Here is a 57,671-nt window from a genome sequence, read left to right on the forward strand (position 1 = left end):
GGGTGATCTGCAAAAATGCGTTCGGTCATCGAACGGATCAGTTTCGGCAGAACGCCGTAAGAATAGGGCTTGTATAAACGTTCCATCCAAGTATGCGCCTTTTTTCCATAGACACCCATATCCAGAACAGGAATCGCCAACTTACGGATCTGATCCAGCGGCACGCTGTAAGTTTTGCCCCAGCCGGGAAAATTGTTAACAATTGCTGCCGTTTCTTCGCTCGTCTCGCTCATTGAAAGATAGCTGCTGTCGGCAAGGTACGGAAAAAAACGTTTCTTAGCAAAACGTTCACCGGTTGCTTGCTGCACTTGACGAAGTACCTCATCAAGGATTTGATCGCAGCGTTTCTCTTCAGGTACGTTATCGCGCAGGTAATTATGCGGACAATAAGGCGGTGCAAAGAAAACAATCACTTTCGGACGCTTATCGCCGGCGCTTGCCTCAAGGGCTTCAATGACCTTGCAGCTGACTTGACGAAAGTCTTCATTAGGGTTGCCCTGAATGACCTGATCCATGATTTTCTCAACAGGAACGCCTTTCTGATTCAGTTCTTCGACGAATTCCTCATAGCTGAGCACATCAACGTCCCAATGCGGTGCTTGCCCTTGAAGTCCGCAGTTGGCTGAGAATACGCTATACTGCTGCTTAAGAAACGCGGCTAAATCAGCGCAGGCATCGGCAGCAACATGCTTTAACTGTTCCATCACTGCATTCGGTGTACGCTCATAGAGAAAATAGTTGAAGTACATAAAGGTCGTACCTGCGGTTTGCACATTATAAAATGCCTTTTTGTCGCGCTGAAAGAGACACGATGGCGGCAGAATCACTTCATTTGCAATTTGTTCCGCACCATCCATGTTGTTATTGAGCGCTTCATTAATTTTACTGGCAATCAGCGTCGGATCGATGCCGGAAAGTGTTTCGCCGACATGCGTTTCTCTGCCGCGAATATAAAAACATCCGAGCAGTTTTCCCGCTGACCCTGTATAAATGTATCGCTGCGTATCGCCTTTATAGAGCGGACTGACGAAGTCCCCATTAATTGCTAATTTATAGTGAAGATTCTTTTCATCCCGTAAGCGGATCAATTCAGATACAGCTTCCATGACCCCTTGATGATCATTCTCTTCAACCGGATTAAACATCACAAGCAAGTTTCCCTTAAGCTGCTCACGATGCTGCGCATAGTAGAGCAGATTGCCGAGATGGACGGCATCGCCGCTCTTCATATCCAGCATGCCGCGCCCAAACAGCCAGTCTCCTGATGCCGCATCCTTTTGCACATCGGGATCTTTCGTGTATTCCGAGAAATAGTGTTGAAGATAATCAGGATCCAGCGCGTGCGCTTCGATCGAATTAAAGTCGTCGATACCTACCGTATCCATATGACCATGATATATGATGGTCTGCTTATTTTCAAACATACTTTTGAGAAGAGCAAAAACATTTTTTCTGCCATGCGCATCGCCTTCCAGTTTCTGAGTCCAAACCTGATCCGGATGTTCTTTGAAATAAGGAAACGAACGGAGAATCGCCTCTAGCTTATCGGCCATCGTTACTTCGCCATCGGTGCCGTTTACGCTCCTGATACCGACCAAATCTCTTGCGAATTGCTCGATTTGCTGCTCGATTGGCAAATCTTTGACTTTTTCATACATAATTCTTTTCTCCCCTCCGATGCATAGTTAGTCAACGGGATCGCGCTGCAGGACGAGCGAGGAACAATGGATGCCGCCGCCCATTTTATTCAACTCATCGACCGGGATTGCAATGACCGCAACCCCCGCTTTCTCAAGCGCTTCAATTGTCCGTACGCCAAGTGACGTGAACAAGACTTTCCCCGGTTCTAAGCAGAGCAAGTTCGTGGTCATCGGCGGATCAAGCGGGTCCGTATAGATGAGCGTAACGCCGCGTCGCTGCAATTCCTGAAGGAACCAGTGCGGCAAGTTGGTTGGGTCAACCAGCGCTTTGTCCTTGTCAACCATATTGAACACTTCATCAAGATGGATCATACTTGACGGCAGATCAACAACGATCAGTTCCATTCCCTGCCAAGACAGAATTGCGCGTAATTGCTCGATGCCGGCCTGATTCACACGGATCGATCGCCCGACAATTGCCGTTTTGCGATCAAATACCATAAAGCTTCCGCCCTCAACAAATCCTTGCCCTTGGATCGATGCCAATACCGGCATGCCGATCTGAGCCGCTGTTTTGAGGGTGCGCCGCGTTTCGCCATACCTGAATTTCAAAGCGAAGCGAGCCAAAATCAAACCGCCCGGAATGACCATCCCCACATCACGGGCAAACAAATTATTGGTCAGCAATTCATCGTCTTCGATAAGCGGAATCACGTCCACGCCTTCACTTCTTAATACCTCAGTCATCCGGTCGTGCTGCTCCTGCATTTTCACCAAATCAAGCGGCTCCTTGCCTAAACAATAGCTAAGAATGTTCCCTTCTTCATCGCGAAGAATCCGCGCACCTATCTCCGGCTCGAACACCGCTTTATTCAATTCATGAATTTCCTTGCCCGGACGGTGGACAAAAACCTTGCGCACCTTTCCGTATGCATTGGGATTGCCCCAAGCGCAGTCCCAGTATTTTTTAAGCAAAGGCGTTTCTTCAAAGGAACGCTTCACCATATTTTCATCAAGAAACTTATGCAAGGTGGTCACATCAAGTCCTCCTATCCAATTTAAAATCATACATCCCATGGTATAAAAGCTAACACAAATCAGGTTCTGCATTGATTATAGTATAAAATTCAGAATAATGTTATTTGTAAATATCTATGTCATGTATTTGATAAACCTATTGTTTCGAAAAAACGCGACAAATCCGTGTTTCATGTGTAAGTCGCCAATGGGCTGCAAGAGTCATTGTATCTGCACATTAGCCCTTACTCTTGTTATCTTAATTGTCAGATTCCCCATTCGAAAGATATTGTTTGTCAGATATTATGACATAACATTTGACGATCTTTCCCCATTCAATTATGATTAAGTACGTAAACTTCATCCTTTCTGTTTTCGTATATCCTTAATAATACGGTTTAGGGGTCTCTACCTGGGAACCGTAAATTCCCGGCTACGAAAAATATGCGTGCATATTTTTCGTAGCCTTTTTTTTATTCATTCTTTTCGATTGGGAGATGATTAAGCTGAACCGGACGATTATTAAAAATGCTCAGCTCATAACCATGAATCAAGAGGAAGCAATCCTTCACGGGGACATCGTCATTGAAGGAAGCCGTATCCAATCGGTCGGTGCTGCGGTTGCACCCACAGCCGATGATTACGTCATTGATGGAACAGGGCGTACGGTAATTCCCGGATTTATTCAAACGCACATTCATCTCTGCCAAACGCTGTTTCGCGGTAAAGCGGATGACTTAGAGCTCATGGATTGGCTCAAGGAACGCATCTGGCCGCTTGAAGCGGCACACGACAAAGAGTCGATTTATCTGTCGGCTATGCTTGGAATTGGTGAATTGATCGCCGGTGGATCAACCACTATTGTGGATATGGAAACCGTTCACTACACCAATGAAGCCTTTCAAGCGATTGCAAAAAGCGGCATACGCGCTTTGTCGGGAAAAGTGATGATGGATAAAGGAGCCGATGTGCCCAGCGGTCTTCAAGAAAAGACCGAGGATTCGATCCGTGAAAGTGTCGATCTTCTAGAAAAATGGAACGGGCATGATCACGGACGAATCCGTTACGCGTTTGCGCCGCGCTTTGTCATTTCCTGCAGCGAATCCTTGCTCACTCAAGTCCGTGATCTCGCTGAACACTATAAAGTATTCGTTCACACCCACGCTTCCGAAAACCGCGGCGAGATCGCCATCGTCGAAAAAGATACAGGCATGCGCAATATTGTGTATCTCGACCATATCGGGCTTGCCGGTAAAAGGCTGATTCTCGCACACTGCATTTGGCTGAGCGCCGAAGAAAAAGAAATCATTCGCCAACGCGGCATCCATGTCAGTCACTGCCCCGGATCCAACCTGAAACTTGCTTCCGGAATCGCCCATGTACCGCAAATGGCTGGGATGGGCATTAATCTTGGGCTTGGTGCCGATGGCGCGCCATGCAACAACAATTTGGATATGTTTCAAGAAATGCGGCTGGCTGCCTTAATCCATAAACCGGCAAATGGTCCGACTTCGATGAACGCCCATCATATTTTCCGAATGGCAACTATTGATGGAGCGAAGGCAGTTGGCATGGACCAGGAAATCGGCAGCCTTGAGACAGGCAAGAAAGCCGATCTTGCCATCCTAAATCTAAATACCTTTCACAGTAGACCGATGTTTGGCACCGATCCAATCTCCCGTATCGTCTACTCAGCAAAAAGCTCCGATGTAGAAACAACACTTATTGACGGACGGATCGTGATGGAGAATCGGCAGATGAAGACGATCGATCAAGCATTCGTGTTAAAAGAAGCCGAGACAGCAATCGAACGGCTCGTAAAACGAGCCGGCATCCGGATCTGAACGAAACACCGTTCCTATTACGCCTACCGGCAGTGTATAAAAGTGCAGCCCTCAAGCCAAACTAGTTGCTTAGAATGCCAATAACTGATTTACTTAAATTGGGGTTGGCAAACGATTTGGTAACTAAGGAGGATCTCAATGAGTCAATTTGAACTGCCCGCACTCGAATTTGCTCCTGATGCCCTTGAGCCTTACATTGACAAAGAAACGATGCGCATCCATCACGATAAACACCATCAAACCTACGTGTCGAATTTGAACGCAGCGCTTGAGAAGCATCCGGAATTCAAGGATCACTCACTGACGGATCTCATTGCCCACTTGGAGAAAGTACCGGAAGACATTCGAACCGCCGTCCGCAATAACGGCGGCGGTCACTACAACCATTGTTTTTTTTGGAAAGTGCTGATTCCAGGCGGATCCAAACAGCCGACTGGAGCGCTGGCTGAAGCGATTGAACAGCAACTCGGCGGTTATGAGGCGTTCAAAGAAGCTTTTACCGCAGCAGCAACCGGTCAATTCGGCTCCGGCTGGGCCTGGCTGACCGTCACAAAACAAAACGTTTTGAAAGTAACCAACACCCCCAATCAGGACAGTCCGTTTATGGATGGTCATACCCCGCTTGTTGGCCTTGACGTTTGGGAACATGCCTATTACCTGAAGTATCAGAACAGGCGTCCGGAATACGTGAAAAACTTTTTTAATGTGATCAATTGGGACTTTGCAGCTGATGTCTATGAAAAAACATTGCATACAAAATAACATGGCATTTAAAATCCCGAAGCAGCCGCTTCGGGATTTTAAATGCTGCGCTTGTCTTGATTTTTACCGTCCTTCATTATTACACTATAAAAGGGCTGTTCCAAAACGGCGCCGCGAACATGTCCCAATGTCCAGTAGGAGGTTCACCCATGAATGAAGGTCTTGGTCTGGTTACCATTGAAGTATGCGATTACGGTTCACTGACCGTCCAGCATTTAGAAAAAATAGCCCGTCACCCGGAAGTCGCAGTGATGAACTATGATTGTCTGAATGTGTGTGGCATGTGCAGTCTGAAGCCGTTCGCAATTGTGAACGGACGCCGCGTCTTCGCCAATACGATTGACGCCTGTCTTGAAAAAATCGAACACCGTGTTAATGAGGAACTTAAGGCCTTGCAATGAGCCGTCCGCATTATCTGCCGTTAAAGAATTTGATACAGACCGCATCGGCTGCAGACAGTTTTGCACCCAGATCGGTCAATGTTCCGTTCAGCGGATCACGTTCAAATAAAACGACATCTCCCGAATTTTGATTGGCAGCAATCAGAAAACAACCGCTTGGATCAATCTCAATGTCCCGTGGCCAATCCCCTAAGGTGTCGGTATGGTCGATCAACGCGAGCCTACCGTTTCCTTCATCCACTTGAAAAATGGCAATACTGTTGTGCCCGCGGTTCGAAACATAGACAAAGCGTCCATCGGCACTGATTTTGATTGCTGCGCCCTGACTGTGTCCGTTAAAATCGGCAGGAAGTGCGTTCACCGTTTGAATGGGGGTGAACGTACCGCTCTGCAAATCAAAATGAAGCACAATCACTTCATTGCTTAATTCAGTCATCACATAGGCGTAAGGTGCTTTAGGATGAAAAGTCAAGTGGCGTGGACCCGTTCCTGGTTTGAACACGAAGGTGCTGTTTTCTTGCCATTCACGCTCCATCACACGGTATGTGGTCAGGGTATCTGTCCCTAAATCAACGGTAACCGCGAAACGTCCGTCCGGCGTAAAGTCGGCAAAATGGACATGCGGACCCTCCTGCCGCTCACGATTCACGCCTGAACCCTCATGCTGCACAGTTGCTTGAGGGCGGATACCAAGCGCCAAATCCGGCACATAGCTGCTCGCCGTCCCCTCATGATAGTTCCCATCCAAGATGCGCCTGCCTTCTTGGTTAACGCTGACATAGCATGGCGAAGCGCCTTCGCGCACACTCTTTCCCAGCAGCTGCAGCGCGCCGGTCTCGTCAATGGCATAGGCTGCGACACCGCCCTTCGTCCCATCTTTTACAACCGAGTACAGTTTTGCGTTCTCCTTATCGATTGCAACATAGGTGGGATTGCCAAGCTTAGCTGCACAGCGCAGACCGGTCAGCACTTTCCGTTCTGTGTCCAGAGTAAAAGAATAAATCCCTTCACTTTTTCCTTTGGTATACGTGCCAATATAGCCTCGTTCGTTCACAGTCATCCTCCTTGTCTCAATAAATCATTCGCCATCTATTACAAAAAGCCCTGCTTAATGCCCCAGATACCGCTTCACTTGAAAAAGCAAGCAACTAATCAGCAGCACAAGCAACGAGAAAAAGATCGACAGACTTAACATCACCATGAGCAAAAAATTAAACCGGCCGATCCAGTACATGATTTGGGTATGCAATGCCGGATCAAGTAGCACGCTCAATCCATTGGCGACTACCAGCAAGCAAAACAAAGCGCCGGCCCCGCTGCCCGCACCGCGGATATCTTCCGTACTGAGCGACATGCGCGAAGCGATGCAAAGCGCTGCGTACAGAAACAGCCAATAGCTCGGTCGACTGAAATTTGCAGCTGAAAAAAGATTACGGAAGTTTTCGGCAACCGCTTGCCCAAGGCCCACCCATGTCGGCAAATCAAAAAAAGAAAACAGACGAAGCATGTGCGAACGTTCAAGGTGAAGAACAGAACCAGTAGGCACCAGCCACGCTGCAATGCAGGCAATCAGCAAACTGCCACCGATCAGAGGCGCAACACCGATAAAAAAATTACCAATGCGCTGATAGAGACTCGACGGTTGATAAGCATGACGTACATAACCCATTGTTCCATCCGCATCAACAGCCTGCAACAGTTTGACCTCAGTCACCCGGTGATGGAACATCAGACCTATTAACACATGACTGAGCTCATGAACCGGCGTTCCCAGCCAGGCTGTCCAATAAATACTTTTCAAACCAAATGCATGGATCATCCGACGGTTTGCCTGTCGCTCCAAGTAACCAAGAAGAAGTCCGCCAATCACCAACCCGCCGATTAAAGAAATAAACTGAATGAATGAAAAAGCAACAATTTTAAACGCCGCACGCAGCCATTCAGGATCATTCATTCCTTAGCGCCTGCCAAGATGCTGCTTTTCCAGAAAAGGCTTCAATGCGAGACGCGGCGGCGTGCTCAGGCCGTTTGCAATCTGCTCGGTCCACGTTTCCTCCCGACGTCCGCCGGTGCGTGAATGATAATAGTCTGCAACCTGCTGATCATAACGTTCAAGCGCTGCATCGTCCAATTGAGCAGCATAAGTGTTGCGATGATAAATGTTTTTCAGGGGAAGGCGCGGTTTCTTTTCCGGCTCTTGATCCGGGTAGCCCACAGCAAGGCCGAACAGCGGAAACGTATAGTCCGGAAGCTTGAGCAATGCCGCTGTGCGCTCAATGTCACGTTGAATACTGCCGATATAGCAGATTCCAAGTCCCATTGATTCAGCAGCAACCGCCATGTTCTGGGCTGCAAAAGCTGCGTCGCCAAGCGCAACAGTAAGCCGTTGTGTTGTATCCAATACTCGGGTATCGATGCCGCTGCGCTCACCGATTTTTTTGTTGCGGTACTGATCAGCGACAAAGACAAAGAAGCCGCCGTTCGCTTCAACATAAGGCTGATCGCCGCTAATGATGCGCAGCTCCTTTTTTAGTGCCGGATCATCAATTCCGATAATCGAAAAAGATTGCGTATAACTTGACGTTGATGCCGCTTGTGCACATTTCACCAGCAATTCAATCTGGTCCTCAGACAACTTCTGATCGGTAAACTTGCGAATCGAGCGATGATTCAATAATGTTCTGATGACTGGATTATCCATGAAAATAAATTCTCCTTTGCATGAAAATCTTCTTAACCAATTATACGTGATTCGTCATCCACTCGCACGATCGCGGCTCAACAAGCACCTGTGGGGTTTCGCTGGCAGGCTGATCCCGCAGGCGTCTCGCATCTTAATGAAGGGTTCTTGGACATTCTTGAGCGAATAAAAATGATCTCGATCCACCTCACTTCTGTTTCATTATGAATTCTGGTCCTTAATGAAGCAACGAGTGAAATAAGGGGAAATTTTCCGACTATACAAAGCAAAATCCTTCATTTTCACGTTTTTCAAGTTGATAAGCGGAATCTCTCCATTTATTTAAGCTGTCTTTTATCTTATTTTCGAATTAAGAGGAATTCCCCCCCTATTTACTTCTGCAGGATGCGGTGTCCCACGTCTCTCAAGCGGGTCATGGATGTTTCTTTTCTTGCAAAAAAAACAGAGGGATCGCTCCCCCTGTTTTTAGGCATTTATGCATCTTAATCTGCTAATGATTCGGTCAATACTGGAACAATTTGTTTCTTACGCGAAACTACACCTTTTAGGGTTGCAACATGGTTGTCCAGTGTAACTTTGAATGCTGATTCAGCTGCTGCCGCTGCTTTTCCAAGAATCAGCGCTTCAGAATCGCTGGTCAAAATGTTTGTTACGGCCAGAACGAACAGATCCAGATTCTTCGTTTCGATTTCTTTACGGATTGCAGCTTCAAGTTCCGCCTGACGGGACAGCGCATCGTTGGTATCCACAACATTCACTTGAGCAATTTCTACAGTATACTTACCCATTTCGAATGGTTTCATATCAAGCGTAATCAATTCTTCTGCTGACTTATCGGCAATGTTTGTCCCCGCTTTAAGCATGTCCAAACCGTACGTTTGCACATCGACTCCGGAAATGGCTTCCAGTTCTTTCGCTGCTTTCACATCTTCATCGGTGCAGGTTGGCGACTTGAACAGCAGCGTATCGGAAATAATCGAGGACAGCATCAGCCCGGCAATCGTTTTCGAAAGCGTGGCGCCTGCTTCCTTGTACAGTTTATTAATGATCGTTGCAGTGCATCCAACCGGTTCCGCGCGATAGAACAGCGGCGCTTTCGTTTCGAAATTAGCAATTCTGTGATGATCGACAACGGAGAGTACCTCGACATCTTCAATATCGTCTGCACTTTGGGCACGTTCGTTATGATCGACCAGATAAACAGCAGGCACTTCATTCGCCACTGTCTTTACAAGGCGCGGAACCGCAACCCCAAAATGATTTAAAACGTATTCTGTCTCACCGTTCAAATCGCCAAGGCGAACGGCTTCGACATCTTCGCCCAGCTGCTTTTTCAAATCAGCAAACGCGATTGCTGAGCAAATCGCATCGGTATCCGGACTCTTATGACCGAAAACAAGCACTTTTCCCATTTTTTCTACCCCTTAGTTACGTGTATTGGCTACTCACAGATCGTCCGTGCATAGTCTCTCAACAAAACCATACATGAACGACTTAAGAATTTCAATACTGAAAAATGCATACGTCCTCAATCAAGATCATCTCTTTCATTTCTGTCAATAGACAATTTACTAAAATACTAACTTTTTCCTCAGGAAATGCATAAAAGTTCACATTTTATTCATAAATATAAGCGTTTTCACTAGCTATTTCAGTCTAAAGTTTTATAATTATTTTTGTAATTCAAATAAGGAGTGATTGATTATGGTAGATACCCCACTACTGAGTAAGGGCAAAAAACTCGCTAGGTCTGTGACTTCTCCTAAAAAGTTTATCGTTGGGAAAGGCATTCTTTCGGATATTAGCAGCTATATCCGCCCTTTCGGCGACAATGCGTACTTCATTTGCGATGAATTCATCGTTGATCGTGCGGCCAATGTCGGTGGCGCATCATTTCGTTCATCCGGATTAACCGCATCTTTTGAGAAATTCAATTACGAATGTACGCAAACTGAGATTGACCGCAATCGAAAATTGGCTCGCTCAGCAGGGGCGAATGTTATTGTCGGTATTGGCGGTGGAAAAACGTTGGATACCGCAAAGGCAGCTGCCTATTATGAAAAGCTTCCCGTTGTGCTCTATCCGACGATTGCATCGACGGACGCACCATGTACTTCAATCGCTGTTATTTATAATGATCAAGGTGCCTTTGATCACTATTTGTTCCTGCCCGGCAATCCGGACATGGTCATTGCCGATACGGAAATTCTGGCTGCGGCACCAAAGCGTTTCTTTGCTGCCGGAATCGGTGATGGATTAACCACCTATTTTGAAGCACGTGCCTGCTACCGCGGCTACGGCTTGAACTTAGTTAACCTCCGTCCCTCGCTTATTGGTGTCGGGCTTGCCAAACAATGCTACGAAACCATCCAGCAAAACGCAGTTGCCGCTGTTCATGCTGTTGAAAACAAACTGTCAACACAAGCCGTCGAAGCAGTGATTGAGGCAACCATTTACCTGAGCGGTGTCGGTGCTGAATCCGGTGGCCTAGCCGCAGCACACGCCATTCATAACGGGATGACCGCCGTACCGTCACTTCATCGCGTTCAACATGGTGAGAAAGTCGCGTTCGGTTTGCTTGCACAGCTTGTGCTCGAAAACGCAGCACATGATGAATTAGTCGACGTGATTCGACTTATGAAAGCCGTGGGGCTTCCGCTCACACTTGAAGATCTGGGTGTTAAGGCGTTTAAGCAAGAAGAATGGCGAAACGTTGCCGAACGTTCATGCGCTGAAAACGACACAATGGTCAATATGCCCTTCCATGTCACTCCTGATGATGTATTCAATGCCATCGTCACCGCAGACGCGATTGCAAAAGTTTATAAGTAATATTGTAAGCGTTTGCTATAAATTGTTAAAAAACCGTCTCCCCAGCAAAGTTAGTGCTGATGAGATGGTTTTTTCATTCGCGTTTCAACATCTTGGTATTTGCAATGTACAGTGCTGCAACGAGGACGAGAATAGCGATTGAATAGAGCAATACCGAATGCGGGTCATCATGGCTAACGATAATCAGCCGTACAATCGCAGTCACACCGATGTAGACAAAGTAGCGGAGCGGAAAATGATAATGCGCTTGAAAATATTTGATAATCAGCGCAATAAATTCGAAGTAAAGAAAGAAGACAAGAATGCCTTCAAGCAAATGGTAATAGGAAGCATTTTCGTTCAAGAAAAGATAGGTGAAAAACGAATACGTCTCTTTGACCAGTGCAACACTGAGCACAACCGCCAAAGCAATCAAGACCGTATTCAAAATCCATTGAAGTCCCGTAGTAATCAACCAATCCAGCTTATGTCGCGTCATCGCTTTGCCCCCATTCCCATAGCTCACAGATAGATCTTCCGGATTTTTAAATAGTACACAATGACTTGAACCAAAGGAATCAGCAAAGCAATAAGAATAGGATAGACCGGAAGCACATGAATAAATAGCGGATAGAAGCATAACAAGCCTGCACAAATCGGCGCGCCCACCCATAGCGCGATAAAGGCAGCATGCGCTGCAGAAGCGGTAATCGAGCGCTCCCTTTCATCCTTGGCCGGCGTGATCAGCGGATAGATCCAGTATGCCAAATGCTTTTTCCTCCGATTCCATAAATGATCAATCGCTTCAACGATTCCTAAGAAGAGTATGGGGACAAACCAAGCAAAGTGCAGGGTAACGCTGTAGGCACTCCTGTTTTCATTGATCAGTAAGGCTAGCCCGCGCGTCAGTTCGACCAGCGGAATCATAGCCATGCCAAAAGCGCAAATTGTACTTAAAGACATTGCAAACGAAAACCAAAGCCGCTTCATTGTTCAGCCACTCCTTTTTCTAATTGAAAAACCTTCTCCGCCGGCAACTGAAACACCTCGCAAATTTGCAGGCCGAGTAAGAGAGAAGGAACATAGTTGCCTTTCTCTATCGAAGCAATCGTCTGCCGCGTGACACCGACCCGCGCGCCCAATTGTTCTTGCGTCAAACCATAACGTGCACGGAGTGCTTTAACCTGATTTTGAAGTTGAACAGCCAAATTCACCGCTCCAATAGATCGTTTATGAACCACAATGTTAAATACACTTAACATTTTAAACAAAGAAAAAAGCAGCGTCAAGCCTCGTGTTTTTACGAGAGCCTGCACTGCTTGTCTTTCATTCGTTGTTAATTTTTCTTCAATCGACGGGCAATCAGGTTGCCGATCGATTGAACGATCTGGACAATAATGATCAAAATAATAATGACTGCGTACATAACATCCGGTTGGAACCGCACATAACCAAATTGATAAGCCAAGTCGCCTAGTCCTCCGGCACCGACAAATCCGGCCATAGCGGTTTCACCAATCAAACCAATAATTGCAATCGTCAGGCCGAGAATAATCGACGAACGTGCTTCGCGAATGATGACGTGCCAAATAATTTTCGGTGTTGAAATCCCCATCGATTGATACGCTTCGATGACGCCTTTGCTGACTTCGAGCATTGCCGTTTCCAGCAAACGGGCAATATAAGGTGCACAGGCAACGACCAGTGGAACAATGACCCCTTTCACACCAATCGTTGTTCCGACTACCGACTTTGTGAACGGAAGCAGGAAGAACAGCAAGATAATAAATGGGACCGAACGAATCACGTTGATCAAGGAATTCACAATCGTAAAGGCTATAGGATTGTCCCACTGCCCATTTTTACGTGTTAAGACCAGCAGAACCCCTAACGGAAGACCAATAAGGATGGAAAACGCAAGCGAAATTAAAGTCATTTGCGTTGTCTGAATAAAGGCTTCCCAAATGGAGCCGCCCCATTCATTTAAAAAGTTAGCCATCACTCATTCACCTCTTCCACAAGAACATCCTGTTCATGCAAAAATTTTACGGCAGTCTCAACCTTGCTTTGATCTCCTTTGATATGGACAAGCAGATTACCAACCGATTGATCTTTCAGCTGATCAATCCCTCCGGCAATGATGCTTGGCAGCACGTCAAATTGCTTGGCCAGTGTGGCAAGCACCGGATCCTTGGAGGACTCGCCAAGAAAGGTTAATTTGACTAACTTTCCGGTCTTTAGCAGTTCGCCTTTAAGCTGCACAGGAATCGCAAACTTGGCTTCATTACTGATAAACTGCTTCGTCATTGCCTGCTGCGGGCGTGTGAACACATCAACCACCGAACCTTGTTCAACGACCTTGCCGTTTTCCATGACGGCGACACGGTCACAAATGCGCTGAATAACATTCAATTCATGTGTGATCAAAAAAATTGTTATCCCCAACTCTTTATTGACCCGAAGCAGCAGTTCCAAAATGGCATCCGTTGTGTTCGGATCGAGCGCACTGGTCGCTTCATCACTCAGCAAAATTTCAGGTTCATGAGCGAGCGCCCGTGCGATTGCCACGCGCTGTTTCTGCCCACCGGACAATTGACTTGGAAAGGCATTGCGGCGATCCGTCAACCCGACAATATCCAGGTACTTCTCTGCGCGCTGCTTAATTTCATCTTTTGACACGCCTTCTAGCCGCAACGGTGTCGCGATATTTTCATAAACCGTTGCCGTCTCCAGCAAATTATAGCCTTGAAAAATCATTCCGATTTTCCGTCTCAGCTTCCGCAAGTCTTTTTTATTCAAAGTCAGTACATCACGGTCTTCAACGAACACCTTGCCGTTGGTCGGGCGTTCAAGCAGATTAATGCATCGAATCAGTGTACTTTTTCCTGCACCACTGAAACCAATGACTCCGAAAATTTCACCTTTATTCACCTCAAGGGATACATCCTTCAAGGCTTCTATTTTATTTTTACCGACACGAAAAGTCTTCGAAATATGCTCTAGCCTAATCAAAAATGCTTCCTCCTTACCAAGCAGGAACTACAGAGCCTCCAAATTTCTTCTCAATGAAGTCCTTAACTTCTTTTGATTGGTAATATTTTTTCAGTTGTTTGACAACTTTATCATTCTTATTATCGGTACGAACAACGAAATAGTTAGGGTATGGATTGTTTTTGAGCGGTTCATGGAAAATTGAATCGTTCAGAACGGTTAAACCGGCACCCATGGCAAAGTTTGTATTAATCGCTGATGCAGCGACTTCGTTTAGCTGCGCCGGAAGCTGTGCTGCGTCCATTTCGATGATCTGTAGTTTTTTCGGGTTGCTAATCACATCGCGTTTTGTCGATGTCACATTGGAACCTTTTTTCAGCTTGATCACACCGGCTTTTTCAAACAGCTGCAGTCCGCGCAGTTCATTTGCCGGGTCGTTTGGAACGGCAATCTTGTCGCCTTTTTTCAGTTCATCAAGGTTTTTGATTTTCTTGGAATAGATCCCCATCGGGAAGGCAACCGTTTTGAAAACATCGGTGATTTTGTAGCCTTTATTTTCGATCTGATTCTTCAAGAATGGCATGGTTTGATAGCTGTTTGCATCCAAATTTTTATCATTCAGTGCGATATTAGGTTGGTTGTAGTCATTGAATACTTTTAAATGAATCGTCAATCCGTCTTTCTTAGCAAGTTTAACCACTTGTTCCATCACTTCCTGATGGGGGCCGCCGGTCACACCAACCGTTATTTCCTTTTCACTTAACCCATTTGAGGAGCTGCTGCCGCAAGCGGCGAGTACAAAAATTAAAGAAAGAGCCAATAGTGCTGAAATTGCTGACGTGATTCGTTTCAAGATGTCTTCCTCCCGTTTATATATAAGAATAGTATGAATTCTAACCGCAACATTCCTTCCCAGCTTCCTATTCTATGAGATCTTGGAAAAAATAAAGGCTTCTCCCGATAAGAGAGAAGCCTGTGTCATCCGTATCTTCTCTTATCTCTCAAAATCCACTTGGATTCTGCAGGAATTGGCACTTAAATGTCTCCATTTGGTTGCCGGGTTTCATCGGGCCAGTCCCTCCGCCGCTCTGGATAAGAAGTATTTAATTGGTTAGTGGTTTGATTGTACCGCGAAATGCATTGCCTGTCAAAGTATTCTTGGCCTTTTCGCCACAAATCATGGAACCCTTATTTTTCCAGAGACACGTTGCTTGCATAGCCTTGCGGATGGCTGCTGTGCCAAGCCCATGCATCGGTCAGAATTTCCGGTATATTAGTGTGCTGCGGATCCCAGCCCAGCACGCTTTTTGCCTTTTTCGGTGAAGCAATCAAAGTACTTGGATCACCGGCACGACGCGGTGCCAGTTCAGCCGGAATTGCTTTGCCTGTCACTTTTCGTGCTGCTTCAATAATCTCTTTGACGGAAAATCCTTCGCTGGATCCAAGATTGAATACATCGCTCTGACCGCCGTCAAACAGATAACGCAGTGCAAGACGGTGAGCCGCAATCAAGTCTTCAATATGCACATAATCGCGGACACATGTACCGTCTTTGGTTGCGTAGTCATCACCGAAGATGGCTATATGATCCCGTTCACCGGCTGCAACTTGCAGCACAATTGGAATCAGGTGCGTTTCCGGATGGTGGTCCTCGCCAATTTTGCCCGATTTGCTTGCGCCGGCGACGTTAAAATAACGCAGTGCAACAAAGCGCATGCCATAAGCACGGTCGCACCATTTCATCATTTTTTCCATCGTCAGTTTCGATTCACCGTATGGATTTGTCGGTTTCGTCGGCATTTCTTCTGTGATCGGCACAACTTCCGGTTCTCCGTAAGTAGCGGCGGTCGATGAGAAAACAATATGCTTCACATTGTTTTCGTGCATCGTTTCAAGCAGCACCTGCATTCCGTAGACATTATTGTTGAAGTATTTCAACGGCTTTTCTACGGATTCACCAACAAGTGAATTTGCGGCGAAATGAATGACGCCTTTAATGGTTTCCTTTTTAAAAACAGAATCTAAAAATGCTTTATCGCGAATATCGCCTTGATAAAATTTTGCTTTCGGATGTACGGCTTCTTTGTGACCGGTTTGCAAATTGTCGACAACGACAACCTGTTCACCAGCATCGATCAGTTGATAAACGGCGTGCGAACCGATGTAACCGGCTCCACCTAATACTAAAATAGACATAAGTAACCCCTTTCCGTACTTTTTCATAGCTACCGCTTCTATTTTCTACCTAATCATTACGGTTGACAAGACTTATTCTGCGCCATCCACGAAATTAATCGCAAGCGATGCTTTGAGTGCACGTTCCAAATGCTTTTTGTGCCGCTGAGCCGCTTGCGCTTCAAAATAAGCGTCGCCATGGTAGTAGGCAATAATGCGCAGCTTCTTCTTTGTCATCTTTACCGAAAGCCGATCAACCACATGCAGTTTCGTGCGATCAAAATCGTGGGCCAGACGCAGCACAGCGCCAAGTACTTCATACAGCTTCAGCTCATCTTTTGTGACCAGCTTCTGAAAGGGTTTGGCATAATCGGTGAGGCGGGATCGATTTTTAAATGAGGCGACTAGAGCGACCGCCAAACGGTCGTGATGACTGATCCCGTTAATGTTCATGTTTGTGAGTAAATAAAACGTTTGTGCACTGCTGGATTCATTATTAATAAATTCGCCTAAATAAGCTAAATCCGCGCTATGAGAGAGGACCCAGGCGATGCGTTTCTCTGAAGCCGTTCCCTTCATAAAATCCATGATGCCCATTAAAATCTGGAAGGCTAATTTCTTTACATAGGCCGTATGATCGCTGTCTAAATTAAAGTCGCGCCGAAGCTGTCGCAGGCTTTCGTTGAGGACATACGGAATGCGCGCCTGCCTGCGCTGTTTAAGCACCCATTCGTAAAAAACACCTTCACGCAGTCCCTCACTGCTGAGCATGAATGATTCGCCCTCATTCATTTTCACCAGCGTATTAATAACGGCTGCAGCAGGCAGGATAATATCAGAGCGGTCTTTTGACAGCCCGTCCATCGTTTCTCGCTCTTCAATACTCATCTCCGCCAACAAGTTTGTCAATCGATTAAGCCGTTCTCGAGGCATCGTATACTGATGCAAACCGACCATCGGATAATGCTCTCGAATCTGATCGATACGTGCCAGATTTCTTGCCGTCCCGCCAATACCGATAATCGGAAGTCGGTTGCCGCTCAGCCAGTCCACTTCGGAAAATTTATTTTTGATGTAAGTCTCCAAACGATCACCCGCATCAGCACCTCCGTTTTTATAGAAGCTCTGATACAAGGTTACCGCCCCGAATGCAAACGAATGCGAATGAATCAAATGACGGTTCCGAAACATCGTCACTTCAGTACTTCCTCCACCGATATCAATGGTGATCCCATCCTCAACATACGTTGAGTTAATCACTGCAAGATACCCATAGAACGCTTCCTGCAGACCGGGCAAAAGTCGTATCGAAAGTCCGGTTTCCTCCCGTACTTGTTGAAATACAGTTTCCCGGTTCTTGGCCTTGCGCATCGCTGCTGTAGCAAACGCATCGACAAGCTGCACGTCGCTTTCTCGTTCAATAATAAACTGAAACCGCCTCAGAACGGAAAGAAGGACAGAGATGCCTTGTTCACTTAATCGCTCTTGCTCATCTATGTAGTTGCTCAATCGTGCGACTGCTTTAAAATTCATCATTTCTTTGGAAAAAAAATCCCGATCAATACCGACAATCACAAGCCTTATTGAATTCGATCCAATGTCGATCATTGCATGTTTTTGTGAGATATCCAAGTCATTCCCTCCTGCCCGCTATCCTAGGGAAACGCGCGATTCACCGAAACATCCTTCATGAAAAAATTGCTTTCATGTAAAAGTATAGCGTAAAGAAGATGAACTCGGTATCAAAAGGGCATATTCTCAAAAAAATCGTCATCTAAATCTTTCGCTTACTTTTTTAAAGGAACGGGAATCTCATCTTGGTTCACACCGTTTGCTTTTAAATGCTCCTTAATGGATTTCGTCATCTCTTTCAAGATCGTAATGCGTGCAAACCATTTATTGTTTGCCGGCACAATGGTCCACGGAGCTTCAACCGTATCGGTCTTTGCAAACATTTCTTCTGCCGCAGCAGCATACGCATCCCACTTCGCACGATTCCGCCAGTCTTCATCAGTTATTTTCCATTTTTTCAGCGGATCGGAGGCGCGTTTTTTGAATCGTTTATACTGCTCATCTTTTGTGCAGTGCAGCCAGAATTTATGAATCCTATAGCGATCCGCAGTCAGCATGCGTTCAAATTCATTAATCTCTTCATAGGCACGACTCCATTCGTCCGGTTTCGCCAGTTGTTCCACGCGTTCCACAAGCACGCGCCCGTACCACGAACGATCAAAAATGGCAATTTGTCCATATTGAGGAATCTTGCGCCAAAAGCGCTGCATGTAGTGATAGCGTTTTTCATGTGGAGCCGGAGCGGAAATCGGCCAGACGCGCACGCCCCTCGGATCAAGATTGGCAACTGCCCGCTTAATTGCCCCGCCTTTTCCGCTTGCATCCCATCCTTCAAAGACAAACAGAACACCCAGGTTTCGCTCGAGCAGCAAGTGTTGCATCGACAGCAGCTTCAACTGATACTTTTTTAATTTTTTTTCGTAGTCGTCTTTATCTGTAATGGATTGGCTTAAATCAACTTCAGATAACCGTCCAGGCATCGAGATCCTCCCCTTTGTGCTAACTAGGTCTTTAGGATATGATCTTCGCTTAATGGTTATCCAAATCCTCTTTTTTGCCATGGAACGACCGGAAGCAGCAGGCATATTTTTTTCGAAACTGCTCACACTATTTCTTGGCGGTAACCGGAACACCATCCGTCAAAAAAACAAAGAAAGCTGTGACGATCGTGGTACAGAAAAAAGACGAGAAAAAGAATCAATCTGCATTCGAACAAGAATTTGCTGAACCGCTTGATGAGCATTCGGTAGAAGAACGCGAACGCGCGCAACGCACTGGAGACAGCGAAAAACAAACGAATGGCTTGAACAAACAAGACCATCAAAATCACTAATCCACTAAGAAAAAAGCGGAAACCAACTGTTGGTTTCCGCTTTTTTCGTTAATTTTTAAATGAATGAATCGGTGCAGGAATTCGTCCGCCGCGATTAATAAAATCGGCCGATTTATGGCGATTAACCGCCATCACCGGTGCGTGTCCGAGCAGTCCGCCAAATTCGACCGTCTCACCAACAGCTTTGCCAGGTGCTGGAATCACGCGTACCGCTGTCGTTTTGTTGTTAATGACGCCGATCGCCGCTTCATCGGCAATCATTGCGGCAATCGTCTCTGCCGGCGTATCACCCGGTACTGCAATCATATCCAGACCTACGGAACAAACTGCAGTCATGGCTTCCAGTTTCTCCAGGTTCAACGCTCCGCGATTGACCGCATCAATCATCCCTGCATCTTCAGAAACAGGAATAAATGCACCACTTAACCCGCCGACATGGCTGCATGCCATAACCCCGCCTTTTTTCACAGCATCATTTAATAGGGCAAGTGCTGCGGTTGTTCCGTGGGTCCCCACAGACTCAAGCCCCATTTCTTCAAGAATATGTGCCACAGAATCACCAACTGCAGGTGTTGGTGCCAGCGACAAATCAACAATCCCGAACGGAACGCCGAGTCGCTCTGAGGCTTCACGGCCGACCAGTTGTCCCATTCGCGTAATCTTAAATGCAATTTTTTTAACCGTCTCGGACACCACGTCAAACGGCTGGCCTTTTACTTTCTCCAACGCGCGCTTCACAACGCCCGGACCGCTGACTCCAACGTTCAGAATACAGTCTTCCTCGCCGACACCGTGAAAAGCACCGGCCATGAATGGGTTGTCCTCAACAGCATTAGCAAAAATGACCAGTTTTGCACAACCGAGGCCTTGCTGATCTGCCGTGCGCGCTGCTGTTTCCTTGACGATACCGCCCATTTGCTTAATCGCATCCATATTGATTCCGGAACGCGTCGAGCCCACATTGACAGAGGAACAGACAAATTCAGTCGTTGCTAATGCTTCCGGTATGGATTGGATCAATTTTCGGTCACCCGTGGTGTACCCTTTTTGCACAAGCGCGCTGAACCCACCGACAAAATTCACACCAGTTGACTTCGCAACGTCATCCAAAGTTTGAGCAAAAGCCGTGTAATTCTCATCCTGAGATGCACCGGCAATGAGTGAAATCGGAGTCACGGAAATGCGTTTATGAATAATCGGAATACCGAATTCCTCTTCAATCGCTGCACCGGTTTTAACAAGATTTTCGGCACGGCGTGTCATTTTGTCATAAATCTTGGTTCTCGCTTTCGCTCCGTCACTGTCAATGCAGTCAAGCAGTGAAATTCCCATTGTAATTGTTCGAATATCCAGCTTTTCTTCTTCGATCATTCGAATCGTTTCAAGTATTTGTTTGGTTTCCATGATTTTCCGAATTCCTCCACCTTATAAGCTGTGCATCGATGTGAAAATTTCTTCACGCTGAATCTTGATCTGAACACCTAATACGGTTCCTTTTTCCGATAAAGACGCTTTGATTTCAGCAAAACTAGTCGAAGCTTTTTCGAGATCAAGCACCATCATCATCGTGAAATAGCCATCCATGATCGTTTGCGAAACGTCCAAAATGTTTACATTCAATTCTGCCAGCTTGCTGCTGACACCGGCGATAATGCCGACATTATCCTTACCGATTACGGTTAAAATTGCCTTCATCCTGATTGACACTCCCTGCTCGCCATGAGACTGTTATTTTCTGCGACTTTTTATAATTCTCACTATTAAGCGCTACTGCCATTATCTCAAGAAAAAATTGTGATGCAAGCAAATCCTTAATATTGACAAAAATTGTCCGTTCTTATAAGATTAAAGATGGCTTTTTTAGTTATGCGGGTGTAGTTTAATGGTAAAATTAGAGCTTCCCAAGCTCTCGTCGTGGGTTCGATTCCCATCACCCGCTTTATTCAATAGAGCAACGAAGCGCGGACTTTGATCCGCTTTTTTTATTGTTTTTTTGATGTTCAAAAACCACCATTCAGATACTGGTCACTTTACCGAACCGACTTAAATGATCAATGCAGTTATAATCGATGATTTGCCACGAGTCGTCTTTGGTCGCGATATGGCTAATGCATGTATTAAACAGCTTTGTCTTCCCGGTTCCAATTTTTCCATTGGAAAGAAGTGCGAGAATCACATTGATCAAACCGCCATGTGCAACAAGCAAAACGTTTTGATTAGGGTGGCTCGTTTTCACCTGATCTAATCCGCGGATTACCCGTTCCTTGATGTGATCAAACGGCTCCAGTCCCGGTATATTGCCTTCCGGAAATTTCTGATCTCGCTCCGAAATCGTCAATCCAGATGCTTCGCCGTAAGATTTCTCAATGAAATCACGGTCCACCGCGAGAGGTAGATCGCCAATATAAGCGTTGACGATCTCGGCCGTCTGTTTTGCACGCAGCAGCGGGCTGGTGACGACCGCAGAAAATTGCTCCGACTTCAGATATTCCCCTACCATTGCTGCTTGCTTTCTTCCCCGTTCATTAAGCGGAATGTCTTCGCGCCCCTGCAGTTTTCCCATCGCGTTCCAATCGGTTTCTCCATGCCTAACCAGGCAGATTGTCGTCATTTTTCATCCTCCAAACGTCATCTTCTCCACATCGGTCATGCGACCAAATGGATCTTAATACCCCCTATTATATCGGAAAATTTTTTCTCATGCAGTGGCAACTTTTAGTGGTAGTCAAAACCGCTGCCGGAAATAATCCGGCAGCGGTTGATTCATATCTTCTGAAGCGTTAACGCTGTCCTTTAATATACGGCACACCATCGGCCTTTGGTGCTTCAGCACGGCCAACGAATCCAGTAAGAACAATCAGCGTTAGGACATAAGGCGCAATCAGCATAAATACTGATGGCAGTCGATCCAAGTATGGAATCTGCTGGCTGGTAATACTGAGTGCTTGCGCGAAGCCGAAAAACAGCGACGCCCCCATTGCTCCTATTGGATGCCATTTACCAAAGACAAGTGCGGCTAACGCGAGGAACCCTTGCCCGGCGATCGTCGTAACGTTATAGTTGGACGTTATCGTCACAAGGTAAACCGCACCGCCGATGCCGCCAAGCACGCCGCTCAGCAAAACGCCGATGTAGCGCATCTTAATGACGCTGATCCCAAGCGTATCTGCTGCAGCCGGATGTTCACCAACCGACCGGAGCCGTAAGCCAAACGGTGTCTTGTAAACGATAAACCAGCACAGAATGGCAATGAAAATCGCGATATAAGAGGTATAAGCGACCTGCTGGAAAAAGATCGGCCCGAGAAATGGAAGCTTTGCCAAACCGGGAATATCCACCTTATCAATATTGTGGGTAATATAAGGGGTCTGGCCCTTGCCGTCGAAAATCAATTTCACAAGAAAGATGGTCAGGCCGGCCGCAAGAAAGTTTAACGCCACCCCACTGACGGTTTGATCCGCACGAAATGAAATGGATACAACTGCGTGAATCAACGAGAACAACCCGCCGATCGCTCCGGCAATCAGAATGGCAATCCAAGGAGAGGCATTGCCAAGGCCGGCATGCTCAAGCCCTAAGGTCGAAACAGCTGCAGTGAATGCACCAACCGCCATCAACCCTTCCAAACCAATATTGACAACCCCGGATCGTTCCGAGAACATGCCGCCCAGTGACGTGAAAATCAGCGGAGCAGCAGTCAGTAGCGTTGACGGGATAATGATTGTCAAAATTTCAAAAAAGCTCATTATTTCTGCCCCTTTCTCGAAAAGCGGCTCAGGATCCATTTAATCGCATAGCTCGAGCCGACAAAGAAAATGATCAGAGCAATGATGATGTTGACCAATTCAACCGGAACACCGGCATTGGCCTGCATGGTCAGCCCACCGTTTTGCAAACCGGCAAATAACGCTCCGGCCAACAAGACGCCAATCGGTGTATTAAGGCCGAGCAGTGCAACCGCAATACCATTGAAGCCGATGCCGGTAAAGGCAGAGTTGATCGTCATGTATTGATAGGTGCCTAGTCCTTCCATCGCTCCGGCAAGTCCGGCGAAAATGCCGGAAATGGTCAGCGACAGCATGACATTGCGCGCAACATTCATCCCGGCGTAATTGGATGCATCCGGGCTGAAGCCGACCGAGCGCAATTCATATCCTTTTGTTGTTTTCCATAATAGAAACCACATCGCAAACACAGCAATAATCGCGACAATAATGCCCCAGTGCAAGCGTGATCCTTGTGTGAGATTCGCAAGAAACGGTGAAGCAAGCGATGCCGCGGAAGGAATCGTCGGCGTACGCTCACCTTCCGTATAGAGAAAATTTTTAATGATATAGGCGGTCGTATAAAGCGCAACGTAGTTCATCATAATTGTTGAAATGACTTCATGAACCTTAAACCGCGCCTTCAGAAATCCAGGAACAAATCCCCAAAGTGCACCGGCAGCTCCGCCCGCAATAATGGACAGCGGAAGCAAAATGATTTTCGGGAGATGCCCGAGGCAGATCGCACAGGCCACGGATGCAAGCCAGCCAACCATCAACTGTCCCTCAACACCAATATTAAAAAGGCCTGTCCGAAAAGAGAACGCGACGGCAAGGCCTGCCAAGACGAGCGGAATCATCGCCCGAATCGTCTCGCCGCCATAATAAGGCTGAAGAAAGATCGATTCGACAATCGATTGATAAGCCAATACCGGATTATAACCGATCGCAAGCATGATTACAGCCCCGCATAAAAGACCGAGAATGACGGAAATGACCGGGATGAGCAAGGTCATCCAATTTACCTTTTTCAATAAATTGCTCACGCCTCATTTCCCCCTTTCTTTCTGCCGGCCATAAGCAGGCCGAGTTCATTTTCATTGGTTTCCTTCGGGCTGACAATGTCAATGATATGCCCTTCGTAAATGACCGCGATACGGTCGCTTAAATGCAGAATCTCATCCAATTCAAAAGAAACAAGCAGTACCGCTTTGCCTTTTTTCTTTTCTTCAATCAGCTTTCCATGGATAAATTCAATCGCCCCAACGTCCAGACCGCGTGTCGGTTGCGCTGCGATCAGAAGCTGCGGGCTGCGATCCACTTCACGAGCAACGATCACTTTTTGTTGATTGCCGCCCGAAAGCGCCCGGGCATGCGTCTTTTCACTCGGAGTCCGAACATCGAATTCCTGAATCAGTTTTTTGGCTTTCTTTGCGATCACTTTATTCTGCAAAATCCCCATCTGCGCGTACGGCTTCTGATAATACGTCTGCAACACCATATTTTCAGCAATCGAGAAATCCAAAACAAGTCCATGCTTTTGCCGGTCTTCCGGAATATAACCTAAGCCGGCTTCTATCATTTTGCGTGTCCTTTGATTGGTCACATCTTGATTGTTCAGCTTTATCGTACCGCTTTTCGTCTTGCGCAGTCCGGCAATCGCCTCAATGAGTTCTGTCTGTCCGTTGCCGTCTACACCGGCAATACCGAGGATCTCGCCGCCATGAACAGTTAGATTCAAATCCTTGATGACCTCTACCTTACGCGTGTCGGCAACGTTTAGGTGCTCAATTTCCAGCACTTTTCCTTGAGGATTGTATGGCGCGTCATTAACCTGAACATGTACTTTGCGTCCAACCATCATGCTGGCAAGCTCGGTTGGATTGGTATCGGAAATCTTCACCGTGTCGATATTTTTTCCGCGCCGAATAACCGTAGCACGATCGCAGCATTCAAAGATCTCTTTCAGTTTGTGCGTGATGAGAATAATCGACTTTCCCTCATGGACGAGACGCTTCATAATCTCAATCAATTCTTGAATTTCGATTGGCGTCAGGACCGCAGTCGGTTCATCAAAGATCAGAATATCGGAGCCGCGATAGAGTGTCTTTAAAATTTCCACACGCTGCTGCATGCCAACGGTTATTTCTTCAACTTTTTTCTCCGGATCAACATCCAATCCATATTTTTCGGATAGCTCTCTGACAACTTTCACTGCCTTTTTCATATCGAGAACACCGTTTTTTTTCGGCTCTCTGCCAAGAACGATGTTTTCAGCGACAGTAAATTTATCAATCAGCATAAAGTGTTGATGAACCATGCCTATGCCGAGCCGAGTCGCGTCGTTGGGGTCATGAATAACCGCCTTTTCCCCATGAACATAAATTTCTCCTCTATCGGGCTGATACAGACCGAAAAGAACATTCATCAGCGTCGATTTTCCAGCACCATTTTCACCGAACAGCGCATGAATTTCGCCTTCTTCGACCTGAAGGGTGATGTTGTCATTGGCAACAATACCGGGAAATTCTTTCCTGATCTGTCTCATTTCAATTGCATAGGACATGCCTTCAGTCTCCCATCTCTGACTATGTAGAAAAAAATGATCGAAACACAGCCTAATTATAAGTGAAGGATGAGGCAGAATAAATGCCTCATCCAACATGAATTAAACAATCGATTACTTTAAGGTAGCAGCATATTCTTTGAATTCTTTATCGGTTGTCGGAACCTTAATGGAACCGTCAATGATCTTGCTCTTATATTGATTTACTTCGTCGAGTGCCTTCTTTGATACGTTTTCAGTTGTCGGTGCAATTCCTACACCATTTTCTTTCAGACCGAATGAAAGAACTTGTCCGCCTGGGAAATCACCGGCTTTTGTTTGTTTCGTTACGTCATAAATCGCTTTATCGACCCGTTTAACCATCGACGTCAACGTTACGTTTTCCGGCATACCTTGATCATGCTGATCTTTATCAACACCGATTACCCAAACCTTTTTACCGTTTTTCGCACGGTTTTTCGCTTCGGTGAACACACCATTTCCTGTGTTGCCGGCAGATGCATAGATAATGTCCGCGCCTTTCGTATAAAGCGTTTGAGCAATTGCGCGTCCCTTGTCAGGTGCGTCAAATGCACCGGCATATTGTGCGTACACTTCTGCATCAGGATTTACGGCTTTCACACCGGCTTTAAATCCGTTTTCGAATTTTTTGATCAGTGCTGAGTTAATCCCGCCGATAAAACCGACTTTATTGGTTTTCGTGGTTAACCCTGCAACAACACCAACAAGGAATGAGCCTTGTTCTTCTTTAAACGTGATGCTTGCAACGTTTTTCAACGGTTTATTGTTCTTATCAACAGCGACAGCGTCAATAATACCTAATTGTGCTTTCGGATTTTGTTCCGCAACTTTCTGAATGTCGCTTTGCATCAGAAAACCGATACCGTATACGATATTAAAGTTCTGATGAACCATTGTGTTCAAGTTTGGTGAGTAATCCGATGGTTGGGTTGATTGCAGATACTTAACATCAGTGCCCTTCTTCAGGTCATTGTCTTTAGCGTACGTTGTCAGGCCTTCCCAAGCAGACTGGTTAAAGGATTTGTCATCAACACCGCCAGTGTCCGTAACCATCCCCGCTTTGAATGCACTTTTCTTCGTTGAAGTGCCGCTTGATTTGCTGTTGCCGCAGCCGGCAAGAATGGAACCTAAAACAACAACAAAGGCTACAAGCACCGCTATTCTCTTTTTAAACACGTAAAAACCCCCCGTTAAAACTTTTGAAATTTAAAACTCACAAAATTTACTATAGCTTAAATTCTTTAAAAAGGAAACAGAAAAGCGGGGAAAAAACGAAAATTTTGCAGAACATAATTTTTATTGTTCGGCTTTTGCATCCTTTAGCGCGTTAAAACTCTATAAAACGTCTGCTTCTACAAGTATCCGACATTTTATGCTTCTAATTCTTTTCTAACTTTCCCCATTAATTTTAGTTCTTTCAAGGGAATAATTGGTTGTTTTCGTCAGATTATCTTACATGTCAAAAGATTATTGAGCACAATCTTATCCATTAACCCTCCCATTTGCTATAATCAAATAAACTTCGCATAAAGGAGCCTTTCTCATGGAGCATCTCTTATTTATTGAAACAGGTTTTGGCATTGATGTCCACGGTCAGGATGTCACCTGCGCAGCGGTTCGCGCGGTTCGTGATGCGATTCATCGAAATTCAATGCCGGGCATTACCCGCTTTCTGCCCAATCATGACTTGAACAAGATGAACGTAACGATTCGTCTCGCTGTGCCAAAGGATAAAGAACGTGTTGATATTGAAAAAGTTAAGGCTGAGATTCCCTACGGTACGGTTCACGTGGAGCTAATGGATGGCGGCATGGCAACGCCAAGCGGCATTGTCCTGAAAGATAAGAATGATAAGAATGACTTAATGTACATCGTTAACGCATCCGTTGAAGTAGGGTACTAACGGAATCAGCCATAAGCAAGGCAAAACCTTATACTTTTTTTCCTGTTAAAAATGAGGATCTCCTTCTATGGATGCATAAAAAGGAGACCTCTTTGACTATTCGTACCGTTCGTTTTCCTTATATCTCTTCATTAGCTTTTTTCGATGGGCTTGAACAACGTCTTCCAAAGTCATGCCGTACAAATCGGCAAGAATTGCGACATTTGACAAGACGTCACCCAACTCTTCTGCAAGATTTTCTCTTACTTCTTTCTTTGTCATCTTTTCCTCATCAGGGTGATCACGACCGATTTCAGAAGCGCGCACCGCGCGTGACACTTCACCAATTTCTTCCATTAAAAAGCCAACGCGAATATAAGGAGGAAGGTCTTTCCATCCTCGTTTTTCATAGAATCTTTTTTCCCAATCTTGAACATCCTGTAAATACACGTTCTTCCCTCCGGCAACGCTATTTCTTTATAGTGTAACATGATCCGTTTGATTAACGGTCGACTTCGGCAAATCGCTTAATGAATCGATCGGCAACTTTTTTCCACAAGTGTCTTTACACTTGTAAACTCAATCACTATAATCAATTTTGATAACTTGTACAAATGCTTCGCATGGCGAGGCTGCACTTATCTATGATCTATAGGAGGATCTTATGTCATCTGTAAAACAAATTTCAGAACGGAAATTGCTTGGCGTCGCCGGGCTTGCTTGGTTGTTTGATGCAATGGATGTCGGCATGTTATCCTTTATCATCGCCGCACTGGGTGCCGATTGGAAATTAGACGCTGCTCAGATGGGCTGGATTGGCAGTGTCAGCTCGATCGGTATGGCCGTCGGCGCTTTCGTCTTCGGATTAACTGCCGACCGAATTGGGAGAAAGAATGTCCTTATTTTAACCTTGCTCGTATTTTCGATCGGAGCCGGTCTCTCCGCACTGGCAACCGGTTTGACGATTTTCCTCATTCTGCGCTTCATCATTGGAATGGGGCTTGGTGGTGAGCTCCCGGTTGCTTCAACGCTTGTTTCAGAAAGTGTTGCGACGGAAAAGCGCGGACGTACCGTTGTCCTACTCGAAAGTTTCTGGGCGGGCGGCTGGATCATCGCCGCACTGATTTCATATTTTATTATTCCATCTTTCGGCTGGCGGATCGCACTGCTGGTCGGTGCGCTTCCTGCGTTCTATGCCATTTACCTCAGATGGAACATTCATGACTCAGCTAATTATGTTGCCAAAGCTGAAAAAGAAAAACCAACCGTGTTGCAAAATATCAGCACGGTTTGGTCAAAAAACTATGTGCGGCAAACCGTGATGCTCTGGATCCTTTGGTTCTGCGTTGTCTTCTCCTATTACGGCATGTTTCTCTGGCTCCCTAACGTTGTCTCTTTAAAAGGGTTCAGCATGGTCAAAAGCTTTGGCTACGTACTGATCATGACGATCGCGCAGCTGCCCGGTTATTTCACGGCAGCGTGGCTGATCGAAAAATGGGGCCGCAAATGGGTACTGATTGTCTATCTGTTCGGAACCGCCGTCTTTGCTTATTTCTTCGGCTATGCCTCGACGCTTCCAATGGTTCTCACGTCCGGCATTCTGCTTTCGTTCTTTAATCTGGGAGCTTGGGGCGCGCTCTATGCCTATTCGCCGGAACAATATCCCGCTGTTGTCCGCGGAACCGGTACCGGCATGGCGGCAGCATTCGGCCGGATTGGCGGTATTTTCGGACCGCTGCTCGTCGGCTATCTGCTCGTACAAAAAGTATCGATCGGCGGAATCTTTACCATCTTCTGCCTATCAATCATTGTCGGCATCCTCGCCGTTCTGTTCCTCGGTCACGAGACGAAGAACAAAGAATTGGTTTAACAGTTACTGAACAAAACAAAAAACAGGCCCTCAAACTGAGCGGTCTGTTTTTTTGTATATTGAAGTGCCTCAATCCCTATTTAACCACTACCGAACGATGCAAAAAATCTGTCGGCCTTTTTTACCGACAGATCCGCAATCATCGATGCAAAATGTTAATCAATAATTCATTTATCCCATAAAAGCCGCGCCGATCAGCAATGCTCCGGCAATAACAAAAGCTGGATGAACACGAAAGCGCTCCATCAGTACAAAACTGACCGCTGCAATCAGAATCATCGGCAACCATCCTGAAGCCTGTGCAGATGCTGCAAAAAAGTTGTAGGCCATCATACCGAGCATGACAACAATAATCGGTCGAATAAGTAAAGTCAGCCAATTCACCTTAGGAGAATCTTTAAACCGGGCAAGTATCCGCAACAGAGCAATCAAAAGAATCAGTGACGGCGCAACTGTGGCAAATTCCGCCACTAATGAACCGAAAACGCCCGCAATCTCATATCCAATGTAACCGGCCATTTTTGTCGCAATCGGTCCAGGCAGTGTATTGCCGAAAGCTAGTACATTACTAAACTCGGTCACCGTCATCCAATGGTAATGACCGACCACTTCATTTTCAATCAGAGGTATCGATGCCGGACCGCCGCCGTATCCAAGAATGCCGGGAATGAAAAAAGCGAGAAACAACTGCCAAAAAATCATTTGCTGTCACCCGCCTTTTTTGAAGGCTTGATCAGCACGATCAGCAAGGTGAGCGCAATCAGAATCGCCGGATGGACATGCAGAACTTCCATCAATACAAAGCTTATACCAACCAGAATCAAGCTAATCGTCCAGCCTAGCCCTTTTTTGGCATTTTTCATAAACTTCCAGGTCAATTGTGCCATTAACACGCCGACGACCGGAAGTACGGCTTGCGTCATACCGCGCACCCAGCGCTGATCGTTGAAACGTACAAGCACGCCAAGCAGCGCAATCATAAGAACAACCGTTGGCAGGATCACTGCGCTTAATGCTGCGAACAGTCCGGTGAACCCTTTTACTTTCCAGCCGACATAGCCGGCCAGCTTTGTGTTAATCGGTCCGGGCAATGCGTTGGCCAAGGCAACCAAATCACCGAATTCTTCAAGCGTCATCCATTGATACCGTTTTACAACCTCTGCTTCAATAAGCGGAATGCCCGACGGACCGCCACCAAAGCTGACAATACCGGAGCGAAAAAAGGCAACGAACAAATCCCGGTGAACGGCAAATGCCGATTTTTGTGCCGTTCTTTTTTTTGATCCTTGAGTCATTTAACCAAACTCCTAACTGCTTTCTCTGCTGTCTTAAGATAGAAATTACCAAGCTGCAACGACTCCATCCGCACGCGATTCCGTGCCGCCCGCTAAAACACCCGTTTTTGGATCATGCCAGATGATTTGCCCGCGCCCGAATGAACCGGTATCAAGTGCAACGCGAATGTCATGTCCGCGCCGAGCCAATGCTTGAGCAGCTGCATTGGGAAAACTCGGTTCAACCATAACGGTCTTGTTTTCCATCCACTGCCATCTTGGTGCATCAAGTGCCGCCTGTGGATGCAGGCGCTCGTCAATAAGCCGGCTGATCACTTGTAGATGTCCTTGCGGCTGCATGTATCCACCCATCACGCCAAATGGACCGACCGGCTGACCATTGCGCGACAGAAATCCCGGGATAATTGTATGATAGGTTTTCTTGCCTGGTTTCAATGCGTTCGCATCCTGAGGATTCAACGAAAAGGTATAGCCGCGGTTTTGCATTGCAATGCCGGTACCCGGGATCACAATTCCCGATCCGAAGCCCATAAAATTGCTCTGGATAAACGACACCATGTTTCCATCCTCATCCGCGGTGGCTAGATATACGGTCCCGCCTTTTGGCAATCTGCCCGGTTCCGGTGTAATCGCCAATTGACCAATTAGACCTGCGCGTTCTTTTGCATAGGCTTCGCTGAGCAGCTGTTGCGTCTCGTTCGTCATCTCGCTCGGGTCGGTAATGTAGGCCTTGCCATCCGAAAATGCGAGCTTTAGTGCTTCAATTTGTTTGTGATATGTATCGATACCCGCTTCGCTCTCAAGCTCGAATTGTTTTAAAATATTTAGACCGAGCAACGCAACGAGCCCTTGACCGTTCGGTGGTAACTCCCAGACTTCATAACCGCGATACGTGGTTGAAATTGGCTCGATCCACTGTACCTGATAGTTTTCCAAATCACTTTTACGAATAAATCCATCATGTTTCCTCGAAAAGGCATCAATACGATCGGCCAGTTCCCCTTTATAAAAGGCATCGCTAGCTGACTCGGCAATAGCACGCAAGCTGCGGGCGTGATCCGGGGCTTTCCAAAGTGTACCCGGTTCAGGAGGACGCCCATTCGGTGCAAAGGTTCGAAACCATGGATCAAACATGGCGTCATGAAATTTCTCTTTATATGCATTAAACGCACGCTTCCAGTTTAGGGCAACCACCGGTGAAACGGGGAACCCCTGCTCTGCATAATCGATGGCCGGCTGAAGGACCGCCGTCAGCGGGAGCTTGCCGAACTTTCTTGAACACGCTGCCCATGCAGCAGGCGCACCGGGAACCATCACCGGGATGAGTCCATGCGCTGGCATTTTCTGGTAGCCACGTGCCTGAACAGCGTCAATCGACATCGCCTGCGGCGCCGTTCCGCTCGCATTCAATCCGTGCAGCTTCCCTTTTGTCCAGATTAAAGCAAAGGCATCGCTGCCCAGTCCGTTAGATGTCGGTTCCACGACCGTGAGACATGCCGCTGTTGCGATGGCTGCATCGATCGCATTGCCGCCTTGTTTCAAGATGTCCAGCCCTGCCTGTGCAGCAAGCGGTTGCGCCGTCGCCACCATGCCGTGCTTGGCAAAGACTGAGTTTCTCGGCAGTGCGTTTGGAGAAAAATGATAATCGACCACTGAAGCCGCCCCTTCCCTAGAGTCTGTGCTTTTATTTTACTCCAGCGAGGCGAACCATGTATATGAAGAAAAGGTTAATTTTCAACTTTCATGCATCCATTCATCTGCTTCTGTATACTTTGACCAATGCTCAATTTTGCAACCCATGATTTCACATGATCTTACTCCGTCTGCAGCTGCAGCACAAAAAACAGACGATTTTGTTCCAAGTTTTCAGCATCTTCTCGACAAGGCTCGGCTCATAGAGCGTTGCCGCCCTCCCTTGATTCAGCGCCGCGACTTCCTTCGTATCCCCATCGATGCCCATAACGGTGTCCCCAATTTCAGGTTTCTTATAGTATTAGAAAAACTAGGCAAAAAGCGCCCGGTCCTTACTTCCGCAGGATGCGGTGGCTTTCGCGTTGCATACAGGACGTATGCGCACTTAGCGAAAGTTCCTTCGTGCATGTGTGATGGGCTCGTGTCTTTTCGGTGCTGAATCGTCGCTTCGGTTACTCGCTTGCCGCGGGCGCATCGCGAGCCTCCTCAGAGGGGTCTCGCTGGCATGCATCAACTAAACGCGATCCCGCTGACGCAGAGTACCTCCGCTTTGATTCTTAGCCAAGACACGGGTCTATTTGCTTGAAGACGGGGCAAATCATAGCTTTTCTTTATCTGCAAAAAAGGCGGCTCCCCTTAGGAGCCGCCTTAATTTCATTATTTTGTTAATTTTCCGAGTCAAGAGAGCTGTTATCGATTGATGAGCCTTCTTTTGGATTGCTCTTCGTATTTGATTTAGACTTGCCTTGATCACTTTCCTGCTTTGGTGCTTCGCTGCTGCCTTCATCCTTCACTTCTGAAGCCGGATTGCTCTCATTTGCTGCTTTCGCACCGACTGTGACCGCTTTTACATCAGAAGCACTCTTATCCATGAAGTGCTCCGGATTTACCGGCACGTCATTTTTACGGATTTCGAAATGCAGATGCACACCCATCGCTTTATTCAGTGCTTCGTTGCCCGCTGTACCAATTTTTTCACCTTGGGCGACTTCCTGTCCTTTGGCCACATCAATTGATCCAAGACTTTGATACATCGTTTCTACACCGTTCTTGTGCTTCAAGGTCACTTTGTAGCCGAGCGTACTGTCCTTCGTTGCTTCCGTAACCGTTCCGGTCATTGCTGCTGTTACCGTAAACGCCTTTTCATCATCCGCGCCAATGTTGATGCCTGTATTTTGGACGTATGAATTGTTATAGTTTACGAGAGCGGCTTGCTGATCGGCTTCAGTTGCTTTTGGGTCATAGAATGGTTGAATCACTTCAGTAACGCCTTTCTTTGCCGGCCATTCAAAGACCTCATCACCAGCATTTTGCACATGCGGGGTCGCTTTGTCCTGATTAAATACTGTCTGATCCTGATCTTGATTTGCCTTATCAGCACCATGCATTTGAAAGAGCAGTACGCCGGTCAGTACGAGCGATGCAGCGCATAAATATAAAGCGGGATAGAACCAGCGCCGTTTTGCTAGTTTTCGCAGACCGGACAGTTCTTTTTCTTGTGTTTTCTTTTGATCCTTATTACCTGTCATCTTGTATCACCTCAGCAACATTCTGATCAGAATGCCGCTGATCTATACATGTGAATGCTAAAAAACTCACTTTTTTCAAGCATACTCTATGAGTTTAGCAGATACTCATTGAAAAACTGCGCTTGTGCACCTCGCGTTTCGACTTAAAATGACTATGGAAAACCAAGCGGTGTTTTGCTCAGCATATAAATTAGACCTGTTCCGCCCGGTCCTTAATTTCCAACCTTGTATGATGGACTCGTGTCTTTTCGGTGCTGAATCGTCGTTTCGGTTGCTCGCTTGCCGCGGGCGCACCGCGAGCCTCCTCGGACACCCAATTTATCTGCGGGGTCTCCTTTGGCCTGTACTCCCGCAGGCGCCAGAGCATCTGCGCGTTTGATGCACAGCGTGACCAAAAATCATATACTTTCTCAGAAAAACCGGGCAAAAAGCGTCCGGTCCTTAATCTCCAACCTTGTGTGATGGACTCGTGTCTTTTCGGTGCTGAATCGTCGCTTCGGTTGCTCGCTTGCCGCGGGCGCACCGCGAGCCTCCTCAGACAGGGCAAGAATCTGCGGGGTCTCGCTGGCACGCATCAACAACGCGCGATCCCGCAGGCGCCAGAGCCCCTCCGCTTTGATTTTAGCCAAGACACTGGGCTATTGGTTTGAAGACGGGGCAAAATCATAAACTTTCTTTTCCTGTAAAAAAGCGTCTCGACACTGACTTTCGAGACGCCCTACGCTACGGCTATGCTACGACTTCTTAGCTGTAGCCTTTTGCGGCTTTACTGTCATTTTACTGATTTGTGTTCCTTGGTAATAATAGGTGATGATTTGTTTTGCTGTTTTTCCCTCGCGTGCCATTCCTTCGGCACCATATTGGCTCATCCCAACATCATGGCCGCTGCCAACGGTCACCGCTTGAAGCGTGTTGCCATTTTTTGTTAGTTGAAAGTCGGTAGACGACAGCTTTAATTTTTCGCGCACTTCGCGGCCGGTAAATTGCTTTCCGTCAATCTCAATTTCTGCGATATGTCCGGTATCTGTCTTTTTTATAACCTTACCAATTGCTCCTTGAACACCGTTTAAATCAATGCCCAACGCTTGCTCTACAGATTGAATCGACAGCGTTTGTTTATTTTTATACCTAGGCGACAGTTTGTCCCAAGGACTTGGCACCGAGCGAAGATAGGGAATATCATTGGACCAATAATCTTTAGCATTTTCCGTCCGACCGTTACTGGTTGAAAAAAACACCGGTGAAATAAGCTTACCATCATAGGTAACGACCTGATTTTTGGTCTCCGTCACCGCTTGCATAATTTTTTTTATTTTTTTTTCATAATCTTTACCCCAAAGCGTTTTTAATTCATCTGGACTATGGTACACCTGATTTTGAACCGTATCATTAACGCGCACTTCGGGATTGTTGATCATCCGCGACATAATGTACGTCCGTGCCGCAATTGCCTGCGCTTTTAGTGCTTCCAAACGAAATTTAGCCGGCATTTCTGATGCGACAACGCCAACCAAATAATCGTCTAAGGCAACTTGATCGGTTACTTTCTGATTAGACCGGTATACAGAAACGGTGATCGAATTGTTTTGGGCCGCGTGTGCAGCTGATTTGGTTGTGTTTTGCTGTTTGGTCATTTCTCCCGATGCCTTCTGAGTGAACGGGATAACGATGGCGGCGGGGATTATCACGATAACGAATCCAAAGAGGAGAAGCAGTACAGCGGCTTTATTCATGAACATTGCCTCCACGCGTATGAGTTATTGAGTTATTAATTACTATGCATGTGCTTGCGCAAATAGAACAAGCTCCTGTGCATCATTATTCGTGTGGAAGCATATCATCCATTTTGAGAGGCTTGCAAGAGCAACTGTCGGAATATTAAAAAACATCAAAAGCACTCGAATCGATCGAGTGCCTGCCTGTGTCATCAAATTTAATTAAGCAAATTTCGGGTTAATGCTTAGCGTGCCCTGTAATGCTTCCTCGGTGGATACAACCGGTTGTTCCGCATCATTCATGCTGACACGCTCAATATCCGCACCTAAAGCACGGAGTTTTCCGGTAAGATCTACATAACCGCGATCAATATGGTGCAAACGGCTGACTTTGGTATAGCCCTTTGCAACCAGGCCGGCGATCACCAGGGCAGCTCCTGCACGAAGATCCGTTGCGGCAACTTCAGCGCCCTGGAGGTCACAAGGTCCGCTAATTACAGCCGACCGACCATCAATTTTGATTGCCGCATTCATTCTGCGGAATTCTTCAACGTGCATAAAGCGATTTTCAAAGACTGTTTCTGTAATCACTGAAGTCCCATTCGCTTTTAGCAAAAGAGCCATCATTTGTGCTTGCAGATCCGTTGGAAACCCAGGATGCGGCATCGTCTTGGCATCAACCGCCTGCAAGTGATCATTGCCAATCACACGAACACCCTTCGCTTCTTCTTTGATAACAACACCCATATCACGCATTTTGGCGATCAGCGGTCGAAGATCTTTGATGTCGGTATCTTCCACCAGTACATTGCCGCCGGTTATCGCCGCAGCAATCATATATGTGCCTGCTTCAATCCGGTCAGGAAGAATCCGGTGCTCTGCTCCACAGAGTTCATGAACACCTTTAATCGTCACTCTTCCCGTACCTGCACCACTGACTTTTGCACCCATTGCATTGAGGTATTGCGCCAGGTTGACAATCTCAGGCTCGCACGCTGCATTTTCGAGAACCGTTTCTCCTTCGGCAAGCGTTGCAGCCATCATGATGTTTTCCGTTGCGCCAACACTTGGGAAATCTAAATAAATCACCGATCCTTTTAATTTCCCATCCACACGTGCTTCAATGGAGCCGTTTCCGATCGTAACCTTGGCACCCATCGCTTCAAAGCCTTTCAGATGCTGATCAATAGGTCTGGAGCCAATCGCACATCCACCTGGAAGAGCGATTTTGGCGTGACCAACGCGTGCAAGCAGTGGACCCATGACTAAGAAGGAGGCACGCATTTTTCGAACATATTCAAAAGGCGCTTCTGTAAATAGATCAGCCATTGCGTTTACCATGATCGTTTTCTTTTCGTAATTCACCGACGTATTCAAGTACCGTAATACTTCATTAATCGTGTATACATCAGCCAGTTCCGGCACATTATATATTTTGCTAGTGCCCTTCGTAGCAAGCATTGATGCGGCTATGACAGGAAGAACAGCGTTCTTTGCACCTTCAATCTTCACAGAGCCCGAAAGCCGTTTCCCTCCATGAACGATAATCTTTTCCAAACTTTTCCCCTCCGCGTCCAATTATCTCTTCGCTCGATCCGGAACATTCTTCCGTGCCGCGTCTATTGTTGAATTGAATCATTACGATCACTGGAAATCTTTCCTGATTAGTATTCCACCGTAATGATCGGTGAGCCAAGGACAATAATGGTCCGGTCTCCATCATTTCTCAAGGCTGCCTGAATGTTCATCTTTTTTTTCGAAGTGTCAATGGCATTGTTCCATGCCCCATTATATGCTGATATCGATACAAAGGTTTTTTCTTGCAGTTGCTCAACAGGAACAGCTGAAAAAAGCTTAAGATACCGTTTTCCTTCTTCAAGCAAGGTACGTTTCATTTTATCATTGCGAGATGCGCTTACACAAGAGTATAAGTGCTCTTGACCATTAAAAACACGCGCCATTTCCGCACTCATTTCGTCTCTTATGGCTCCCCATTGCGCCGGTATAAATGATTTTCCATTTCCTTGGTAAAGAATGACGGTCTGGTAACTGTTCCCATTTGGATAAGCGATGTAGCGAATACGCCACTGCGCGTGCCCGAGTTTCGCTTTCTTTATCCCAACCCAGCCAAACGCGCCGTCCCGAGCAGGCATCACCTGCCACTTGTAATCATCCAATTTCGCTTGAATGGTCGCTGCATCCTTCTGCACTTGCAGCTTTGATGCATGAGCATTCTGAGTCTCACGCGCGTAAACGTTCCAGCCCGTAATCTGTGCATGCTGCGCTTTCAACGTACGTGCAAATAACGACACCCGATTCAACGCTTCAAAGCGCGATTGATTCGCTTCTGCAGCTACTCGGTCTTGGCGAAATTGCATGATCCATAAAACCAGTAATAAGAAAATAATGCCAAACAAAATGTTCCGTTTCATAAAATCCGCCCCTCTCCCTTGTCTTCAGTATTACCTGAAGCCGAAGAGCAGCATACGTGGAACTTTTCGTCATATTCAGACTGAATTTGCACCATCAACCAATGAAAATTCAATCGTAAATTTGCGGTAAAATTAAGGACCAGTTCACATAATCAAGAAAAAATTTCGTTACCGGGTAGCTAATGGCAATTGCCAAAAGCACATATAAAATTCTCGCTTGTAAGCTCTTTGCATGACGAAAAACCGCCTCAAATTTTACAGATTGAAGTGCCCACCATGTCAGTGCAAAAAAAAGCAATTGAGCAACAATACTGATCAAAGCCAAAAGGCCGGAATTCTCAATCAATCGAAGCCACCGCCTGTAGTCTTATATGTAACACCGGTTCTCTTATCCCTACGCAATTTATAATTTTCGTTTAGGAATAACAGATTGTGCATCCATCCCCTTATTTGTAATGATTTTGTAACATGTTTTTAATATAACAATAATCTGTTCTGTCAAAGTTTATTTTACCGCCGTTTTTTATAATTGACTACTTTTTTTTCATTAAAAGTTTTTTCAGTATTTTCCGATCAATGACAGCGCCATTTAAGTCAAAATAAATTTCAGAAAGTTATAGGACGCGGTGGCTTTCATTGATTGATCTTGGGCTTGAATGACACTTCAGTTACTCGCTTGCCGCAGGCGCACCACGAGCCTCCTCAGGCAGGTAGGAATCTGCAGGGCCTTGCTGGCACGCATCAACAAAGCGTGATCCCGCTGGCGCCAGAGCACCTCCGCTTCGTTTCATAGCCAAGATACGGGTCTATTGGCTTGAAAGACGGGGTAAAATCACATATTTATTGACTTGCAAAAAAGACTCTCCCAGTCAATTGGGAAAGTCTTTTTCATAAGCACTGTTTGATTGCTTGATTTATGCTTCTGGAATTGAATCATCGATGGCTGCGGTGGACAGGCGAAGTTCAGAACGTTTCAGCTTCAAGCGCGCTTCTTCATAACCCTGTGACGTTTCATGAAGCGTACTCAGCTGTTCTTCCGCTTCAGCTTTTGCCTTTTTTGCACGTGCCACATCAATGTCGGCTTTTAATTCGGCAGCTTCCGACAAAATGGTAATGCTTTTTCGGCTCACTTGAATGAATCCGCCATGAACGGCCACATAGTCGACGATTTTTTCGTCTTCATGTTTCAAACGAACAAGCGCAATTTCGAGTGGAGCAACGATTGGCAAATGATTTGGCAATATGCCAAGTTCACCATCCTTGGAACGCACACATACCATATGTACGTCGCCCTCATAAACCTTGCCCGCAGGTGTGACGATATCCGTATGCACCGTACTCATCAGCCAGCCCCCTTCATAAGGTTCGAGCGATTCAAACGCTCATTAAACCAGTTGCTTCGCTCTTTCCAATACATCCTCGATCGTTCCTGTGTTTCGGAATGCTTCTTCTGGAACGTCGTCGTATTTTCCATCGAGAATACCCTTAAATCCGTTGATGGTCTCTTCAACCGTCACGTAAGATCCAGGCACACCGGTGAACTGTTCGGCAACGTGGAAGTTCTGACCTAAGAAGAATTGGATACGGCGCGCACGACTTACCGTCAATTTATCCTCATCTGAAAGTTCATCCATACCGAGAATTGCGATAATATCTTGCAGTTCACGATATTTCTGAAGCGTCATCTGGACGCGCTCGGCAACTTCGTAATGTTCCTCTCCAACAACATCCGGGCTTAACGCACGCGATGTCGAGGCAAGTGGATCAACGGCCGGATAAATACCAATCTGAGTCAATGAACGTTCAAGGTTTGTCGTTGCATCAAGGTGCGAGAACGTTGTTGCCGGCGCTGGGTCGGTGTAGTCATCGGCAGGCACATAAACGGCCTGAATCGATGTAACGGAACCTTTTTTCGTTGAGGTAATGCGTTCCTGCAGACGGCCCATTTCCGTCGCCAGCGTTGGCTGATAACCAACGGCAGACGGCAGACGGCCAAGCAGTGCAGATACTTCGGAACCTGCTTGAGTGAAACGGAAGATGTTGTCAATGAAGAGCAGTACGTCTTGCCCTTCAACATCACGGAAGTACTCCGCCATGGTCAGTCCGGACAACGCAACACGCATACGCGCACCCGGCGGCTCGTTCATCTGACCGAACACCATCGCCGTTTTCTTGATAACTCCTGATTCGGTCATTTCAAAGTATAGGTCGTTCCCTTCACGCGTTCGTTCACCGACACCTGCAAATACAGACACACCGCCGTGTTCTTCGGCAATGTTGTGAATCAGTTCCTGAATTAGGACGGTTTTACCGACTCCGGCACCGCCGAACAAACCGATCTTTCCACCTTTAATATAAGGGGTCAGCAAGTCGATAACTTTAATTCCTGTTTCCAGCACTTCTGTTTTCGTTGAAAGTTCAGAGAACTTCGGCGGATCTCTGTGAATGGCATGCTTTTCAACTTCCGGTGCAACCGGTTTTCCATCTATTGCATCACCAAGTACATTAAAGACGCGGCCAAGTGTTGCGTCCCCGACCGGAACTGAAATTGGTGCACCGGTATCGTTGGCTTCCATACCGCGTACAAGACCATCGGTAGAGTCCATGGCAATGGTACGGACCGAGTCATCACCGAGATGTAACGCAACCTCCAGAGTCAGATGAATATCTGCTTCGTTGGAGGATTGAGCTTTATAATTTACGGTCAGAGCATTATATATTTCAGGAAGGTGATCGCGTTCAAATTTAACATCGACAACGGCACCCATGACCTGAGTGATATACCCTTTGTTCATTAAACTACCTCCCATCAGCTAGTCGTGCAAAGAATTATTCAAGTGCGGCAGCGCCGCCAACAATCTCTGTGATTTCCTGAGTAATGGCAGCCTGACGTGCACGGTTATAAGACAGAGACAAGCGATCAATGATATCACTTGCATTATCCGATGCGCTTCGCATCGCAGTCATTCGCGCTGCTTGCTCGGCAGCTTTTGCGTCAAGCAGTGCGCCGTAGATCTGCCCTTGAGCGTAAAGCGGCAGGAGGTCTGTCAGCACTTCATCTTCATCAGGCTCGTAGACATACGACACTTTTTGTGCCGGCGCATGCTCAAGATTTGTCAATGGAAGCAGCTGTTTATCTACCAGTGTTTGAGAAATGGCATTGACAAAATGGTTGTAGACCAAGTGGAGCTCGTCAATTTCCTTCTTATTGAACAAGGAAACCGCTTGTTTGGCAAATGCCAGTATATTATCAAAAGTAAGATCATCCGGAACATCGGCTTTGCTGAATGCCACGGGATATCCGCGCTTCGTAAAGAAGTTCAGACCGACTTTTCCTGTAACGATGATTGTGTACTCATCTTTTGATTGATGCTTTTCGCGAATCAAGTTCTGTACGTATTTCAATACAGTACTGTCATAAGCGCCGGCAAGACCGCGACTCTCAGTAATGACCAGATAAGCCGTCTTTTTTACCGGCCGGGCAGCAAGCATAGGATGTTTGCTGCTTGCTCCTTTTGACATGGTGCTCGCGATACTTGCCACAACTTCGTGCAGTTTATCAGCGTAAGCGGCATAATCCTCAGCGGCCGATTGGGCACGATTCAATTTTGCCGCCGCAACCATCTGCATTGCTTTGGTAATTTTACGCATCTGTTTTGTCGATGCGATTTTTTCCTTTATGTCACGCATTGAAGGCATGTTCGTTCACCACCCTTGAAAGCCCGCCCGATGGGATGCAGCACATTTTCCATCAGGACAGACCGATCTTCAGAAGAATGTGCGTTCTTTCGACCTATCCTTATTCCTCGGCTTATTCAGCTTTTGAAGGAACAAATGTCTTTTTGAATGCGGTAATGGCCGCTGCAAATTTTTGATCATCCGGCAGCTGTTTTGTTTTACGGATTGTTTCAAGAATTCCCTTATCGGATTGTTCCAAATAAGCAAGTAATTCTTTTTCGAAACGTTTCACATCCGAAATCGCGACATCGTCGATAAAGCCCTTGGTTAGCGCATAAAGAACAGCAACTTGCTTTTCAACCGGATACGGGTTGTGCAAATCTTGCTTCAAAATTTCAACCGTGCGCGCGCCTCGATCAAGCTTTGCTTTCGTTGCCTTGTCAAGATCAGACCCAAACTGAGCAAATGCTTCCAGTTCTCGGTAAGAAGCAAGGTCAAGCTTCAAGGTTCCGGCAACTTTCTTCATCGCTTTGATCTGAGCAGCTCCACCGACACGGGATACTGACGTACCCGCATCAACCGCCGGACGAATACCGGAATAGAACAAGTTCGATTCCAAGAAGATCTGTCCATCGGTAATAGAAATAACGTTGGTCGGAATGTAGGCTGAAATATCCCCGGCCTGCGTTTCAATAATCGGCAAAGCAGTAATTGAACCGCCGCCTAACTTGTCACTCAGTTTCGCTGCACGTTCCAGCAGTCTTGAGTGTAGATAGAAAACGTCGCCCGGGAATGCTTCACGGCCCGGCGGACGACGAAGCAGCAAGGAAAGTTCACGATATGCCGCCGCTTGTTTGGACAGATCGTCATAGATAATCAATACATGTTTGCCGTTGTACATAAACTCTTCACCCATTGTAACGCCGGCATAAGGTGCAAGGTACAGCAATGGAGCCGGTTCAGAAGCACCAGCAGACACAACAATTGTGTTTTCCATGCAGCCGTATGCTTTCAGTGTATTTACCACACCGGCAACCGTTGACTCCTTTTGACCAATCGCAACGTAGATACTGATAACGTCTTGGTCCTTCTGGTTAATGATCGTATCGATCGCAATCGCCGTTTTACCAGTTTGACGGTCACCGATAATTAACTCACGCTGACCGCGTCCGATTGGAATCATCGAATCAATCGCTTTGATACCGGTTTGCATCGGTTCAAATACGGATTTACGATCCATGACACCCGGAGCTTTGCGCTCAACCGGACGGGATTTGTCTGTGACAATAGGTCCCTTTCCGTCGATTGGCTGACCAAGTGGGTTGACTACCCGGCCCAGCAATGCTTCACCAACGGGCACTTGCATAATTCGACCCGTACGTTTTACCGGATCGCCTTCATGAATATCTGTAAAAGGGCCGAGAATGACGATTCCGACATTGTCCTCTTCAAGGTTTTGAGCCATACCAAGGACGCCGTTAGAAAATTCGACAAGCTCGCCCGACATAACACTGTCAAGGCCGTGGACGCGGGCGATTCCGTCGCCGACAGTGATGACGGTGCCGACTTCGCTCACTTCAACGGTGGATTGATAATTTTCAATCTGCTGTTTAATCAATGAGCTGATTTCTTCCGCTTTAATGCTCACGATATTTTCACCCCTGTCTCCCTACTTTAATCTCCTGTTTGAAGCCTGCCAGCTTGCCGGCAATTGATCCGTCGTAGAGACGGTCGCCGATGCGCAACTGAATGCCTCCGATGATTGACTTGTCAACCTTCGCATGGATACTCAACTTTTTACCGAGCGAATCACCAAGCCGTTTCGCTAAATCCTGTTGTTCCTGGTTACTTAATGAAGCGGCTGTAGTGATTGTGACGTCGAGTATGCCTCGCTTTTCATTCGCCTTGTGCGTATAGGCTTCAAGCACTTCATCAATGATGGCTTCACGCTTGCGATCGATAAGCAGCCTCAGAAGATTAAGGACTTCAACACCTGCCTGATTCTCAAATAACTTCTGCACAAGTTCCTTTTTATTATTGCTGCTTACTTGAGGATGCATTAATACACGTCTCAAATCTTCATGCTCATAGAGACTTTCTGCAACGAATTGCAACTGAGATTCGATCGTATCAATGAGATCACGTTCTTCAGCAACTTCAAAGAGGGCTTGTGCATAACGGTTCGCTACGATTTCGCTCATCGCTGATTCCCCACTTGCTTTATTAACTGGTCAATCTCTTTTGAATAATTATTCGGATTGATTTCCTTCTCAAGTACTTTCGATGCAAGCAGAACCGAAAGGTCGGCGACTTCGTCACGAATGGCGGAAATTGCCTTTTCTCTCTCAAGGCTGATTTCTTCTTGAGCATCTTTAACCATTAGATCGGCACGCTTTTTCGCTGATTCTAGAACAGCCTTGGCTTCGGCATTGGCCTGAGTTTTCGCCTGTTCAAGAATACCATGCGCTTCGTTACGGATACGCTCTACTTCCGACTTCTGTTCTGTTAAGTAAGCTTCAGCATCTTGACGGTTTTTTTCTGCTCCGTCAATCTGACTGTTAATGTATTTTTTTCGCTTTTCCATGATTGCAACGACCGGTCGTACACCGACATACGCTACAAAAATCATCAACAGAATGAAAACGATCAGCTGGAAAAGGATATTTCCAATAGAAAATGACAGCACAGCTCTTGCCACTCCTTTCAATCTACAGATTTCCTCACCAATTTCTTACGAAGAAAAGGGGCAAGCTCACCCAATAATACCGAAAAGCACGAGAATACCAAATGCAATCGAGATAACTGGCAGGGCTTCAACAAGACCAAGGCCGATCATGGATTGTCCAAATAAAGTACCCTGAGCTTCCGGTTGACGGGCAATTCCTTCCAAATAGCGGCTGAACAGAATACCGTTACCGATACCTGCTGCAAGCGCACCAAATGCGATCATGATACCACCAGCTAGAACTGCTAAACTCATAACAAGATTCCTCCTAGTTTATCTATGTTTTTAACCAACAGCGGCAGGTTTGAGGGCCTGTTTGCACAAGGCATTATACCTCTCCCACCTTTTGAGCGATGTACACCATTGCCAGTACGGTGAAAATGTACGCCTGAATACATCCGACGAACAGTGAAAATCCCATCCAGGCAAACAGCGGTACACCGGTTAAATAAAACATTCCTTCACGAAGAATAAGGATTAGAACTTCGCCGGCGAAGATATTTGCCCAAAGCCGCAAAGCATGTGTTGCCGGTTTCGATACTTCATCGATAATATGGATCGGAAGCATCCACCAGTACGGTTTGACATAGTGCTGCAAATAGCCAAGCGGACTTTTGGCAATGCCGGCAAAATGTGAGTAAAGAAAGATTGCGCCGGCCATCGCCACGGTAACATTGATGTCCGACGTTGGCGATTTGAACCAGCTGACTGTATCCGTCATTTTTAAATCAGCTGCCGTGATGCCAAGCGACGGAATTGGGCCATGTGCCTGTGCCGTGATCATCACAATGACACCCAGCATGTTTGCCACAAGGATGAAAAGAAAAGTAGACAGTGCAAAACTTAAATAGCGTGCCGACTCTTTCTTCTCAAGCATCATCCCGGTTATCCCGCTGATAAAGTCAATAATGTATTCCATGACATTTTGTCGTCCGCTGGGCCGCACGGACAAACGGCGGGATAGTAAGAACACAATCAGCATGACGATTAACGCGGAAACAACTGACCCAATCATCAACGTGACATCAAAGGTCATTCCGAGAAATTTCACTTTCGGAGTCAGATCCATAAATCTCCCCCCCTTCCTCCGAAGATGTCGAGCCTTTGCCTCTCAAATAATAATAGCTCATCACCGTCACAAGCATGAGATAGCCAAACAAAAGTGACAGCACAAAAGATCGATAGTCAATACGGGTCGAGAAACGATAGACGATCAGTACACCGAAAACAATCATGAGTATACGAACAGTCATATGTAATCCCGCTAATTTGCGGGCACCTGATTGAGCTCGAAGTCCGGCTATCTTTAAGCGAAATGCTAAGTGAAAAACATTATATAAACTGATTAATCCGCCGAGGAGAAAGCCGCTGGCCAGCGCTCTCACCGGTTCGTAAAACCAGATTAATCCAAACAAAAAGATATAAACAATCGTGATGATCAGCAGAACATGCGAAAACCATTCCATCACTGATTTCACTGCGAATCATTCCTTTGTTAAGGATTTCAACGTATAGAAACAGCTGATCATTCCCGCAAAAAAGCCGGCGACTGCACAAATCGGCAGCCACAAATGCCCTGTTCCAAATTTTTCATCGAGATAGTTCCCGCCAAGTGCGCCAATGATAATGAATGAAAAAATTTCAAAGCCCATAGCACTGACTGCTGCAGCGATCTGCAAATTGTTAGGTTTTTTCTTCGGCTCCATAAAAAGCCCTCCTCTGAAATAACTTAGAAGTGCTGATCGGTTATTTCTGATTATGATATGCCTAACAATTAGTCATTCGAACCCAATGACGAAGAACTGGAGTCAGTCATCAATTGTTCACAAATTAGCGTTCCCTAAATAAAAAGAAATCGTTTTACTACTCGTATTTATGGTGGGCGTTCACAGAATGGACACTTCTTTTATATTTTAACGAAAGCGCTATCTTTATGCAATATTTAAGCAAGAAAAGGTGATTTTATTCATTGACTGAAAAATCTAAAAATAAACACTCACCATATGAGCATTTCCTTATAACTAGAATTTTAATCATTTTTGCGAACGGCAGCATACCTCAATTGTGACAAATCACCAACAATGAAAATTATTCTCACATCATATAGGGGCTTCCGAAACTTTATTTCTGAGCTTTTCGGAGAGAAAATCCGTTTCTTTATTTTGTGCCGAACAGACGATCGCCGGCATCGCCGAGTCCCGGAACGATGTACCCGTGTTCATTTAATTTTTCATCGAGTGCCGCAAGATAAATATCGACATCCGGATGCTCATTTTGCACCGCTTTAACCCCTTCCGGAGCAGCAATCAGGCACATCAATTTAATGTTCACGCCGCCTCGCTGTTTCAATGAAGTGATCGCAGCTGCGGCTGATCCCCCGGTAGCGAGCATTGGATCAACAACAATTAAATCACGCTCAGAGATATCGGCAGGAAGCTTCACATAATATTCAACCGGCTTCAACGTCTTTGGATCACGGTACAAACCAACGTGCCCGACTTTCGCAGCCGGAATCAGTTGCAGAACACCGTTAACCATACCGAGCCCTGCACGAAGGATTGGAATAATCCCCATTTTTTTGCCGGCGATTTCATAGGCCTTCGCCTTTGCGACCGGCGTTTCCACTTCAACTTCCTTTAAAGCAAGATCACGTGTAATTTCAAAGGCCATCAGTGTTGCAACTTCATCAACCAGTTCGCGAAATGCCTTTGTTCCCGTCCTGTAATCACGAATCATTGTCAATTTATGTTGAATCAACGGATGATTCAATACGACTAACTTACCCATTTATAAGCCTCCATTTTAAACGATCGTCAGCATGTGTATTTTTGGTCATACAAAAAGGGAGAATCAGATCTCCCCATAAACAAGCTTGCTCCAATTTAAGCGAATGCACCCGTACCCTCGGCGTAAAGTGGGTGTTTCTCAGTCAGTGCACGCACGCGCTCAGCTGCTGCTGTTAATGTTTCTTGATTATCCGGATCTTTCAGTGCCATTGCGATGATCAACGCAACTTCTTTTAGATCATTCTCTTTAAATCCGCGCGTTGTCACGGCTGGCGTTCCCATACGTACACCACTCGTCACAAACGGCTTCTCCGGATCAAAAGGAATTGCATTTTTATTCGTTGTAATCCCGATGCTGTCCAGCACGGCTTCCGCCTTCTTGCCTGTAATCCCAAGGTTGCGCACGTCGACGAGTACTAAATGGTTGTCGGTACCGCCCGAAACAAGATCAATCCCCTGCTGCTGCAGTGTTTCGGCAAATGCCTTAGCATTAGCGATAATCTGAGCTGCGTAGGCTTTGAAGTCGGGCTTCAGTGCTTCACCGAGTGCAACGGCCTTCGCTGCAATGATGTGCATTAAGGGACCACCCTGGATGCCTGGAAAAATCGCTTTATCCAATTTCTTTGCAAATTCTTTCTTGCAGAAAATCATACCGCCACGCGGACCGCGCAGAGTCTTGTGCGTCGTTGTCGTCACAAAGTCCGCATAAGGAATCGGGCTTGGATGAAGGCCTGCCGCAACCAATCCGGCGATATGCGCCATGTCGACCATCAGGTAAGCACCGACACGGTCGGCGATCTCGCGGAATCGTTTAAAATCAATGACACGAGGATAAGCACTCGCTCCGGCAACGATCAATTTCGGCTTGTAGTGTTGTGCCTGCTTGTCCACTTCATCGTAATCAATCGTTTGTGTTTCTTTTGTTACACCGTAATCCACAAAGTTGTAGAGCTGTCCGCTAAAGTTAACCGGACTTCCGTGTGTCAGGTGCCCGCCATGGGCAAGTTTCATTCCAAGAACTGTATCGCCGGGTTTCAAAATCGTTTCGTATACAGCCATATTGGCCTGAGCACCCGAGTGCGGTTGAACATTCACATGTTCGCCGCCAAACAGCTTAAGTGCCCGGTCTCTGGCTAAGTCCTCTACGATATCCACATATTCGCAGCCGCCGTAATAACGATGGCCCGGGTAACCTTCCGCATATTTGTTCGTAAGAACCGAGCCCGCCGCTTCAAGTACCGTCGTACTGACAAAGTTTTCCGACGCAATTAATTCAATTTTATTTCTTTGCCTTCCTAATTCTTTCTCAATCGCTTGAAACAGTTCAGGATCGTTCGCTTTAATCCCCTTCATGAAATACGTGCAGCTCCTCTCAAGTCTGATTCAAATAAAGTTTATCACATTTTATCAAAAAAAAGCGAATTAAAACTGACAAATCAAAGATTAAGCACAACTGAATTTCCGGTCCGCACATCACGTTCTCATGGCTAATTTCGATCTGTTCGCTAAAGCGGTAAAACTCATACATCCGGCAAAACACTGACACCGGAAACCCACTCTCAGTCCCGTAAAAAATAACATGATTTTCTAAACGAGCGACCGCCCCCTTGATTGGAAACAAGCTGTCCTATCGCTTGCACGTACCGCTCTCTCTTTTACGTTCACAGCATTTATCAGCAAAAAACTGCTCTTCCGGTTGATCTGGAGAAGCAGTTTCCTTGTCTTAATCCTGTTCCACTTTTTCGCGAATCGAATAGATCGCTCTTTCACCGCCAATTAATTTCGGCCGCGTACGTGCCATAACCAGATGTGCCTGACCAATTGAACGAATGGTGCCGCGTACCGGAATAGCCACATGTTTCAAGTGCATCCCGATCAGTGTATCGCCGATATCCAGTCCGCCATCCGCATGAATGAATTCGACAACGATCGGGTCAGGCAGGTGATCGTAGGCGTATGTCGCCATTGAACCGCCCGCATGACGAATCGGACGTACCGTTACCTCATCATAATTGCGCTTCTCGGCAACGGCGCGCTCAATGACAAGCGCGCGATTCAAATGCTCGCAGCATTGAAATGCAAAATGGACACCGGTTTGCTGATGGCAGCTTTTTAGCGCCGCGTAAATTGAGGCAGCAGCATTTTCAGAACCCGATGTGCCGATCTGCTTTCCCAGCACTTCGCTTGTACTGCAGCCGATTACCAGAAGGGTCCGTGCATTGAACGTCATGACCTGATTCAAATCCTGTAGCGCTTTATCCATCGATTGCACGATTTGTTGATTAAGTGTCTCCATCGCATTAGCCTTCCTTGAGCAAAATAATATGCCTTTTATACCTGCTATTATAGCAGGTTGTGCTGTTCAAATCCGAATCATGCACAGATTGTGACACCATTCTGCTCATTTATCATTCCCTGGGAAATAATGTGTAGAAATATAAGAGAATACGTTAGTCTATAGCATAAAATGGAGCAAAATTTTCAGTCCAAAAAGAAATAAAATAATGCCGCCAAGTGCTTCCCCATATTTTCCAAAATAGCGACCCGTCTTTCGCCCAATGTAGAAACCGCTCCATGCCATAATCATACTGGCACAGCCAAACAAAAGGATGGCAGCCAGCATCTCCGCCCCAAACAGGCCCATGCTCAGTCCCACAGAAAAACTGTCAATGCTGACACTGAAGGCAAACAAAAGCATGCTTGCATCGGATACATAGACGAATTCATTGCGGCTATCCTTTGTACGCATGAGCGACAAAATCATTTGAAAACCGATCAAGAGCAACAACAGACCTCCAGCCATTTCTGCAATTTCACCAAAGCGGGTGGAAAGCAGCTGGCCAAGGATCATGCCAATGAGCGGCATAAGCATGTGAAAAAGACCGATCCACATACCGGTCCATGCAGCGCGGCGCAGCCGAAAAACGGTCATGCCCATGCCAACACATACTGAAAATGCATCCATACCCAGTGCAATCGCCATAACAGAAAGCGCCAATCCCTGGCTGATTAGATGCTCTGCCACATTCGTTCCCCCTCTCGCCCATATGGACAATCTATGCATGTCCTTACAGAAATAGAAGGATGAACGAACAGGCGCATGTTCAAAAATTAAGTGCGCTGCAACGGTTCCCCGAATCGTTTGTTTTGAAGCAATGAATGAAGAGGGCGCCTCATAGAGACCCCCTCTTGTTTTCCTCATATAAAAACATGGTCGACTTCAAACATAAGTATGAGGACTAGTCAAGGATGCGTCCTCCGGCTGCTTTGGACAGACGGTTCATCACCGCTTTACCGATCCCTTTCTGATCAAACGTTTCACTGAATATGACATCGACCTTTTTTTGATCGAAATGACGCAAGACATCAAAAAGATGATGGGCGACCGTCGACGGTTCACTGCGACGCCCGCACACGAGTAAAACATCCGCATCAGGATAACCGCCCTGTTTCTCTTCAGTCGTTAATACGCCGACACGACGACCCTTGGCTTTTTCTGAGGAAATAAGTTCGCGTATGCGCGATTCTCCCGCAGGTACTAAATACATGGTCGCCGATGGTGCATAATGCTTATATTTCATACCCGGGGCTTTCGGAGCCTGATCTGAACGAACAAGACCCGGATCATCAGAAACTGGTCCGACGACTTCAATCAACTGCTCTTTCGTAATCCCGCCCGGACGAAGAATCGTGATCGGTGTCGTCGTACAATCCACAACAGTCGACTCAACGCCAACGCCGGTTTCTCCGCCATCCAAGATTCCGGCAATACGTCCATCCAAATCATGGAAAACATGTTCTGCCTGCGTTGGACTCGGCCGTCCCGAACGATTTGCCGAAGGTGCGGCAATCGGTAAATTTGACGCCGAAATCACAGCTCTTGCTACCGGATGACTCGGCATACGTATGGCAACCGTTGACAAACCTGCTGTCACCGCGTTTGATACGGTCCCCCGTGATGGCAAAACCAGAGTGAGCGGTCCCGGCCAAAAAGCATGGATCAATTTCTGAGCAACCGGATGGATCTCCGTACAGATTTCACGAACTTGCTCCAGGTTTGCAACATGCACAATTAATGGATTATCACTCGGTCGCCCTTTGGCTTCATAAATTTTCCGCACTGAATCTTGTAACTTTGCATTTCCTCCTAACCCGTATACCGTCTCCGTTGGAAAAGCGACAATTTCTCCCTGTACCAATTTCTCCGCTGCTGCTTGGATTTGAGGCGTATGTTCAAGGTCGGGGGCATTCGGGTCTACCCGCCACACTTGCGTTTCTGCCATTTTCGTTTCCCCTTCTTCATTAACTATTCCGTTCAAATGAAACCGGCTTCCGTCCGACCTCATTTCGTTCCGTATACACCATAACATGGTGACAAGCCATGCGCAACGCTTTTACCCAGCGATCGAACGCCACACACCGGTGAAGAAATCAACAACAAATGAATGCACCTGAACCTCCTGGTCGTCAGATTCAACGGCCTTCTTTTCTGGTTTCTCAGTCTGCTGCGCAGCATCCTCGCTCGTCGGCCTTGTTGTCTTAACGGTTTGTTTTGCCCCATCTTGATCAGACGCTGTACGCTCTGTCGAGGCATTGTTTTTTGCTGCTGCATCGCTGTTTGAAAAATCCAGAAAACAAAGGGGCGGGAAAAGCACGCACCACCAATTGGCACCGCGACCATCACCTAATGTAATCACTAGCGCATCATATTTTCCTGCCGGGTAAACAAAGGTTCCATACATCTTGGTTGGGAACTCGGCTTGCCCTAATTTTATTTTATATGTGCTGTCCGCATGGGCTTTCTTTAATGCTTGCTTGACCGTACGATTCAGCTGCGGCATATGCGCGCGAATCACACGTTTGGCTTCATTGGTTGACTTCAAGTCCTGAACCCAAGTTGTGATCTGTGCATTGACTGCATTGCGGATCTGCCGTTTCACCGCTTGATCGGCAGGCGAATCGCTGTTTGCCAAAATACGCAGGCGAATCGCACCACTTGGAATCGGTCCCTTCTCATCTGCTTTAGCCGTGCTGTATTGCCAGAAAAAAAATACAAATACAAGATTAATAGTTAATAAGAGCATTAAGATCCATGGTTTTCTCATGACGCCCGCCTCCCTGTCACTCATTGTGGACAGGATTGAACGAGACTAAACATCGAAGTAAAAATTACCCCTGTTTTGTTTGAAGCACGACCATGATGTTACGGTCATGTCCAGAGATATCTTTTTCAATAGAGAGTGCTTCGATTTGATTAGGAAATGCCCTTCGGATCAGATCGGCAACAGCGTTTCCCTGAGTGGCACCGATCTCAAACGCTGCAATAAACACAGACCTTCCGCTAAAAATCAATGGCATGTCGGCGATGATCTTGCGGTAGCAATCCAAACCGTCATTTCCTCCGTAAAGTGCTAAATGCGGCTCATAGTCGCGCACCGTATCATCGAGGCCACCCATTTCTTGCTTTGTGATATAGGGTGGATTGGATACAAGAATATCAAAAGGCTGATGAATCAGCGGGCAAAGCAAATCCCCCGGGCAGAATACAATCTGTGCGCCTAGATCATCTGCATTTTCACGTGCGACGTCCAGCGCTTTTTCAGACAGATCGACTGCCGTGATTCGCCAGTCCGGGTGTTCCAAGCCAAGCGTAACAGCTATCGCTCCGCTTCCCGTGCCGATATCACAGACTGCCGGATGATCAAGATCCGGTGCATAACGTTTGGCCCATTCACCAACTCGCCATACCAGTTCTTCTGTTTCCTGGCGGGGAATTAACACATCAGCGTTCACTTTAAAGGACCGCCCATAGAAGGGGGCACAGCCCAACATGTATTGAAGCGGCGTTCCTTTATAGACGTGTTCCTCCACGCTGCGACGCAACCACTCAGCATCCTTGCTTGCAATGGGTTCGCGAAGCCCTGTGATTAAGTCGGTGCGCGTGAGGCCTAATCGTGCTTGAAGCAAAAGTTCGCCGATATTTGCATCACGATGATGTGCAGTTAACAGATCAGCGGCCCATTTCAACACTTCGTATCTCAGTTCCTTCACCTTGCATCCGCCTGTTCGATTTTCTTTTCCTGATCATGCAGAATCAGCGCTTGAATGATTTCATTCAGTTTCCCGTTCAGCACTTGATCCAGCTGATGAATCGTTAGCCCGATTCGATGATCGGTCACACGGTTTTGTGAAAAGTTGTAGGTCCGAATCCGTTCAGATCGATCACCCGTTCCAACCGCCATTTTGCGGTTCGAATCGTATTTCGCCTGAGCTTCCTTCTGATATTTGTCGTAGACGCGGGCACGCAGTACCTTCATCGCTTTTTCCTTATTTTTGATCTGAGAGCGTTCTTCTTGGCATGAAACCACAATACCTGTAGGAAGATGCGTCAGCCGAATGGCAGACATCGTCGTATTGACACTTTGACCACCCGGGCCGCTTGAGGCAAAGCGATCAACACGAATATCCTTATCATTCAGTTCAATCTCAACGTCACGCGCTTCCGGCAAAACAGCAACCGTTGCTGTTGACGTATGTATACGACCGCCCGATTCGGTTTCCGGAACGCGTTGCACGCGATGTGCTCCATTCTCATATTTCAGTTTTGAAAAAGCACCTTTACCTGAGATCATGCAGACAATTTCTTTATAACCGCCGATTTCATTAGGGCTGGCATCAATAATTTCCGTTTTCCAGTTTTGCTGCTCCGCATAGCGGGAATACATGCGCAATAAATCACCGGCAAAAAGCGCAGCCTCGTCCCCTCCGGCAGCACTGCGAATTTCCAAAATGACGTTTCGGTCATCATTAGGATCCTTCGGAATAAGCAGCTGCTTCAATTGTTCTCGAAGCGTTTCTTGTTCCTTTTCAAGACGATTGATTTCATCAGCAACCATTTTTTTCATGCCGGCATCCATTGGTTCATCAAGCATCGTCTTATCATCGGCAAGTTCAGCAGCGGATTGCTTGTAGCTACGGTACACCGTAACCACTTCTTGCAAGTCCGATTGTTCTTTCGAATATTTGCGCAGTTTTGCCGGATCATTGATCACTTCAGGATCTGCAAGCATCTGATTCACTTTTTCATAGCGGTCCTCAATGGACTGCAACCGTTCGAACATTTCATCCACCCCATCATGCTGCATCGCGCGCAGCCGATCCGTTTTCGTTCCCTTTATTATATTATAGCTAGCTTTTTATGGTCAAAACGTGTTCAAGATCTTATAGAGGCGGATGAGTGTAGCAGTGACGACAAACCGGGTAATACCTTTCATTTCCGCCGATCTGAATCTGATCGCCACTATAGATCGGCTTTCCATTATCGTCAATCCGCAGATTCATGGTTGCTTTTCGTTCACAAAACCAGCATATGGTCTTCATTTCTTCAATTTTATCCGCATACAAAAGCATGTATTTGCTTCCCTCAAATAATTCATTGCGAAAATCATTTTTCAGCCCAAATCCCATCACTGGAATCGATAGTTCATCAACAATCTTCGCCAGCTGCAGCACATGCCGCTTCGATAAAAATTGAACTTCATCGATGAGTACGCAGTGTGGGCGCGGGTGGCAATCACTGACCTTGGCATAAACGTCCGAAGCATCAAAGATTGGGATTGCCCGACGTTTGAATCCGATCCTGCTCGAGATCGATCCAACTTCATCCCGACTATCGATCCCGGAGGTAAAAAGAAGCACCGATTTTCCTTGTTCTTCATAATTATGCGCGACTTTGATAATTTCGATTGACTTTCCACTGTTCATTGCACCGTATTTAAAGAAAAGTTGAGCCATCCTTTTTTCCGTCCTTTACGCTTTAAAATGTTCCTCCTGTTTTATGAAAAACCTCGTACAAAACGCCCGGTCGTTAATCGCCAGCCATGTGGGTTGAGTCCGTGTCTTTTCGGTCCTGAATCGTCGCTTCGGTTAACTCGCTTGCCGTGGGTGATCCGAGCAGCTACACGTTTAATGCACGGTCTTTTGCGTGACCAAAAATCACATTCTTTCTTTACCTGCGAAAAAACAGGCAGTTTCCTGCCTGCACAAAAAAATCTATGAAGGTCCTGGCCGTCACTAGAGCCAAAAATAAAAACGGCCAATTCCGTACCGCCATTCATCGCACCGGAACATGCCGCTTTTCTTTTCTGGACTTCAAAATAAATCTTATTTAAGATTGTATTTTTGTTTAAACCGATCAACACGACCGCCTTTGTCAGCGAATTTCTGACGGCCGGTGTAGAATGGATGCGAATCGGAACTGATTTCGACTGTAATTAATGGGTATTCGTTGCCATCTTCCCATTTTACCGTTTGATTCGACTTCTTCGTTGAACCGCTCAAAAATTTAAAGCCCGTACTTGCGTCCATAAATACGACCTTGTGATAGTCTGGATGGATGCCTTGTTTCATCTCATTCATCTCCTTTACGCCCTGATTATTCTCTCAAACCAGAGTCTTATTGCGTCCTATAGTATAACGCACAACGAGTATTGTATCAGACTGCCCCAAGCTTTGCAAGGATCGTTCTGCTTAAATCACCGTTAATTCGCGTGCTTCACTCGTTGTACAAATCGCTTATCTTGTTTGTAAACTGCCCTTCTTCTCTTTCTCAAACAGGTCGAAGAATTCTTGGTTGGATGTGGTTTCGCGAATTCGTTTGTAAAAATGTTCCACAAATTCTTGTGATTCATCCATTGTTTTACGCATCGCCCACAATTTTTCCAAGTGGTCGCGATTAACGAGCAATTCTTCCTTACGCGTGCTGGAGCGACGAATATCGATTGCAGGGAAAATTCTCCGTTCAGCCAATCGACGATCAAGATGCAGTTCCATATTGCCGGTTCCTTTGAATTCTTCATAGATTACATCGTCCATCCGTGAACCGGTGTCAACCAAAGCGGTCGCAAGAATGGTCAAGCTTCCGCCTTCCTCAATATTGCGCGCCGCACCGAAGAATTTCTTCGGTTTATGGAATGCTGCCGGATCAATACCACCGGACAATGTTCTGCCGCTTGGCGGAATCACAAGGTTATACGCGCGTGCAAGGCGTGTTAAGCTGTCCATAAGGATGACAACATCACGTTTGTGCTCGACCAGACGCATGGCTCGTTCAAGTACCAATTCTGAAACTTTAACATGATTTTCCGGCACTTCGTCGAACGTTGAACTCACAACATCGCCTTTAACCGAGCGTTCAATATCCGTCACTTCTTCCGGACGTTCATCAACAAGCAAAACGATGAGTTCAACATCGGGATAGTTGATGGTGATGCTGTTGGCGATTTCTTTTAAAAGTGTTGTCTTTCCTGCTTTCGGAGGCGCAACAATCATCCCTCTTTGACCGAAGCCAACTGGTGACACCATATCGATAATTCGCGTTGAAAAGTTTTCTTTTCCTGTTTCCAACACCATCTGTCGATTTGGATAAAGCGGTGTCAATGCAGGAAAGTGTACGCGTTCCTTTGCTGTATCCGGGTTTTCGCCATTAACCGCTTCAACCCTGAGGAGTCCGAAATAGCGTTCATTTTCCTTTGGCGGCCTCACCTTGCCCGTCACTTTGTCACCATTTCGCAAATCAAAGCGGCGAATTTGTGAGGCTGAAATATAGATATCCTCTGAACTCGGTGAGTAGTTGATCGGCCTCAAGAAACCAAATCCTTCGTTCGGAATGATTTCAAGAACACCCTCCATAAGTGACAAGCCGTCTTTTTCCGCTTGTTTTTTTAATATTGAGAAAATAAGTTCCCTTTTATTTAGCTTACTATAATAAGAGACTTTAAACGCCTTCGCATGCTCATACAATTCTTTGAGTTTCATATTTTCTAATTCTGCTAATGTAATCGGCATTCTCACACCACACTTTTCTTTTTTAAAATCGGTTTATATCAAGACAAGTACTGTCGTACACAAGTTAATGAATTGAAAACTCCGGAAATGGCACGAAACTGTGCACTAGGAAGAGGAGGGGAAAGAAGTAATAGCAGCGCATTTTATAAATCGTTTTTTTATGGCAAATCCTTCACAGGTTCATGGGCACAGTGTAACAGTTCTTATGTGTAGAGGATATAATATTTTTTTCTTACCGTTAAAATTTTTTATAAAATTATCTATATCATTATTATCATATTATACCCTTTTTATCAACTGCATATCCTCTTTTTGTGCAAATTTTGTGGAAATAACTGAATTATTTTACCAAAAAGGAGCACCTTTTTCAAATCAGATAAACCGGGCAACAGCGGTTGTTACTTCCGCAGGATACGGTGGCTTTCGTGTCTGTAACGGACTTATTGATGAAATGACACGAATCGTCGTACCACAAACAAAATCATAAACCTTCTTTATCTGCAAAAAAAGAATCCGCGTCGTATGATGAGGCGCGGATTTCATTTCCCTATTCTTGTTCTTTGAGACTCTCACGGGCTTCCTCATCGCGCATCGGCTCCCGCCAGATATTTGCTCCTACACCC

The 57,671-nt window shown here is 46.4% G+C and carries 61 protein-coding genes, 1 tRNA gene and 2 riboswitches (2 of these 64 cut by a window edge); of the genes, 8 read left to right on the forward strand and 54 right to left on the reverse strand.

Annotated elements, in window-relative coordinates; genetic code table 11:
* Positions 1–1,658: the 5' portion of a M20/M25/M40 family metallo-hydrolase gene (locus K7399_RS11595; protein WP_028978046.1), read on the reverse strand. The gene continues 10 nt to the left of window position 1, outside the view; the window shows 1,658 of its 1,668 coding nt (coding positions 1–1,658); the start codon lies at positions 1,656–1,658; its stop codon lies beyond the left edge, outside the window.
* Positions 1,659–1,685: 27 nt separating this feature from the next.
* Entirely contained in the window at positions 1,686–2,678 is a 993-nt protein-coding gene (locus K7399_RS11600; RefSeq protein ID WP_028978045.1) for a dimethylarginine dimethylaminohydrolase family protein, read from the reverse strand.
* A 334-nt stretch (positions 2,679–3,012) separates the two neighbouring features.
* A riboswitch (purine riboswitch) is annotated at positions 3,013–3,113 on the forward strand.
* Positions 3,114–3,154: 41 nt separating this feature from the next.
* Between K7399_RS11600 and K7399_RS11605 the strand changes: the two genes are divergently transcribed.
* From K7399_RS11605 to K7399_RS11615, 3 genes are all read left to right on the forward strand, one after another.
* Positions 3,155–4,501: a 5'-deoxyadenosine deaminase gene (locus K7399_RS11605; RefSeq protein WP_415640312.1), complete on the forward strand. Its 1,347-nt coding sequence runs from the start codon at positions 3,155–3,157 to the stop codon at positions 4,499–4,501.
* 138 nt (positions 4,502–4,639) lie between these two features.
* The gene (locus K7399_RS11610) at positions 4,640–5,263 is read left to right on the forward strand and encodes a superoxide dismutase (RefSeq protein WP_028978043.1); all 624 of its coding nucleotides are present in this window, start codon (positions 4,640–4,642) and stop codon (positions 5,261–5,263) included.
* 149 nt (positions 5,264–5,412) lie between these two features.
* Positions 5,413–5,664 carry a YuzB family protein gene (locus tag K7399_RS11615; protein WP_010025940.1) on the forward strand — a complete coding sequence of 84 codons (252 nt, stop codon included), beginning with the start codon at positions 5,413–5,415 and terminating at the stop codon, positions 5,662–5,664.
* Positions 5,665–5,674: 10 nt separating this feature from the next.
* Here K7399_RS11615 and K7399_RS11620 read toward each other — a convergent pair whose 3' ends face one another.
* The 4 genes from K7399_RS11620 to K7399_RS11635 form a co-directional block, all read right to left on the reverse strand.
* The gene (locus K7399_RS11620) at positions 5,675–6,724 is read right to left on the reverse strand and encodes a lactonase family protein (RefSeq protein ID WP_028978042.1); all 1,050 of its coding nucleotides are present in this window, start codon (positions 6,722–6,724) and stop codon (positions 5,675–5,677) included.
* Positions 6,725–6,772: 48 nt separating this feature from the next.
* On the reverse strand, positions 6,773–7,618 hold the full coding sequence (locus K7399_RS11625) for a hypothetical protein (RefSeq protein WP_051575166.1): 846 nt from the start codon (positions 7,616–7,618) through the stop codon (positions 6,773–6,775).
* A gap of 3 nt (positions 7,619–7,621) precedes the next feature.
* Positions 7,622–8,365 carry an oxygen-insensitive NADPH nitroreductase gene (nfsA, locus tag K7399_RS11630; protein WP_028978040.1) on the reverse strand — a complete coding sequence of 248 codons (744 nt, stop codon included), beginning with the start codon at positions 8,363–8,365 and terminating at the stop codon, positions 7,622–7,624.
* Positions 8,366–8,847: 482 nt separating this feature from the next.
* Positions 8,848–9,777, reverse strand: coding sequence for a manganese-dependent inorganic pyrophosphatase (locus tag K7399_RS11635; protein WP_028978039.1), 930 nt, complete (start codon positions 9,775–9,777; stop codon positions 8,848–8,850).
* Between the two features lie 292 nt (positions 9,778–10,069).
* On the opposite strand from K7399_RS11635, the gene K7399_RS11640 reads away from it, so the two are divergent.
* Positions 10,070–11,197, forward strand: a complete 1,128-nt coding sequence (locus K7399_RS11640; protein WP_037563999.1) for a glycerol dehydrogenase — start codon at positions 10,070–10,072, stop codon at positions 11,195–11,197.
* A 73-nt stretch (positions 11,198–11,270) separates the two neighbouring features.
* On the opposite strand, the gene psiE is transcribed toward K7399_RS11640, so the two are convergent.
* The 9 genes from psiE to K7399_RS11685 all read right to left on the reverse strand — a co-directional run bounded on the left by psiE (position 11,271) and on the right by K7399_RS11685 (position 18,894).
* Positions 11,271–11,675, reverse strand: a complete 405-nt coding sequence (gene psiE, locus K7399_RS11645) for a phosphate-starvation-inducible protein PsiE (RefSeq protein WP_028978037.1) — start codon at positions 11,673–11,675, stop codon at positions 11,271–11,273.
* 23 nt (positions 11,676–11,698) lie between these two features.
* Positions 11,699–12,166: a hypothetical protein gene (locus K7399_RS11650; RefSeq protein ID WP_028978036.1), complete on the reverse strand. Its 468-nt coding sequence runs from the start codon at positions 12,164–12,166 to the stop codon at positions 11,699–11,701.
* Positions 12,163–12,384 (reverse strand): helix-turn-helix transcriptional regulator, encoded by a 222-nt coding sequence (locus tag K7399_RS11655; protein WP_037564009.1) that lies wholly within the window; start codon positions 12,382–12,384, stop codon positions 12,163–12,165. Before K7399_RS11655 ends, K7399_RS11650 begins: the two co-directional genes overlap by 4 nt.
* A gap of 128 nt (positions 12,385–12,512) precedes the next feature.
* Positions 12,513–13,175, reverse strand: coding sequence for a methionine ABC transporter permease (locus tag K7399_RS11660; protein ID WP_028978034.1), 663 nt, complete (start codon positions 13,173–13,175; stop codon positions 12,513–12,515).
* On the reverse strand, positions 13,175–14,188 hold the full coding sequence (locus K7399_RS11665; RefSeq protein ID WP_028978033.1) for a methionine ABC transporter ATP-binding protein: 1,014 nt from the start codon (positions 14,186–14,188) through the stop codon (positions 13,175–13,177). The genes K7399_RS11660 and K7399_RS11665 overlap by 1 nt, the downstream gene beginning before the upstream one ends.
* 13 nt (positions 14,189–14,201) lie before the next feature.
* Positions 14,202–15,020 (reverse strand): MetQ/NlpA family ABC transporter substrate-binding protein, encoded by an 819-nt coding sequence (locus K7399_RS11670; protein ID WP_028978032.1) that lies wholly within the window; start codon positions 15,018–15,020, stop codon positions 14,202–14,204.
* A 138-nt stretch (positions 15,021–15,158) separates the two neighbouring features.
* A riboswitch (SAM riboswitch) is annotated at positions 15,159–15,266 on the reverse strand.
* A gap of 89 nt (positions 15,267–15,355) precedes the next feature.
* On the reverse strand, positions 15,356–16,363 hold the full coding sequence (gene galE / locus K7399_RS11675) for a UDP-glucose 4-epimerase GalE (protein ID WP_028978031.1): 1,008 nt from the start codon (positions 16,361–16,363) through the stop codon (positions 15,356–15,358).
* Positions 16,364–16,435: 72 nt separating this feature from the next.
* Positions 16,436–17,974, reverse strand: a complete 1,539-nt coding sequence (locus K7399_RS11680) for a Ppx/GppA family phosphatase (protein ID WP_028978030.1) — start codon at positions 17,972–17,974, stop codon at positions 16,436–16,438.
* 155 nt (positions 17,975–18,129) lie between these two features.
* Positions 18,130–18,894: a polyphosphate kinase 2 family protein gene (locus K7399_RS11685; protein ID WP_028978029.1), complete on the reverse strand. Its 765-nt coding sequence runs from the start codon at positions 18,892–18,894 to the stop codon at positions 18,130–18,132.
* 188 nt (positions 18,895–19,082) lie between these two features.
* Between K7399_RS11685 and K7399_RS11690 the strand changes: the two genes are divergently transcribed.
* Positions 19,083–19,247, forward strand: a complete 165-nt coding sequence (locus K7399_RS11690) for a hypothetical protein (RefSeq protein ID WP_160168743.1) — start codon at positions 19,083–19,085, stop codon at positions 19,245–19,247.
* Between the two features lie 48 nt (positions 19,248–19,295).
* Here K7399_RS11690 and K7399_RS11695 read toward each other — a convergent pair whose 3' ends face one another.
* Positions 19,296–20,651 carry a PFL family protein gene (locus K7399_RS11695; RefSeq protein ID WP_028978027.1) on the reverse strand — a complete coding sequence of 452 codons (1,356 nt, stop codon included), beginning with the start codon at positions 20,649–20,651 and terminating at the stop codon, positions 19,296–19,298.
* A gap of 21 nt (positions 20,652–20,672) precedes the next feature.
* Positions 20,673–20,942: an ACT domain-containing protein gene (locus K7399_RS11700; RefSeq protein WP_028978026.1), complete on the reverse strand. Its 270-nt coding sequence runs from the start codon at positions 20,940–20,942 to the stop codon at positions 20,673–20,675.
* 173 nt (positions 20,943–21,115) lie between these two features.
* Here K7399_RS11700 and K7399_RS11705 point away from each other — a divergent pair.
* Positions 21,116–21,186, forward strand: a tRNA-Gly gene (locus tag K7399_RS11705).
* A gap of 75 nt (positions 21,187–21,261) precedes the next feature.
* Here K7399_RS11705 and K7399_RS11710 read toward each other — a convergent pair.
* From K7399_RS11710 to K7399_RS11730, 5 genes are all read right to left on the reverse strand, one after another.
* A complete protein-coding gene (locus K7399_RS11710) occupies positions 21,262–21,858 on the reverse strand; it encodes a histidine phosphatase family protein (protein WP_028978025.1) in 597 nt (198 codons plus the stop codon).
* Between the two features lie 169 nt (positions 21,859–22,027).
* The gene (locus K7399_RS11715) at positions 22,028–22,993 is read right to left on the reverse strand and encodes an ABC transporter permease (protein WP_028978024.1); all 966 of its coding nucleotides are present in this window, start codon (positions 22,991–22,993) and stop codon (positions 22,028–22,030) included.
* Positions 22,993–24,057: an ABC transporter permease gene (locus K7399_RS11720; RefSeq protein WP_028978023.1), complete on the reverse strand. Its 1,065-nt coding sequence runs from the start codon at positions 24,055–24,057 to the stop codon at positions 22,993–22,995. Before K7399_RS11720 ends, K7399_RS11715 begins: the two co-directional genes overlap by 1 nt.
* Positions 24,054–25,577, reverse strand: a complete 1,524-nt coding sequence (locus tag K7399_RS11725; protein ID WP_028978022.1) for an ABC transporter ATP-binding protein — start codon at positions 25,575–25,577, stop codon at positions 24,054–24,056. The genes K7399_RS11720 and K7399_RS11725 overlap by 4 nt, the downstream gene beginning before the upstream one ends.
* 114 nt (positions 25,578–25,691) lie before the next feature.
* Positions 25,692–26,774, reverse strand: coding sequence for a BMP family lipoprotein (locus K7399_RS11730; RefSeq protein WP_028978021.1), 1,083 nt, complete (start codon positions 26,772–26,774; stop codon positions 25,692–25,694).
* Between the two features lie 367 nt (positions 26,775–27,141).
* Here K7399_RS11730 and K7399_RS11735 point away from each other — a divergent pair, with 367 nt between their 5' ends.
* On the forward strand, positions 27,142–27,501 hold the full coding sequence (locus K7399_RS11735) for a Lin0512 family protein (protein ID WP_028978020.1): 360 nt from the start codon (positions 27,142–27,144) through the stop codon (positions 27,499–27,501).
* 96 nt (positions 27,502–27,597) lie between these two features.
* On the opposite strand, the gene K7399_RS11740 is transcribed toward K7399_RS11735, so the two are convergent.
* Positions 27,598–27,930 carry a MazG nucleotide pyrophosphohydrolase domain-containing protein gene (locus K7399_RS11740; protein WP_028978019.1) on the reverse strand — a complete coding sequence of 111 codons (333 nt, stop codon included), beginning with the start codon at positions 27,928–27,930 and terminating at the stop codon, positions 27,598–27,600.
* A 214-nt stretch (positions 27,931–28,144) separates the two neighbouring features.
* On the opposite strand from K7399_RS11740, the gene K7399_RS11745 reads away from it, so the two are divergent.
* Positions 28,145–29,350 carry an MFS transporter gene (locus K7399_RS11745; RefSeq protein ID WP_028978018.1) on the forward strand — a complete coding sequence of 402 codons (1,206 nt, stop codon included), beginning with the start codon at positions 28,145–28,147 and terminating at the stop codon, positions 29,348–29,350.
* A 171-nt stretch (positions 29,351–29,521) separates the two neighbouring features.
* Here the strand turns inward: K7399_RS11745 and K7399_RS11750 are convergent, their stop codons facing one another.
* The 31 genes from K7399_RS11750 to K7399_RS11900 all read right to left on the reverse strand — a co-directional run.
* Positions 29,522–30,052, reverse strand: coding sequence for a chromate transporter (locus tag K7399_RS11750; protein ID WP_028978017.1), 531 nt, complete (start codon positions 30,050–30,052; stop codon positions 29,522–29,524).
* The gene (locus tag K7399_RS11755; protein ID WP_051575168.1) at positions 30,049–30,645 is read right to left on the reverse strand and encodes a chromate transporter; all 597 of its coding nucleotides are present in this window, start codon (positions 30,643–30,645) and stop codon (positions 30,049–30,051) included. Before K7399_RS11755 ends, K7399_RS11750 begins: the two co-directional genes overlap by 4 nt.
* Positions 30,646–30,690: 45 nt before the next feature.
* The gene (locus K7399_RS11760) at positions 30,691–32,235 is read right to left on the reverse strand and encodes a gamma-glutamyltransferase family protein (RefSeq protein ID WP_223362605.1); all 1,545 of its coding nucleotides are present in this window, start codon (positions 32,233–32,235) and stop codon (positions 30,691–30,693) included.
* 214 nt (positions 32,236–32,449) lie between these two features.
* Positions 32,450–32,605 carry a hypothetical protein gene (locus tag K7399_RS11765; protein WP_156994730.1) on the reverse strand — a complete coding sequence of 52 codons (156 nt, stop codon included), beginning with the start codon at positions 32,603–32,605 and terminating at the stop codon, positions 32,450–32,452.
* A 397-nt stretch (positions 32,606–33,002) separates the two neighbouring features.
* Positions 33,003–33,866 (reverse strand): M23 family metallopeptidase, encoded by an 864-nt coding sequence (locus K7399_RS11770; protein WP_037563991.1) that lies wholly within the window; start codon positions 33,864–33,866, stop codon positions 33,003–33,005.
* A gap of 734 nt (positions 33,867–34,600) precedes the next feature.
* The gene (gene spoIID / locus K7399_RS11775) at positions 34,601–35,599 is read right to left on the reverse strand and encodes a stage II sporulation protein D (protein WP_028978013.1); all 999 of its coding nucleotides are present in this window, start codon (positions 35,597–35,599) and stop codon (positions 34,601–34,603) included.
* Positions 35,600–35,803: 204 nt separating this feature from the next.
* Complete coding sequence (murA, locus tag K7399_RS11780) at positions 35,804–37,138, reverse strand: UDP-N-acetylglucosamine 1-carboxyvinyltransferase (RefSeq protein WP_028978012.1); 1,335 nt, start codon at positions 37,136–37,138, stop codon at positions 35,804–35,806.
* Between the two features lie 107 nt (positions 37,139–37,245).
* Positions 37,246–38,013 (reverse strand): YwmB family TATA-box binding protein, encoded by a 768-nt coding sequence (locus K7399_RS11785; RefSeq protein WP_028978011.1) that lies wholly within the window; start codon positions 38,011–38,013, stop codon positions 37,246–37,248.
* Positions 38,014–38,122: 109 nt separating this feature from the next.
* Positions 38,123–38,359: a DUF1146 family protein gene (locus K7399_RS11790; protein ID WP_010023455.1), complete on the reverse strand. Its 237-nt coding sequence runs from the start codon at positions 38,357–38,359 to the stop codon at positions 38,123–38,125.
* A gap of 568 nt (positions 38,360–38,927) precedes the next feature.
* Complete coding sequence (locus K7399_RS11795; protein ID WP_028983445.1) at positions 38,928–39,356, reverse strand: F0F1 ATP synthase subunit epsilon; 429 nt, start codon at positions 39,354–39,356, stop codon at positions 38,928–38,930.
* A gap of 42 nt (positions 39,357–39,398) precedes the next feature.
* Positions 39,399–40,808, reverse strand: coding sequence for a F0F1 ATP synthase subunit beta (gene atpD, locus K7399_RS11800; protein WP_028978009.1), 1,410 nt, complete (start codon positions 40,806–40,808; stop codon positions 39,399–39,401).
* 34 nt (positions 40,809–40,842) lie between these two features.
* Positions 40,843–41,712 carry an ATP synthase F1 subunit gamma gene (gene atpG, locus K7399_RS11805; RefSeq protein WP_028978008.1) on the reverse strand — a complete coding sequence of 290 codons (870 nt, stop codon included), beginning with the start codon at positions 41,710–41,712 and terminating at the stop codon, positions 40,843–40,845.
* 112 nt (positions 41,713–41,824) lie between these two features.
* Positions 41,825–43,339 (reverse strand): F0F1 ATP synthase subunit alpha, encoded by a 1,515-nt coding sequence (gene atpA / locus K7399_RS11810; protein ID WP_028978007.1) that lies wholly within the window; start codon positions 43,337–43,339, stop codon positions 41,825–41,827.
* 7 nt (positions 43,340–43,346) lie between these two features.
* Entirely contained in the window at positions 43,347–43,892 is a 546-nt protein-coding gene (locus tag K7399_RS11815; protein ID WP_028978006.1) for a F0F1 ATP synthase subunit delta, read from the reverse strand.
* Positions 43,889–44,377 carry a F0F1 ATP synthase subunit B gene (atpF, locus tag K7399_RS11820; RefSeq protein WP_172969024.1) on the reverse strand — a complete coding sequence of 163 codons (489 nt, stop codon included), beginning with the start codon at positions 44,375–44,377 and terminating at the stop codon, positions 43,889–43,891. Before atpF ends, K7399_RS11815 begins: the two co-directional genes overlap by 4 nt.
* Positions 44,378–44,443: 66 nt before the next feature.
* The gene (gene atpE, locus K7399_RS11825; protein WP_010026057.1) at positions 44,444–44,671 is read right to left on the reverse strand and encodes a F0F1 ATP synthase subunit C; all 228 of its coding nucleotides are present in this window, start codon (positions 44,669–44,671) and stop codon (positions 44,444–44,446) included.
* A gap of 73 nt (positions 44,672–44,744) precedes the next feature.
* Positions 44,745–45,485, reverse strand: a complete 741-nt coding sequence (gene atpB / locus K7399_RS11830; protein WP_028978004.1) for a F0F1 ATP synthase subunit A — start codon at positions 45,483–45,485, stop codon at positions 44,745–44,747.
* Positions 45,442–45,894: an ATP synthase subunit I gene (locus tag K7399_RS11835; RefSeq protein WP_028978003.1), complete on the reverse strand. Its 453-nt coding sequence runs from the start codon at positions 45,892–45,894 to the stop codon at positions 45,442–45,444. Before K7399_RS11835 ends, atpB begins: the two co-directional genes overlap by 44 nt.
* 6 nt (positions 45,895–45,900) lie before the next feature.
* On the reverse strand, positions 45,901–46,122 hold the full coding sequence (locus K7399_RS11840; protein ID WP_028978002.1) for an AtpZ/AtpI family protein: 222 nt from the start codon (positions 46,120–46,122) through the stop codon (positions 45,901–45,903).
* Between the two features lie 451 nt (positions 46,123–46,573).
* Positions 46,574–47,203, reverse strand: coding sequence for a uracil phosphoribosyltransferase (gene upp / locus K7399_RS11845; protein ID WP_028978001.1), 630 nt, complete (start codon positions 47,201–47,203; stop codon positions 46,574–46,576).
* Between the two features lie 95 nt (positions 47,204–47,298).
* The gene (locus K7399_RS11850) at positions 47,299–48,555 is read right to left on the reverse strand and encodes a serine hydroxymethyltransferase (protein ID WP_028978000.1); all 1,257 of its coding nucleotides are present in this window, start codon (positions 48,553–48,555) and stop codon (positions 47,299–47,301) included.
* Positions 48,556–48,925: 370 nt separating this feature from the next.
* On the reverse strand, positions 48,926–49,498 hold the full coding sequence (locus K7399_RS11855) for a TIGR01440 family protein (protein WP_028977999.1): 573 nt from the start codon (positions 49,496–49,498) through the stop codon (positions 48,926–48,928).
* Positions 49,499–49,657: 159 nt separating this feature from the next.
* Positions 49,658–50,185: a manganese efflux pump MntP gene (locus K7399_RS11860; RefSeq protein WP_223362606.1), complete on the reverse strand. Its 528-nt coding sequence runs from the start codon at positions 50,183–50,185 to the stop codon at positions 49,658–49,660.
* A 256-nt stretch (positions 50,186–50,441) separates the two neighbouring features.
* Entirely contained in the window at positions 50,442–51,485 is a 1,044-nt protein-coding gene (locus tag K7399_RS11865; protein WP_028977997.1) for an L-threonylcarbamoyladenylate synthase, read from the reverse strand.
* A 111-nt stretch (positions 51,486–51,596) separates the two neighbouring features.
* A complete protein-coding gene (gene spoIIR, locus K7399_RS11870; RefSeq protein WP_028977996.1) occupies positions 51,597–52,307 on the reverse strand; it encodes a stage II sporulation protein R in 711 nt (236 codons plus the stop codon).
* Between the two features lie 64 nt (positions 52,308–52,371).
* The gene (prmC, locus tag K7399_RS11875; protein ID WP_028977995.1) at positions 52,372–53,253 is read right to left on the reverse strand and encodes a peptide chain release factor N(5)-glutamine methyltransferase; all 882 of its coding nucleotides are present in this window, start codon (positions 53,251–53,253) and stop codon (positions 52,372–52,374) included.
* Complete coding sequence (gene prfA, locus K7399_RS11880; RefSeq protein WP_028977994.1) at positions 53,250–54,323, reverse strand: peptide chain release factor 1; 1,074 nt, start codon at positions 54,321–54,323, stop codon at positions 53,250–53,252. The genes prmC and prfA overlap by 4 nt, the downstream gene beginning before the upstream one ends.
* Positions 54,324–54,423: 100 nt before the next feature.
* Entirely contained in the window at positions 54,424–54,996 is a 573-nt protein-coding gene (locus tag K7399_RS11885) for a thymidine kinase (RefSeq protein ID WP_028977993.1), read from the reverse strand.
* A 369-nt stretch (positions 54,997–55,365) separates the two neighbouring features.
* Positions 55,366–55,611, reverse strand: a complete 246-nt coding sequence (locus K7399_RS11890) for a type B 50S ribosomal protein L31 (RefSeq protein WP_010026040.1) — start codon at positions 55,609–55,611, stop codon at positions 55,366–55,368.
* A 165-nt stretch (positions 55,612–55,776) separates the two neighbouring features.
* Complete coding sequence (rho, locus tag K7399_RS11895; protein ID WP_028977991.1) at positions 55,777–57,048, reverse strand: transcription termination factor Rho; 1,272 nt, start codon at positions 57,046–57,048, stop codon at positions 55,777–55,779.
* Between the two features lie 547 nt (positions 57,049–57,595).
* Positions 57,596–57,671, reverse strand: partial view of a UDP-N-acetylglucosamine 1-carboxyvinyltransferase gene (locus K7399_RS11900; RefSeq protein ID WP_028983906.1) — the 3' end only. It continues 1,220 nt past the right edge of the window; 76 of the gene's 1,296 nt are visible here — the last part of the coding sequence; its start codon lies off the right edge, out of view; its stop codon occupies positions 57,596–57,598.

This window comes from Sporolactobacillus terrae (assembly GCF_019930545.1).
Taxonomy (GTDB): Bacteria; Bacillota; Bacilli; order Bacillales; family Sporolactobacillaceae; genus Sporolactobacillus; species Sporolactobacillus terrae.

Bases quoted from the DNA above. Each gene is read 5' to 3' on its own strand.
- K7399_RS11605 (WP_415640312.1), top strand. From the start codon at position 3,155: ATGATTAAGCTGAACCGGACGATTATTAAAAATGCTCAGCTCATAACC.
- K7399_RS11610 (WP_028978043.1), top strand. From the start codon at position 4,640: ATGAGTCAATTTGAACTGCCCGCACTCGAATTTGCTCCTGATGCCCTT.
- K7399_RS11615 (WP_010025940.1), top strand. From the start codon at position 5,413: ATGAATGAAGGTCTTGGTCTGGTTACCATTGAAGTATGCGATTACGGT.
- K7399_RS11620 (WP_028978042.1), bottom strand. From the start codon at position 6,724: ATGACTGTGAACGAACGAGGCTATATTGGCACGTATACCAAAGGAAAA.
- K7399_RS11625 (WP_051575166.1), bottom strand. From the start codon at position 7,618: ATGAATGATCCTGAATGGCTGCGTGCGGCGTTTAAAATTGTTGCTTTT.
- nfsA (WP_028978040.1), bottom strand. From the start codon at position 8,365: ATGGATAATCCAGTCATCAGAACATTATTGAATCATCGCTCGATTCGC.
- K7399_RS11635 (WP_028978039.1), bottom strand. From the start codon at position 9,777: ATGGGAAAAGTGCTTGTTTTCGGTCATAAGAGTCCGGATACCGATGCG.
- K7399_RS11640 (WP_037563999.1), top strand. From the start codon at position 10,070: ATGGTAGATACCCCACTACTGAGTAAGGGCAAAAAACTCGCTAGGTCT.
- psiE (WP_028978037.1), bottom strand. From the start codon at position 11,675: ATGACGCGACATAAGCTGGATTGGTTGATTACTACGGGACTTCAATGG.
- K7399_RS11650 (WP_028978036.1), bottom strand. From the start codon at position 12,166: ATGAAGCGGCTTTGGTTTTCGTTTGCAATGTCTTTAAGTACAATTTGC.
- K7399_RS11660 (WP_028978034.1), bottom strand. From the start codon at position 13,175: ATGGCTAACTTTTTAAATGAATGGGGCGGCTCCATTTGGGAAGCCTTT.
- galE (WP_028978031.1), bottom strand. From the start codon at position 16,363: ATGTCTATTTTAGTATTAGGTGGAGCCGGTTACATCGGTTCGCACGCC.
- K7399_RS11685 (WP_028978029.1), bottom strand. From the start codon at position 18,894: ATGCCTGGACGGTTATCTGAAGTTGATTTAAGCCAATCCATTACAGAT.
- K7399_RS11695 (WP_028978027.1), bottom strand. From the start codon at position 20,651: ATGGAAACCAAACAAATACTTGAAACGATTCGAATGATCGAAGAAGAA.
- K7399_RS11700 (WP_028978026.1), bottom strand. From the start codon at position 20,942: ATGAAGGCAATTTTAACCGTAATCGGTAAGGATAATGTCGGCATTATC.
- K7399_RS11710 (WP_028978025.1), bottom strand. From the start codon at position 21,858: ATGACGACAATCTGCCTGGTTAGGCATGGAGAAACCGATTGGAACGCG.
- K7399_RS11715 (WP_028978024.1), bottom strand. From the start codon at position 22,993: ATGAGCTTTTTTGAAATTTTGACAATCATTATCCCGTCAACGCTACTG.
- K7399_RS11725 (WP_028978022.1), bottom strand. From the start codon at position 25,577: ATGTCCTATGCAATTGAAATGAGACAGATCAGGAAAGAATTTCCCGGT.
- K7399_RS11735 (WP_028978020.1), top strand. From the start codon at position 27,142: ATGGAGCATCTCTTATTTATTGAAACAGGTTTTGGCATTGATGTCCAC.
- K7399_RS11745 (WP_028978018.1), top strand. From the start codon at position 28,145: ATGTCATCTGTAAAACAAATTTCAGAACGGAAATTGCTTGGCGTCGCC.
- K7399_RS11750 (WP_028978017.1), bottom strand. From the start codon at position 30,052: ATGATTTTTTGGCAGTTGTTTCTCGCTTTTTTCATTCCCGGCATTCTT.
- K7399_RS11755 (WP_051575168.1), bottom strand. From the start codon at position 30,645: ATGACTCAAGGATCAAAAAAAAGAACGGCACAAAAATCGGCATTTGCC.
- K7399_RS11760 (WP_223362605.1), bottom strand. From the start codon at position 32,235: ATGGTGGCGACGGCGCAACCGCTTGCTGCACAGGCAGGGCTGGACATC.
- K7399_RS11765 (WP_156994730.1), bottom strand. From the start codon at position 32,605: ATGGGCATCGATGGGGATACGAAGGAAGTCGCGGCGCTGAATCAAGGG.
- K7399_RS11770 (WP_037563991.1), bottom strand. From the start codon at position 33,866: ATGACAGGTAATAAGGATCAAAAGAAAACACAAGAAAAAGAACTGTCC.
- spoIID (WP_028978013.1), bottom strand. From the start codon at position 35,599: ATGAATAAAGCCGCTGTACTGCTTCTCCTCTTTGGATTCGTTATCGTG.
- K7399_RS11785 (WP_028978011.1), bottom strand. From the start codon at position 38,013: ATGAAACGGAACATTTTGTTTGGCATTATTTTCTTATTACTGGTTTTA.
- K7399_RS11795 (WP_028983445.1), bottom strand. From the start codon at position 39,356: ATGAGTACGGTGCATACGGATATCGTCACACCTGCGGGCAAGGTTTAT.
- atpD (WP_028978009.1), bottom strand. From the start codon at position 40,808: ATGAACAAAGGGTATATCACTCAGGTCATGGGTGCCGTTGTCGATGTT.
- atpG (WP_028978008.1), bottom strand. From the start codon at position 41,712: ATGCCTTCAATGCGTGACATAAAGGAAAAAATCGCATCGACAAAACAG.
- K7399_RS11815 (WP_028978006.1), bottom strand. From the start codon at position 43,892: ATGAGCGAAATCGTAGCGAACCGTTATGCACAAGCCCTCTTTGAAGTT.
- atpE (WP_010026057.1), bottom strand. From the start codon at position 44,671: ATGAGTTTAGCAGTTCTAGCTGGTGGTATCATGATCGCATTTGGTGCG.
- atpB (WP_028978004.1), bottom strand. From the start codon at position 45,485: ATGGATCTGACTCCGAAAGTGAAATTTCTCGGAATGACCTTTGATGTC.
- K7399_RS11840 (WP_028978002.1), bottom strand. From the start codon at position 46,122: ATGGAGCCGAAGAAAAAACCTAACAATTTGCAGATCGCTGCAGCAGTC.
- upp (WP_028978001.1), bottom strand. From the start codon at position 47,203: ATGGGTAAGTTAGTCGTATTGAATCATCCGTTGATTCAACATAAATTG.
- K7399_RS11850 (WP_028978000.1), bottom strand. From the start codon at position 48,555: ATGAAGGGGATTAAAGCGAACGATCCTGAACTGTTTCAAGCGATTGAG.
- K7399_RS11855 (WP_028977999.1), bottom strand. From the start codon at position 49,498: ATGGAGACACTTAATCAACAAATCGTGCAATCGATGGATAAAGCGCTA.
- K7399_RS11860 (WP_223362606.1), bottom strand. From the start codon at position 50,185: ATGGCGATTGCACTGGGTATGGATGCATTTTCAGTATGTGTTGGCATG.
- K7399_RS11865 (WP_028977997.1), bottom strand. From the start codon at position 51,485: ATGGCAGAAACGCAAGTGTGGCGGGTAGACCCGAATGCCCCCGACCTT.
- spoIIR (WP_028977996.1), bottom strand. From the start codon at position 52,307: ATGAGAAAACCATGGATCTTAATGCTCTTATTAACTATTAATCTTGTA.
- prfA (WP_028977994.1), bottom strand. From the start codon at position 54,323: ATGTTCGAACGGTTGCAGTCCATTGAGGACCGCTATGAAAAAGTGAAT.
- K7399_RS11885 (WP_028977993.1), bottom strand. From the start codon at position 54,996: ATGGCTCAACTTTTCTTTAAATACGGTGCAATGAACAGTGGAAAGTCA.
- K7399_RS11890 (WP_010026040.1), bottom strand. From the start codon at position 55,611: ATGAAACAAGGCATCCATCCAGACTATCACAAGGTCGTATTTATGGAC.
- rho (WP_028977991.1), bottom strand. From the start codon at position 57,048: ATGCCGATTACATTAGCAGAATTAGAAAATATGAAACTCAAAGAATTG.